Source organism: Burkholderia sp. KBS0801 (genome assembly GCF_005937855.2).
Taxonomy (GTDB): Bacteria; Pseudomonadota; Gammaproteobacteria; order Burkholderiales; family Burkholderiaceae; genus Burkholderia; species Burkholderia ambifaria.
In genome coordinates this window covers 2,007,046-2,064,098 of record NZ_CP042178.1, presented here as the reverse complement: position 1 = coordinate 2,064,098, position 57,053 = coordinate 2,007,046, and the positions used below count along the sequence as shown (strand labels likewise).

49 protein-coding genes, 1 tRNA gene and 1 pseudogene (2 of these 51 only partly in view) are annotated in these 57,053 nt (G+C 66.1%); 24 read left to right on the top strand and 27 right to left on the bottom strand.

Features of this window, described 5'->3' with window-relative positions; genetic code table 11:
* From FFI87_RS26135 to FFI87_RS26115, 5 genes are all read right to left on the bottom strand, one after another.
* Nucleotides 1–256: the start of a thiamine phosphate synthase gene (locus tag FFI87_RS26135; protein WP_138848531.1), read on the bottom strand. 329 nt of this gene lie to the left of the window's left edge; the window shows 256 of its 585 coding nt (coding positions 1–256); the start codon lies at nt 254–256; its stop codon lies beyond the left edge, outside the window.
* Between the two features lie 37 nt (nt 257–293).
* On the bottom strand, nt 294–1,637 hold the full coding sequence (locus FFI87_RS26130) for a hemolysin family protein (protein WP_012365614.1): 1,344 nt from the start codon (nt 1,635–1,637) through the stop codon (nt 294–296).
* Between the two features lie 77 nt (nt 1,638–1,714).
* Entirely contained in the window at nt 1,715–2,494 is a 780-nt protein-coding gene (locus FFI87_RS26125) for a sensor histidine kinase (RefSeq protein WP_012365615.1), read from the bottom strand.
* A 67-nt stretch (nt 2,495–2,561) separates the two neighbouring features.
* A complete protein-coding gene (locus FFI87_RS26120; RefSeq protein WP_012365616.1) occupies nt 2,562–3,485 on the bottom strand; it encodes a DMT family transporter in 924 nt (307 codons plus the stop codon).
* Nucleotides 3,486–3,524: 39 nt separating this feature from the next.
* On the bottom strand, nt 3,525–4,382 hold the full coding sequence (locus FFI87_RS26115) for a LysR family transcriptional regulator (RefSeq protein WP_012365617.1): 858 nt from the start codon (nt 4,380–4,382) through the stop codon (nt 3,525–3,527).
* Between the two features lie 110 nt (nt 4,383–4,492).
* Between FFI87_RS26115 and FFI87_RS26110 the strand changes: the two genes are divergently transcribed.
* The 3 genes from FFI87_RS26110 (at nt 4,493) to FFI87_RS26100 (ending at nt 7,528) form a co-directional block, all read left to right on the top strand.
* Nucleotides 4,493–4,876 (top strand): tautomerase family protein, encoded by a 384-nt coding sequence (locus tag FFI87_RS26110; protein WP_011658272.1) that lies wholly within the window; start codon nt 4,493–4,495, stop codon nt 4,874–4,876.
* 126 nt (nt 4,877–5,002) lie between these two features.
* Nucleotides 5,003–6,640: a CHAD domain-containing protein gene (locus FFI87_RS26105; protein WP_138848532.1), complete on the top strand. Its 1,638-nt coding sequence runs from the start codon at nt 5,003–5,005 to the stop codon at nt 6,638–6,640.
* A 48-nt stretch (nt 6,641–6,688) separates the two neighbouring features.
* A complete protein-coding gene (locus FFI87_RS26100) occupies nt 6,689–7,528 on the top strand; it encodes a TOBE domain-containing protein (protein ID WP_138848533.1) in 840 nt (279 codons plus the stop codon).
* A 136-nt stretch (nt 7,529–7,664) separates the two neighbouring features.
* On the opposite strand, the gene FFI87_RS26095 is transcribed toward FFI87_RS26100, so the two are convergent.
* The 4 genes from FFI87_RS26095 to FFI87_RS26080 all read right to left on the bottom strand — a co-directional run bounded on the left by FFI87_RS26095 (nt 7,665) and on the right by FFI87_RS26080 (nt 10,835).
* The gene (locus tag FFI87_RS26095; RefSeq protein ID WP_138848534.1) at nt 7,665–8,408 is read right to left on the bottom strand and encodes an ATP-binding cassette domain-containing protein; all 744 of its coding nucleotides are present in this window, start codon (nt 8,406–8,408) and stop codon (nt 7,665–7,667) included.
* Between the two features lie 106 nt (nt 8,409–8,514).
* On the bottom strand, nt 8,515–9,192 hold the full coding sequence (gene modB / locus FFI87_RS26090; protein WP_034177091.1) for a molybdate ABC transporter permease subunit: 678 nt from the start codon (nt 9,190–9,192) through the stop codon (nt 8,515–8,517).
* Between the two features lie 10 nt (nt 9,193–9,202).
* Complete coding sequence (gene modA / locus FFI87_RS26085) at nt 9,203–10,000, bottom strand: molybdate ABC transporter substrate-binding protein (protein ID WP_138848535.1); 798 nt, start codon at nt 9,998–10,000, stop codon at nt 9,203–9,205.
* Between the two features lie 136 nt (nt 10,001–10,136).
* Nucleotides 10,137–10,835, bottom strand: a complete 699-nt coding sequence (locus FFI87_RS26080; protein WP_011658278.1) for a phosphatase PAP2 family protein — start codon at nt 10,833–10,835, stop codon at nt 10,137–10,139.
* A 248-nt stretch (nt 10,836–11,083) separates the two neighbouring features.
* Between FFI87_RS26080 and FFI87_RS26075 the strand changes: the two genes are divergently transcribed.
* Entirely contained in the window at nt 11,084–12,193 is a 1,110-nt protein-coding gene (locus tag FFI87_RS26075; RefSeq protein WP_138848536.1) for a PHB depolymerase family esterase, read from the top strand.
* Between the two features lie 81 nt (nt 12,194–12,274).
* A complete protein-coding gene (locus FFI87_RS26070; protein WP_006753395.1) occupies nt 12,275–12,451 on the top strand; it encodes a DUF3563 family protein in 177 nt (58 codons plus the stop codon).
* Nucleotides 12,452–12,559: 108 nt separating this feature from the next.
* On the opposite strand, the gene FFI87_RS26065 is transcribed toward FFI87_RS26070, so the two are convergent.
* The 5 genes from FFI87_RS26065 to FFI87_RS26045 all read right to left on the bottom strand — a co-directional run bounded on the left by FFI87_RS26065 (nt 12,560) and on the right by FFI87_RS26045 (nt 16,075).
* Nucleotides 12,560–12,979 (bottom strand): organic hydroperoxide resistance protein, encoded by a 420-nt coding sequence (locus tag FFI87_RS26065; protein WP_011658280.1) that lies wholly within the window; start codon nt 12,977–12,979, stop codon nt 12,560–12,562.
* A gap of 152 nt (nt 12,980–13,131) precedes the next feature.
* On the bottom strand, nt 13,132–13,584 hold the full coding sequence (locus tag FFI87_RS26060) for a MarR family winged helix-turn-helix transcriptional regulator (RefSeq protein ID WP_138848537.1): 453 nt from the start codon (nt 13,582–13,584) through the stop codon (nt 13,132–13,134).
* A gap of 177 nt (nt 13,585–13,761) precedes the next feature.
* The gene (locus FFI87_RS26055; protein ID WP_138848538.1) at nt 13,762–14,571 is read right to left on the bottom strand and encodes a BPSS1780 family membrane protein; all 810 of its coding nucleotides are present in this window, start codon (nt 14,569–14,571) and stop codon (nt 13,762–13,764) included.
* Nucleotides 14,562–15,560, bottom strand: coding sequence for a homoserine kinase (locus tag FFI87_RS26050; protein ID WP_138848539.1), 999 nt, complete (start codon nt 15,558–15,560; stop codon nt 14,562–14,564). Before FFI87_RS26050 ends, FFI87_RS26055 begins: the two co-directional genes overlap by 10 nt.
* 107 nt (nt 15,561–15,667) lie before the next feature.
* A complete protein-coding gene (locus tag FFI87_RS26045) occupies nt 15,668–16,075 on the bottom strand; it encodes a hypothetical protein (RefSeq protein ID WP_006753400.1) in 408 nt (135 codons plus the stop codon).
* A gap of 140 nt (nt 16,076–16,215) precedes the next feature.
* Between FFI87_RS26045 and FFI87_RS26040 the strand changes: the two genes are divergently transcribed.
* A complete protein-coding gene (locus FFI87_RS26040) occupies nt 16,216–17,742 on the top strand; it encodes an AMP nucleosidase (RefSeq protein WP_012365626.1) in 1,527 nt (508 codons plus the stop codon).
* Nucleotides 17,743–17,852: 110 nt separating this feature from the next.
* Here the strand turns inward: FFI87_RS26040 and FFI87_RS26035 are convergent, their stop codons facing one another.
* Nucleotides 17,853–18,131 carry a hypothetical protein gene (locus tag FFI87_RS26035; RefSeq protein WP_011658287.1) on the bottom strand — a complete coding sequence of 93 codons (279 nt, stop codon included), beginning with the start codon at nt 18,129–18,131 and terminating at the stop codon, nt 17,853–17,855.
* A 400-nt stretch (nt 18,132–18,531) separates the two neighbouring features.
* Nucleotides 18,532–19,290, bottom strand: coding sequence for a TIGR00730 family Rossman fold protein (locus FFI87_RS26030; RefSeq protein ID WP_138848540.1), 759 nt, complete (start codon nt 19,288–19,290; stop codon nt 18,532–18,534).
* Nucleotide 19,291: 1 nt separating this feature from the next.
* Between FFI87_RS26030 and polA the strand changes: the two genes are divergently transcribed.
* The 3 genes from polA (at nt 19,292) to FFI87_RS26015 (ending at nt 24,935) form a co-directional block, all read left to right on the top strand.
* Nucleotides 19,292–22,045, top strand: a complete 2,754-nt coding sequence (polA, locus tag FFI87_RS26025) for a DNA polymerase I (protein ID WP_138848541.1) — start codon at nt 19,292–19,294, stop codon at nt 22,043–22,045.
* Nucleotides 22,046–22,323: 278 nt separating this feature from the next.
* Entirely contained in the window at nt 22,324–23,658 is a 1,335-nt protein-coding gene (locus tag FFI87_RS26020) for an NAD(P)/FAD-dependent oxidoreductase (protein WP_138848542.1), read from the top strand.
* Nucleotides 23,659–24,059: 401 nt separating this feature from the next.
* A complete protein-coding gene (locus FFI87_RS26015) occupies nt 24,060–24,935 on the top strand; it encodes a dienelactone hydrolase family protein (protein WP_138848543.1) in 876 nt (291 codons plus the stop codon).
* Between the two features lie 51 nt (nt 24,936–24,986).
* On the opposite strand, the gene FFI87_RS26010 is transcribed toward FFI87_RS26015, so the two are convergent.
* Together FFI87_RS26010 and FFI87_RS26005 are read right to left on the bottom strand one after the other, a co-directional pair.
* Nucleotides 24,987–25,856 (bottom strand): sulfurtransferase, encoded by an 870-nt coding sequence (locus FFI87_RS26010; protein ID WP_138848544.1) that lies wholly within the window; start codon nt 25,854–25,856, stop codon nt 24,987–24,989.
* Between the two features lie 117 nt (nt 25,857–25,973).
* Nucleotides 25,974–27,080, bottom strand: a complete 1,107-nt coding sequence (locus FFI87_RS26005; RefSeq protein ID WP_012365630.1) for an aromatic ring-hydroxylating oxygenase subunit alpha — start codon at nt 27,078–27,080, stop codon at nt 25,974–25,976.
* Between the two features lie 270 nt (nt 27,081–27,350).
* Between FFI87_RS26005 and FFI87_RS26000 the strand changes: the two genes are divergently transcribed.
* The 4 genes from FFI87_RS26000 to folE2 all read left to right on the top strand — a co-directional run bounded on the left by FFI87_RS26000 (nt 27,351) and on the right by folE2 (nt 31,475).
* Nucleotides 27,351–27,644, top strand: a complete 294-nt coding sequence (locus FFI87_RS26000; protein WP_006760428.1) for an exodeoxyribonuclease VII small subunit — start codon at nt 27,351–27,353, stop codon at nt 27,642–27,644.
* Entirely contained in the window at nt 27,641–28,525 is an 885-nt protein-coding gene (locus FFI87_RS25995; protein WP_012365631.1) for a polyprenyl synthetase family protein, read from the top strand. The genes FFI87_RS26000 and FFI87_RS25995 overlap by 4 nt, the downstream gene beginning before the upstream one ends.
* Before the next feature lie 81 nt (nt 28,526–28,606).
* A complete protein-coding gene (dxs, locus tag FFI87_RS25990; RefSeq protein WP_012365632.1) occupies nt 28,607–30,511 on the top strand; it encodes a 1-deoxy-D-xylulose-5-phosphate synthase in 1,905 nt (634 codons plus the stop codon).
* Between the two features lie 154 nt (nt 30,512–30,665).
* Nucleotides 30,666–31,475: a GTP cyclohydrolase FolE2 gene (folE2, locus tag FFI87_RS25985; protein WP_138848545.1), complete on the top strand. Its 810-nt coding sequence runs from the start codon at nt 30,666–30,668 to the stop codon at nt 31,473–31,475.
* 100 nt (nt 31,476–31,575) lie between these two features.
* Here folE2 and tsaD read toward each other — a convergent pair whose 3' ends face one another.
* A complete protein-coding gene (tsaD, locus tag FFI87_RS25980) occupies nt 31,576–32,616 on the bottom strand; it encodes a tRNA (adenosine(37)-N6)-threonylcarbamoyltransferase complex transferase subunit TsaD (RefSeq protein WP_105786713.1) in 1,041 nt (346 codons plus the stop codon).
* 131 nt (nt 32,617–32,747) lie between these two features.
* Here tsaD and FFI87_RS25975 point away from each other — a divergent pair, with 131 nt between their 5' ends.
* The 8 genes from FFI87_RS25975 to FFI87_RS25940 all read left to right on the top strand — a co-directional run bounded on the left by FFI87_RS25975 (nt 32,748) and on the right by FFI87_RS25940 (nt 43,974).
* A complete protein-coding gene (locus FFI87_RS25975; protein WP_012365635.1) occupies nt 32,748–33,965 on the top strand; it encodes an NAD(P)/FAD-dependent oxidoreductase in 1,218 nt (405 codons plus the stop codon).
* Between the two features lie 106 nt (nt 33,966–34,071).
* On the top strand, nt 34,072–34,284 hold the full coding sequence (gene rpsU / locus FFI87_RS25970; RefSeq protein WP_006751743.1) for a 30S ribosomal protein S21: 213 nt from the start codon (nt 34,072–34,074) through the stop codon (nt 34,282–34,284).
* Between the two features lie 185 nt (nt 34,285–34,469).
* The gene (locus tag FFI87_RS25965) at nt 34,470–34,916 is read left to right on the top strand and encodes a GatB/YqeY domain-containing protein (protein WP_006751744.1); all 447 of its coding nucleotides are present in this window, start codon (nt 34,470–34,472) and stop codon (nt 34,914–34,916) included.
* 72 nt (nt 34,917–34,988) lie between these two features.
* Nucleotides 34,989–36,857 carry a DNA primase gene (gene dnaG / locus FFI87_RS25960; RefSeq protein WP_138848546.1) on the top strand — a complete coding sequence of 623 codons (1,869 nt, stop codon included), beginning with the start codon at nt 34,989–34,991 and terminating at the stop codon, nt 36,855–36,857.
* Between the two features lie 88 nt (nt 36,858–36,945).
* A complete protein-coding gene (rpoD, locus tag FFI87_RS25955; RefSeq protein WP_012365637.1) occupies nt 36,946–39,363 on the top strand; it encodes an RNA polymerase sigma factor RpoD in 2,418 nt (805 codons plus the stop codon).
* A 138-nt stretch (nt 39,364–39,501) separates the two neighbouring features.
* Nucleotides 39,502–39,580 (top strand) — tRNA-Ile (locus FFI87_RS25950).
* 511 nt (nt 39,581–40,091) lie between these two features.
* Complete coding sequence (locus FFI87_RS25945) at nt 40,092–41,090, top strand: LacI family DNA-binding transcriptional regulator (protein ID WP_138848547.1); 999 nt, start codon at nt 40,092–40,094, stop codon at nt 41,088–41,090.
* A 460-nt stretch (nt 41,091–41,550) separates the two neighbouring features.
* On the top strand, nt 41,551–43,974 hold the full coding sequence (locus FFI87_RS25940) for a beta-glucosidase family protein (protein ID WP_138848548.1): 2,424 nt from the start codon (nt 41,551–41,553) through the stop codon (nt 43,972–43,974).
* 250 nt (nt 43,975–44,224) lie between these two features.
* Here the strand turns inward: FFI87_RS25940 and FFI87_RS35390 are convergent.
* The 3 genes and pseudogenes from FFI87_RS35390 to FFI87_RS25925 form a co-directional block, all read right to left on the bottom strand.
* Nucleotides 44,225–44,395 (bottom strand): annotated as a pseudogene (locus FFI87_RS35390) (carboxymuconolactone decarboxylase); the annotation flags it as partial.
* A gap of 199 nt (nt 44,396–44,594) precedes the next feature.
* Complete coding sequence (locus FFI87_RS25930; protein ID WP_138848549.1) at nt 44,595–45,344, bottom strand: creatininase family protein; 750 nt, start codon at nt 45,342–45,344, stop codon at nt 44,595–44,597.
* 12 nt (nt 45,345–45,356) lie between these two features.
* Nucleotides 45,357–46,643, bottom strand: a complete 1,287-nt coding sequence (locus tag FFI87_RS25925) for an MFS transporter (RefSeq protein WP_138848550.1) — start codon at nt 46,641–46,643, stop codon at nt 45,357–45,359.
* 168 nt (nt 46,644–46,811) lie between these two features.
* Between FFI87_RS25925 and FFI87_RS25920 the strand changes: the two genes are divergently transcribed.
* Complete coding sequence (locus FFI87_RS25920; protein WP_012365644.1) at nt 46,812–47,735, top strand: LysR family transcriptional regulator; 924 nt, start codon at nt 46,812–46,814, stop codon at nt 47,733–47,735.
* Nucleotides 47,736–47,752: 17 nt separating this feature from the next.
* On the opposite strand, the gene FFI87_RS25915 is transcribed toward FFI87_RS25920, so the two are convergent.
* Entirely contained in the window at nt 47,753–48,076 is a 324-nt protein-coding gene (locus tag FFI87_RS25915) for a hypothetical protein (protein ID WP_261378584.1), read from the bottom strand.
* Between FFI87_RS25915 and FFI87_RS25910 the strand changes: the two genes are divergently transcribed.
* The gene (locus FFI87_RS25910; RefSeq protein WP_138848551.1) at nt 48,069–49,619 is read left to right on the top strand and encodes a phospholipase D family protein; all 1,551 of its coding nucleotides are present in this window, start codon (nt 48,069–48,071) and stop codon (nt 49,617–49,619) included. The genes FFI87_RS25915 and FFI87_RS25910 overlap by 8 nt on opposite strands.
* Before the next feature lie 147 nt (nt 49,620–49,766).
* On the opposite strand, the gene FFI87_RS25905 is transcribed toward FFI87_RS25910, so the two are convergent.
* The 4 genes from FFI87_RS25905 to FFI87_RS25890 all read right to left on the bottom strand — a co-directional run bounded on the left by FFI87_RS25905 (nt 49,767) and on the right by FFI87_RS25890 (nt 56,502).
* Nucleotides 49,767–51,602, bottom strand: coding sequence for a protease pro-enzyme activation domain-containing protein (locus FFI87_RS25905; protein ID WP_138848552.1), 1,836 nt, complete (start codon nt 51,600–51,602; stop codon nt 49,767–49,769).
* Nucleotides 51,603–52,303: 701 nt separating this feature from the next.
* Nucleotides 52,304–53,791 (bottom strand): efflux transporter outer membrane subunit, encoded by a 1,488-nt coding sequence (locus FFI87_RS25900; RefSeq protein ID WP_138848553.1) that lies wholly within the window; start codon nt 53,789–53,791, stop codon nt 52,304–52,306.
* A gap of 13 nt (nt 53,792–53,804) precedes the next feature.
* Entirely contained in the window at nt 53,805–55,391 is a 1,587-nt protein-coding gene (locus FFI87_RS25895) for a DHA2 family efflux MFS transporter permease subunit (protein WP_138848554.1), read from the bottom strand.
* A complete protein-coding gene (locus FFI87_RS25890) occupies nt 55,384–56,502 on the bottom strand; it encodes an HlyD family secretion protein (protein WP_138848555.1) in 1,119 nt (372 codons plus the stop codon). Before FFI87_RS25890 ends, FFI87_RS25895 begins: the two co-directional genes overlap by 8 nt.
* Before the next feature lie 92 nt (nt 56,503–56,594).
* Between FFI87_RS25890 and FFI87_RS25885 the strand changes: the two genes are divergently transcribed.
* Nucleotides 56,595–57,053: the 5' portion of a CerR family C-terminal domain-containing protein gene (locus FFI87_RS25885; protein WP_138848556.1), read on the top strand. It continues 369 nt past the right edge of the window; only the first 459 of its 828 coding nucleotides appear in the window; the start codon lies at nt 56,595–56,597; its stop codon lies beyond the right edge, outside the window.

Here is a 57,053-nt window from a genome sequence, read left to right as displayed (position 1 = left end):
CGAGCTGCATCACGCCGGCCGCGTCGATCGGCCCGTTGAGCATCAGTTGCGCGCCGGCCGCGGTGCAACGCGCGAGCGCATCGGCGGCCAGCCGCGCGAACGCGGCCGCGTCGAACGACTTCACGCGCAACTGCACGAGCGTCTCGCCGCGCGCGAGCACGGCCGACAGTCGCTCGAGGAACGCCTGGCAATCGGCGGCCGACGCGGACGCCGGCTCCGGCGTGATCACGCAGCAGCGCGGCAGCGTCGCACTCATCGCATGCGGCGAGGGCGGGAAGGGCGAGCGGCGGCCGTCATTCGTCGGCCTCCTTCGCGGTCTTCGGATAGACGCGCACCAGCACGATGCGCGGCCCGTTCATCTTCTTCACGACGACGTCGAAGCGATCGAACGACACGCGCTGCCCTTCGGTCGGCAAATCGCTCAATGCCTGGATCACGAGGCCGCCGACCGATTCCGCGCGGCCTTCGTCGATGTCGATGCCGAGCGCCTGCTCGAGCGACACGACGGGCAGGCTGCCCTTGCCCATCAGCGTGCCGTCGTCGAGGCGCGTCCAGTCCGAGTCGCCCTGGCGGAACTCGTCGTGGATCTGGCCGACCAGCGCGCCGAGCAGGTTGTCGAGCGTCAGGAAACCGATCGGCTTCTCACCCTTGTTGCCGACCAGCGCGAAGTGCGGCGCGCCCTTGCGGAAGCGGCGGAACAGCTCCAGCGCGGGCGTGTCGGGTTTCACGTACTGCACCGGGCGCACGTAGTCGGACAGGTCCTCCAGCGCCGCGCCCGCATGACGCGCGAGCAGCAGGTCCTTCAGGTGGATCAGCCCGCTCACCTGTTCGCGCGACGCATTCTCGAACAGCGGATAGCGGCTGAAGCGGTGCCGCGCGACGATTTCCATGTTGTCGGGCAGCGGCAGGTCGCGGCGCAGGCCGATCATTTCGTGCGCCGGCCGCATCAGGTCCGACACCGTCATCGACGAGAAATCGAGCGAATGCGCGAGCGTGTTCCACTCGTCGTTGGTGTACGTGCCGCGCGCGGGCTGCGCCGTGTTGCCCGCGGCGCTGCGGCGGCCGCGCAGGATCAGCTTCAGTTCGTCGGTCGAGTAGTGCGCATCGCCGCCGTGGTCGGCCGACAGCCCCGCGAGCCTCAGCACCGCGTTCGCGCTGCTGTTGAGCACCCAGATCGCCGGATACATCGCCCAGTAGAACGCATAGAGCGGCAGCGCGACCCACAGGCCGACCTTCTCCGACTGGCGGATCGCCATCGATTTCGGCGCGAGCTCGCCGACCACGATGTGCAGGAACGAGATCAGCGAGAACGCGAACACGAGCGAGATCAGGTGCACGATGCGTTCGGACTCCACGCCGATCAGGTCGAGCAGCGGGCCGATCAGTTCCGCGAATGCCGGCTCGCCGACCCAGCCGAGGCCAAGCGACGCGAGCGTGATGCCGAGCTGGCACGCGGACAGATACGCGTCGAGTCGACCGTGCACGACGGCGAGGATGCGCCCGCGCAGGCCGTGCTTGCGGGCAAGCGTCTTGACGCGCGTCGCGCGCAGTTTGACGAGGCCGAATTCGGCTGCGACGAAAAACCCGTTCAGGGCCACCAGGAACAACGCGCCGATGAGCGCGAAGATCTGTAACAAAGAATCGCTCCAGTCATGACAGGCCCAACAGTATAGGGCCGGAAAGGAAGATGTAATGTGTCGGGCGGCCGAATGGCTTAGCCCGCCGCCTTGCAGGGAACCGCGAGTGACAGCGTGACGACGGCGCCGTCGGCGAACGCGGCGTGCGTGAAGGTGCCGCCGTGCGCGAGCGCGACACGCTGGCACAGCGCGAGCACCCACGCGACGCGCTTCGCGTCGCGCGAGCGCAGCATCTCGCGACGTGCGAACGCGTCGAACGCGTGCGGCAGCGCCGGATCGGCGAGCGCGGCGGCGCTCACGCCGCAGGTGACATGCGCGACGCACTGCGCGCCGTCGCGCGTGCATGCGAACGTTACGCGATTGCCGGCGGCACTGGCTTCGACGGCCGTCGTCAGCATCGTCCAGAGCGCCTGCGCGACGCGTTCGCGATCGGCGCTCAGTGACGGCTCGCCGTCGGGCAGCGTCGCATCGATGCTCACCTGCCGCGCGTCGGCGAGCGCGAAGCGCACCAGCGCGAGCGTGTCGTCGAGCAGCGGGCGCAGCGCGAACGGCTGCGCGGTAATCGCGAGGGTGCGCGTTTCCGCGCGCGGCGCGTCGAGCACGTCGTCGATCAGCGCAACCTGCTGATCGATCCCGGTGCGGATGCCCGCGAGCGCGCGCTGCAGGCTCGGGTCGGCGCTCGCGAGCTGGCGCTCGAGCACATATGCCCAGCTGTGCATTGCGTTCAGCGGGCTGCGCAGGTCGTGCGACGCGGTGGAAAGCGCCTGGTCGCGCAGGAACAGCGCGGCCTCGGCGGCATAGTGCGCTGCGCGTTCGCGCAGCAGGTCGGCGGCAGGGTCGACGGGAATGGACGTCACGGAGCTGGTTTGTTGGATGCGGTTGTGATGAAAAACACGCGAATCGTCATTATAGGGATTGCGCGTGTCATGCCGGCAGCGCGTCCTCGTCCTTTTTCCGGGCGTCGCCGTTCGGCAGCAACTGGCACGCGAGCAGGCCGGCCAGCATCAGCGCGCAGCCGACCAGCGCGCGCAGCGTCAGCGTCTCGCCGAGCGCGGCCCAGCCGGCGATCGCCGCGAACACGCCTTCCATGCTGAAGATCACGGCCGCGTGCGCGGGCGCCGCGTCGCGCTGCGCGACGACCTGCAGCGTATAGCCGACACCCACCGACAGCAGCCCGCCGTACAGCAGCGTCGGCAGCGCGCTGCGCAGCATCGCGACGCTGACCGGCTCGATCACGAGGCCGGCCGCGAGACACACCACGCCGCACGTGACGAACTGCAGGAAGGCGAGCACGAGCGGATCGTGCCGTTTCGCGAAATGGCCGACGGCCATCACGTGCGCGGCGATGATGACCGCGCCCGCGAGCTGGAACCAGTCGCCGTAGAGCACCGAGAAATGCTCGTCGATGCTGAGGAAATACAGGCCGATCGCCGCGAGCAGCGCGCCGAACCACGTGCCGGCGCCGATCCGGTGGCGGACGAACACGCCGATCAGCGGCACGATCACGACGTACAGCGAGCTGATGAAGCCCGCGTTGGCGATGCGCGTGTACTGCAGGCCGAACTGCTGCAGCGAGATCGATACGGCGAGCAGCGCGCCGAGCGCGAGCCCCGGCGCCAGCAGCGCCGGTTCGCGGCGGATCGCCGCCAGCTGCGTGCGCGACGCCGTGTTGAACGTCAGCAGCGGGATCAGCACCAGAGCGCCGAGCAGGAAGCGCAGCCCCGTGAACAGGAACGGCCCGATCACGTCGAGGCTCAGCCGTTGCGCGACGAACGCCGAGCCCCAGATCGCGGCGGCGCCGAGCATCAGCAGGTTGGCGCGGAGGTGCTTGCGGGCTTCGGGCTTCATCGAATTCGTCAGAGGATTGCGGGCGGCGAAGCGCGTAGTTTACGCCGAGATTGCAAGACTGTCGGCAAACCTCCGCAGAGCGGCGGCCGCGCGGGTGTCGCGCACGCGCGAATACAACACGACCTGCGAGTGCGGCAGCGGCGGCAAGCCGAACTTCGCGCCGACGTCGACCAGCGTGCGCGGCGCGACGCGCCGGGCCAGCGGGCAGACCGCGAGCCCGGCCGCGGCGGCGGCCGCGACCGCCGCGACGCCGCCGCCCGTGAAGCGCTCGCGCCACGGCCGCCCCGCGTGCTCCAGCGCGCGCAGCGCGGCGGCTCGCACGCCGCACGGCCCGGCAAGCACCGCGAGCGGCAGCGGTTCACCCGCGCGCGGCGCCCAGTCGGGCGCGGCAAGCCAGGCGAGCGGTTCGGTAAACAGCAGCGTGCCGTCGTCGCGCGGTGGGTCCTCGCCCGGTTCGTGCCGCACGATCGCCGCGTCGAGCCGGCGTTCGTCGTATTGCGCGAGCAGGTTCGACGACGTCCCCAGATGCATTTCCAGCGACAGCCCGGGATCTTGCCGGTGCAGGCTCGTCAGCACGGCCGGCAGGTCGGGCACCGCGACGTGTTCGCTGACGCCGAGCGACAGCCGGTGCACGCCGGCCGAAATCGCGCCGAGCGCGTGGTCGTGCGCGTCGAGCAGCGCTCGGGCGGCCGGCAGGAAGTTTTCGCCGTCCGCCGCCAGCTTGACGACGCGCGGCGTGCGCGCGAGCAGCGGCTTGCCGAGGTGCGCTTCGAGCCGCTTCAGCTTCAGGCTGACGGCCGACTGCGTGGTGCCGAGCGCGTCGGCGGCGCGCGTGAAGCTCGCGAGATCGGCGACCAGCACGAACGCGCGTACCGCATCGAGGTCGAGGACTTTCATTTCGAATGTAAATGGATGAAATATTGATCGATGACTGTTAATTATAGTTGTGCGCGCCTAACCTGACGTTGCGTTCCCGATTTTTCAACGTCACCGAAAGGAGCAGGACCATGCCATTCACCCGAATCGCAGTGCGCGAAGGCAAACCGGCCGCCTACCGCGCGGCGCTCGTCGACGGCGTGCATCGCGCGCTGATGCACACGTTCAACGTGCCCGAGGACGACATCTTCATGGTCGTGACCGAGCACTCGGCCGAGAACTTCGTGTTCGGCCGCCACTACTTCGACATCGAACGCAGCGACGATCTCGTGATGATCCAGATCACCGCGAACAACACGCGCACGCTCGAGCAGAAACGGGCGCTGTACCGGACCATCACCGAGAACCTCGCGCGACAGCCCGGCGTGCGGCAGCAGGACGTGTTCATCAGTCTCGTGGAAGTGCTGAAGGAGGACTGGTCGTTCGGCAACGGCATCGCGCAATACGCCGTTTGACGCGCGACAGGGCGGCAGGGCCGGATCGTCGCCCGCGCGTTTTCGCGCCGTGTACTATGGAAGCCGATTCACGGACGACGCCGGCACGCAGGATGAGCCGGCGCTTCTTCATGTGCGGGAGCCTCCATGTCGCGTGTGCTGGAAATCGTGTTGTGCCTGTCGTTGGATGCCTGGCAAGTCAAGTCGGGAAGCCGGGCACGTGGCGAGCCGCGCGATTTCGGCGCCGAACTCGTCCGTGCTTGGCGAATCTGTCCGCAGGTGCGGATGCGGCGCGGCCACGAGCGCGTGACGATCGAGCCGTGCCAGGTCGAGGAGGCCGAGCCGAGTCCCGGCGAGTGCTGGTGGACGTGGATCGAGTCGAACGCGCAGGGGCGGCGTGTCGTCGCATCCCGCACGAAGGCATTTGCGCCCGGCGTCATGGCGCGCGAGCGGTTCGATGCCGAGCATGCGGGCATTGCCGTGGCCACGCCGCCCTCAGCGCCGGCGCCGCGCGCCGATGCGGAATCGGCTCCGGTCACGGGCGCGGGCGCGGATACGACACCCGGCCCCGTTGACGAAGCGGCCGTCGCCGCGTCGTCCGGGCCGGCGCCGTTGCGGCTCGTCACCGAGCGGCGGCGCGGGCGATGGGCGGACGACAGCGGCGTGGTGGTCGAGATGACGCTCGACGACGTCACGCTGCACGGTGGCGCCGAGCTGCCGCGCCGCCAAGTCGAGCTGCGCCTTGCGGCGCCCGACTGGGAAACCGTCCCCGCCCGCACGGCCGCGCTGCGCGCGCTGTTTGCCGCCGCGCGCGAGCTCAGCGGCGCATGGCCCGCGTTCGTGCAGCTGACCAGCGTGATCGATCGCGCGTGCGCGGGCGAGCCGGGCGTCACCGGGCCGGTCAAGGCGAAAATCGTCGACCTGACCGGCATCCGCACGCAACGAACCGCGCTGTTCGCGCTGTCCGGCGACATCGCCGCGCAATGGCTCGGCAACGAGGGCGGCGTGCTCGATCGCGACGATCCCGAATTCGTGCATCAGATGCGCGTCGCGCTGCGCCGGCTGCGCACGCTGATGCGCTTCTTTCCGCGTTTCGCGGGCGATCAGTGGCAGGAAACCTTCGGTGTCGACCTGCGCTGGCTCGCGTCGCTCCTCGGCACGGTGCGCGACTGGGACGTGTTTTCGACCGAAAGCCTGCCCGCGCTGATCGCGGCCGATGGCGGCAGCGCCGACTGGAACGGCACACTCGACGCCGCGCGTGCGCAGGCGACGGCGGCGCGCACCGAACTGCGCCAGGCGCTGCATTCGGCACGCTATGCGCGGCTGACGCTCGGCTGGCTCGAATGGCTGAGCACGCTCGCGCTGCCGCCGGCCGCCGGCGACGAAGACGCGCCGTCGCTGCGGCGACACGCGACCAAGCGCGTGCGGCGGCTGTTCGGCCATCTGTATGCATCGCCGGCGCTCACGTCGCTCGATACGGCCGCGCGGCACCAGGTGCGGATCGACGCGAAGCGGCTGCGCTATGCGCTCGAATTCTTCGCGTCGCTTGCCTCGCGCCGCACGCGCAACGAAACGGTCAAGACGCTCGCGCGCGTGCAAAGCGTGCTCGGCGAAGCGAACGACACGATGGTCGCGCAGCATCATCTCGAGCAACTGGCGGCACCCGCGTATCAGCTCGGTTTCGTGCGCGGCTACGGTGCGGCGCTCGAGCAGCGCGCGGCGCGCGACGCCGAGGCGCTGCTTGCGAGCCTGCGCCCGCCGAGGCTCGACGGCAAGCCGCGTTGAGCGGCGCGCGCTCCCTATAATGGCCTCCCGTTTTCTGCAGACAGACCCATGAGCGACACGTCGCCTCCTTCCTCCTCCGCCGGACCGCTCGGACTGGGCGGCGAACTATGGCTGCGCGCCGGCCCGCAGACGCTCGGCGGCGCGACCCGCATCGCGCTGCTCGCGGCGATCGGCGACACCGGCTCGATCACGCGCGCGGCGAAGGCCGTCGGCCTCAGCTACAAGGCCGCGTGGGATGCGATCGATACGATGAACAACCTGGCCGGCGAGCCGCTCGTCACGCGTTCGACGGGCGGCAAGGGCGGCGGCGGCACGACGCTGACGCCGCGCGCGACCTCGCTGATCGCCGCGTTCCGCACGATCGAGCGCGAGCATCGCCGCTTCATCGACGCGGCGAGCGCGGCGGTGTCCGGCTTCGACGTCGACTGGGCACTGATCGGCCGGATCGGAATGAAGACGAGTGCGCGCAACCAGCTGTTCGGCAAGGTCGAGACGATCGTGCGCGGCACGGTGAACGACGAAGTGACGCTCGTGCTGCCCGGCGGGCAGGTGATCGTCGCGGTGCTCACGCACGAAAGCGCCGATGCGCTCGGCCTGGCGCCGGGCGCGGATGCGTGCGCGCTCGTGAAGGCGTCGTGGGTCGTGCTGGCGGTCGCCGATGAAGCCGAAGCCACATTGAAGGTGTCCGCGCGCAACCAGTTGCACGGGACGGTCGAAACCGTCGCGGCGGGCGCGGTTAACAGCGAGGTGACGCTGGCGCTCGACGGCGGCGGCACGCTGACGGCCGTCATCACGAACGACAGCGTCGGAGCGTTGCAACTCGACGTCGGCCGACGCGCGATCGCGCTGTTCAAGGCATCGAGCGTGATTCTCGCGGTGACGGGCTGATCGCGCGCGCCGTTTTCGCTTTCGACCACTGTGGGTGGACGACGCGAAACCGGCGCCGCCCGACGTGCACGACGCGCCGACCGGCTTCGATCCCGTCGCCACCTTGTTCCAGCTGATGCCGCCTGCGCGGCTTCTCTCAGGCTCCCGCGTGGCCGCCAGGGCCACGGCCGTCGTGCGCGCCGACGACGCGCGTCGGCCACTCGGCGTGCGGCGTTGCGGCCAGCACGCGCCCTTCGCTCAATTGCACGACCTGGTCGCCGAACGCGGCGACGTCGTCGGGATCGTGCGAGATGAGCACCATCGGGATATCGAGCCGCGCCTGCAGTTCGGCGAGCTCGTGGCGCATGCGCTGGCGCATCGCGCCGTCGATCGCAGCGAACGGCTCGTCGAGCAGCAGCACGTGCGGCTGTGCGACCAGCGCGCGGGCCAGCGCGACGCGCTGCTTCTGTCCGCCCGACAACTGCGACGGAAACTGGCCGGCGAGCGCATCGAGCTCGAACGCCTGCAGCCAGTACGCGACTTCGGGCGGCACCGTCTTCGCGCGCGGGTTGCGCAGGCCGGGCGTGAGCCCGAACGCGATGTTCTGGCGTACGTTCAGATGAGGGAACAGCGCATAGTCCTGGAACAGATACGCGACGCGGCGCGCGCGGGTCGGCACGTCGATGCCGCGCGCGGAATCGAACAGGGGTTCGCCGTTCAGCGTGATCGTGCCTTCGTCGGGCGACAGCAGGCCGGCGATCGCCTGCAGCGTCATGCTCTTGCCCGCGCCGGACGGCCCGAACAGCACGACGCGCTGCGTGGTTGCCGCGAACGACACGTCGAGCGTAAAGCGGCGCTCGGCGCTCGCGTAGGTCTTGCGGATGTCGACGACGACGCTCATGCGGGCCTCCGTCGTGCCGGGCCGCTCGCGCCGCCAACCACGCGTGCAACGGACACGCGTGTCGCCGCGACCGGGTCGGCACAGCGGTAAGGATGCGATCGGCGCGTCATGTCGGCTGGCTCCGCCCGGCGCGCGACGGCACGAGCCACCCGGTCGCGAGCAGCACGAGCACGCAGGTGATCGACGTCACCAGCACGAGGAAGTTGGCCGTGCTGTCGTCGCCGGCCTGCACCGCCGCATAGATCGCGACCGACAGCGTCTGCGTGCGGCCGGGCAGGTTGCCGGCGATCATCAGCGTCGCGCCGAATTCGCCGAGCGCGCGCGCGAATGCGAGCAGCGCGCCGGCCAGGATGCCGCGCGTGGCGAGCGGCAGCGTCACGCGGAAGAACACCGCGGCTTCACCGAGCCCGAGCGTGCGGGCCGCGCGTTCGAGGTGCGGATCGACGCTTTCGAACGCGGTGCGCGCCGATTTCAGGATCAGCGGAAACGCGACGACCATCGACGCGATCACCGCGCCCTGCCACGTGAAGACGAGTTCGATGCCGAGTTTGTCGAGCCACGCGCCGAACACGCCGCGCCGGCCGAGCAGCACGAGCAGGTAATAGCCGAGCACCGTCGGCGGCAGGACGAGCGGCAGCGTCAGCAGTGAATCGACCACGTCGCGCATCGGCGAGCGCCAGCGCGCGAGCACGAAGGCGGCGGCGACGCCGAGCACGACGTCGAGCGCGGTCGCCCAGCCGGCGACCTTCAGCGACAACAGCAGCGGTACCCACGCGTCCTGCATCATGCCGTGCTCACTTGCCCGCGGGCTTGAAGCCGAACGTCGACAGCACGGCCTGGCCCTGCGGCGACGCGACGAAGTCGATGAACGACTGTGCCTGCGCGGCATGGCGGCTGTCCTTGACTACCGCGATCGGATAGGTGATGGCCGTCTGCGTCGGCACGGTCAGGGCGATCTTCACGCGGCCCGGCATGATCGCCGCGTCGGTGCCGAACACGAAGCCCGCGTCGACTTCGCCGCGCGCGACGTAATCGAGGCTCTGGCGCACGTTCGCGGCCAGCACGCCCTTGGCGCTGACGGCGTCCCACACGCCTGCCGCGCGCAGCGCGCTTTCGGTATAGCGGCCGACCGGCACCGATGCCGGGTCGCCGTACGCGATACGCCTCACGCCGGGCACCGTCAGGTCGTTCAGCGACGTCGGCGCGGCCGCACGGCTCTCCGCCGGCACGATCAGCACGAGCGAATTCGCCGCGAAATCGCGGCGCGTGCCGGGCACGATGACCTTTTCGGTGACGGCGCGATCCATCGCCTTCTGGTCGGCCGACGCGAACACGTCCGCCGGCGCGCCCTTGGCGATCTGCTGCATCAGCACGTCCGACGCGCCGAAGTTGAACAGCACCTTGGTGTCCGGATGCTGCTTGTGGTACGCATCGCCGACTGCCTTGAACGCGTTCGTCAGGCTCGCGGCCGCCGACACGACCAGCTCGTCGGCAGCGGAAGCCGGCGCGCTGAACGCGACGCCCGCGGCAAGCGTGGCGAGCGGCAACAGGCGCAGCAGGGTGCGGCGAAGCGGGCGGACGGTTGAGCGCATGGTCTGGTCGTTCGAATGGTTGAAAACCGTAATCGTAATATAGGGGAGGTTATAACGCTCGACATACCGTTCATGCGCCGGGACGCATGAAACCTTCAGACTTGAAACGCGGCGGGAATGACGTGCGCGCGGCCCGTCACGCGTGCAGCGACGGCAGCGACAACCCCGTGCGGTGCAGCGACGACGGCTGCGATGCCGGCCGGTAGTTCGGATTGGCTTTCCAGCGGGCGCGGACGAACGGCCGCTCGTGCCCCGACAGCTCCAGCGCGACCTTGGTGACCCACTGGTGCGACGGCACCGTGATGCCATGCAGCGCGATCGTGACGAGCGCCAGGCTCGCGACGACCGCCGGCACCGACCAGCGGTGCGGCACCGCCTGCCACGAGCCGGCGATGAACACCAGTGCGGCGATCGCGCCGATGATGCAGCCGGTGATCGATTCGGACGGCGAATGGGCGGCGAGCGCGACGCGCGACACGCCGACCGCGATGCCGGCCGCGAGCCCGAGCGCGATGCCGGCGATCCGCACCGGCGCGCGGGTGCGGATCAGCGCGAGGAACATCGCGACGGGATAGACCGACGTGGACAGCATCGCGTGGCCGCTGAATCCGGTGAAGTCCCACGCGCGGATCCCGATGCCCCAGCCGAGGAACGCGATCTTGGTGAGCGCGACGACCCCGATCGCGGCCGCGAGCACGCCGAGCCACGCGGCGGCGCGCTGCCACGAGTAGCCGAGCGCGAGCCACACGGCGATCGTGATCGCGAGCGGCAAGGTCAGGCCCGCGCCACCGAACGCGGTGATCGTGATCCACAGGTGAGACGGCAGGTCGAACATCGGGAAGGAAACGGACAGAGGCGGGACGAATGCTTAAATCAACGCGCGAGCCGGGCAGAACGACTACAACGGATACAAGCGGTTAAACCCCAGTATAGCGCCGCGGCCGGTCGAGGCCCGTTTTTTGCGCCGCCGGGAACTATCTGCGCGCAGGAAAAATCCCAGAAACAATGTTATGGTGCATTGCACAAAGTCGAACGATGCATCGAGTATCGTGACCCTATTTTTCCTGACTGCGAGCCCGATTGATGACCAAAAGTCTGACGAAGGTATGGCTGGGCGGCGTGAAACGCATGCTGTCCCCGGCCGCCAAACGTGGGGCGCGCGATGCACAGCGGATCGCGCGCGATACGCTCGAGGCCGCGGCCTCGAGCGCCGCCACCGATCTGTCCCCGCCGCGCGAGTCGCGCGTGCGGCCGCGCGCGGCTGCATGGGCGGCAGGCGAGTGGACGCGCGGCGAGCATCCGATGGCGCCCGCGCTCGGCCGCCTCGTCCAGCAGCTCGCATATGGGCTTTACGTGCCACCTGGGCGTCGGCGCGGCGCGATGCCGCTCGTCGTGATGCTCCACGGTTGCCAGCAATCGGTCGACGAGTTTGCGCAGGGTACGCGGATGAACCTGCTGGCCGACAAGCACGGCTTCGCGGTGCTGTATCCGGAGCAGTCGCAGCGTGCGCACGCGCATGGCTGCTGGCACTGGTATGAGGATACCGATCGCGCGGGTCGTGGCGAAGCGGATACGGTCGCGTCGCTGATCGATGCGCTGGTCGACGAGCACGGTTTCGACGCGTCGCGCGTGTACGTCGCGGGGTTGTCGGCCGGCGCGGGGCTGGCCGCGCTGCTCGCACTGCACCATCCGGATCACTTCGCGGCGGTTGCGCTGCACTCGGGCCCCGCGCTCGGCGAGGCGAATTCAGGCATCAGTGCGATGGACGTGATGCGGCGCGGGCTCCGACAGAACCCGGCGGCGGTGCTCGACGCGCTGCTCGACGCCAGTGCGTATCCGGGCATGCCCGCGCTGATCGTGCAGGGTGACGCGGACCATGTCGTCGCGCCGAAGAATGCGGACCAGCTCACGGTGCAGTTCATGCGCCTGAACGGGCTCGCGGACAGCCGCGGCGCGCTGCGCGGCGGCGAGCGCGTGGAGACGCGCGAGGCGGGCGCGCACATCACCGACGTGCGCCGCGACGGCGAGCCGGTCGTGCGGCTTTGCCACGTCAAGGGGCTCGATCATGCGTGGGCCGGCGGCGACGAAGCCGTACCGTTTCATGCGGCGGTCGGCCCCGATGCGAGCGCGATGATCTGGTCATTTTTCGAACAGAATCGCCGGACTGTGGCGACCGAACGACGCACCGTCTGATCCACGCTAGCCAAGGGCTAGGGTTTTCCCTATAATTCGGGAAAACCCTAGTCAAAGAACCCTTGGATTGCGAGATCGACCATGTACCTGCTGAGCCACCTCTTCCTGATGCTGACCAAGAACGCTGAAAAGGCCGCAAAAGAGCGCGCCGACGCGTACCTGTCCGAAGCCACCGACATCTATGACCTCGAATTCCGCATGCGCAAGATCGATCGCGAAGCGGCGATGAACCGTCCGTTCTCGTTCGGCTCGCGTTAAGCAGCGCAGCGCGGCCCGGCTCGTCAGCCGGTCCGGCGAATCACGCAAAAGGGCGTGTGCGGCAAGTAGCCGCACACGCCCTTTTTGCATTCGGCGCCGCGTGTCGCGTTAGACCACCGTCAGACGCACCGGCACGTTGTTGCGGGTCGCGTTCGAGTACGGGCACACGTGGTGCGCCTTGTCGACCAGCGCCTGCGCGTCGGCCTTGTCGAGCCCCGGCAGCGACACGCGCAATTCGATGTCGAGCCCGAAGCCGCCTGCGTCGTTCGGGCCGATGCCCACTTCCGCGGTGACTTGCGTGTCGGCCGGCAGCGTCTGCTTGTTCTGGCCGGCGACGAATTTCATCGCGCTCAGGAAACAGGCCGAGTAACCTGCGGCAAACAGCTGCTCCGGGTTCGTGCCTTCCGCACCCGTGCCGCCGAGTTCACGCGGCGCGGCCAGCTTCACTTCCAGCTTGTTGTCGGCGGAAACCGCGCGGCCGTCGCGGCCGCCCGTGCTCGTGGCGCTGGTCTTGTACAGAATGTTCATCGTGCAGCTCCTGTCGGAAAGGAAGAAAGCGGTCCGGTCGAACTGGGACGTCGCCGGCCACGAGAGAAATATAGAACACAAATGATTTGTGTGCAAATGAAATTTTGAAGAAAAGGCTGACGCACCGGGCCGGCTCGCGACCGGTCGGCTCGTCAGCCTTCGTTGGCGGCCGACAGCGCGTTGCGCAGCTGCTGGAGATCCGCGCGCAGCCTGACCAGAAACTCGGGGGTTTGCTGCATCGCGCAAAAGAGATCGCCGGGCACCGAGCGCGCCTTGACCTTCAGCGCACGGCCTTCCGCGGTCACGCGCACGTTCACGACGCGCTCATCCGTCGCGCTGCGCACGCGCTCGACGTAGCCGAGCGCCTCGAGCCGCTTCAGCAGCGGCGTGACGGTGGCCGGGTCGAGGTCGAGGCGGGCGGCGATGTCCTTCACCGCGATATCGTCGCGTTCCCACAGCACGAGCATGGCCAGATATTGGGGATAGGTCAGCGACAGCTTGTCGAGCAACGGCTTGTACGCCTTCGTCATCGCATGCGAAGTCGAGTAGAGGGCGAAGCAGAGTTGCTCGTCGAGCGTCTGGGGCAGCGGGGGCAGGCGGTCCATGATTCGGGCGGCGCGGCGAACGCGCTAACGATTTGTACGCAAATTATTTTGCGCGCAAAAGATTCGATTGAACAGAGGCAGCGCGTAGGGGCTCGGGCGGCAGCCGGGATCCGCGCAACCCGCGCGGGGCCGCCAGGGAGGGGAGGCGGCCGGCGGCGTGCGCCGGCCGAATTGGCGTCAGCGGCCGGACGTGGGCGTCGGGGCGCCCGGTTCCTGCACGCCGAAGCAGCCGCGATAGGTCGCGTAGAACGAGCAGTACATCATCGTGACGATGATGATCGTCACCGGCATCATGATCGTCAGCACATAGGCACCGGCGCCGAGCGCTTGCAGCAGCAGCGACAGGCCGAACGACGAGCCGAGCGCGACGCCGAACCACAGCAGCCCGTATACGACGAATGCGCCGCGATTGCGCCAGCAGCTGACGACGCTGAAGAACAGCGCCTTGGCGGGCGGGATGTCGTGCCACGCGGTGAGCACCGGCGCGAACCAGAACAGCATCGCGACCGGCGCGTAGAGCAGGGTGGCAAGCAGCAGCGCGCCGACTGTGCCCTGCGCGGCAAGCGCTTCCGGCGTCGGACTCGTGTCGTTCGTCGCGCCCAGCATCATGTGGAGCAGCCCGCCGCCGTCCACGATGGACGACGCGGCGAACACCGCCACCATCAGCGCGACATAGACCAGGCCGAGGACGAGCAGCCGCTGCGTCGTCGCGGTGCCGTACGAGCGGAAGCCGTCGATGAGGATCGTCGGCATCACCGGCTTGCCGGCGACCGTGTCGCGGCACGCGGCCATGAAGCCGACGGCGATGCCGGGAATGAACAGCAGCGGCAGCGCCGCGCCGATCACCGGCACCATCGACACCAGCGTGATGGCCAGCAGGTACGTGAAAAACAGCGTGATGAACGCGAGGGGGTTCCGGCGGAACAGCCAGATGCCTTGACGGAACCAGACATAGCCCGCTTTCGCGGGTACTTCGATCAGTTGCATGCGGTATGGGTCTCGGGAAGCGCGGGCGTGTGGGCGATACGCTCACGCAGGATGCGTTCGAAATGACCGGGGTCGTGCGGTTTGAGCATTTCGGCCGCGCGCGGCAGGTAGAAGTCGTACAGGCGCGACACCCAGAAGCGGTAAGCGCCCGCGCGCAGCATGTCGCTCCAGTGGCGGTGCTCCGCGGCCGTGAACGGCCGGACCGTCTGGTACGCACGCAGCAGCGCGTCCGCGCGCGCGACGTCGAGCACGCCCGTCGCGAGGTCGACGCACCAGTCGTTGACGGTCACCGCGACGTCGAACAGCCATTTGTCGCAGCCCGCGAAATAGAAATCGAAGAAGCCGCCGAGCCGTACGTCATGACCGGTGCCGGGCGCCGCGTGCGCGAACAGCACGTTGTCGCGGAACAGGTCGCAGTGGCATGGGCCGCTCGGCAGCGCCGCATAGTCGTCGGACGCGAAGAACGCGGCCTGGTGCGCGAGTTCGCCCTCGAGCAGCGTGCGTTGCGCGTCGGAAACGAACGGAACGATCGCCGGGACGTTTTCCTGCCACCACGGCAGGCTGCGCAGGTTCGGCTGGTAGCGCGCATAGTCGCGCCCCGCGAGGTGCAGGCGCGCGAGCATCTGCCCGACCTCGATGCAGTGTTCGATCCCCGGCGCGAGCTCGGCGGCGCCGTCGAGCTTCGTGACGATCGCGGCCGGCTTGCCGTGCAGCAGGCCGAACAGCGCGCCGTCGTCGCGCGGGATCGGATCCGGCACCGGTACGCCGTGGCTCGCCAGATGGCGCATCAGGTCGAGGTAGAACGGCAGCTGTTCCGCCGTCAGCTTTTCGAAGATCGTCAGGACGTACTCGCCGCGCGTCGTCGTCAGGAAGAAGTTGCTGTTTTCGATACCGGACGGAATGCCGCGGAACGCCAGCACGTCGCCCAGTTCGTAGTGGCGCATCCATTGCGCGAGATCGGAGTCGGAAACAGCGGTGAAAACGGCCATGCGAGATGCGTCAGGTCAGTTGTCGGCACGCGCGCGGCGTGCGGCGCGACAGGAGGTGAAGGGAGCGCCGGTGCGCCGCGTGGCGACCGACGCGGCGCGGCGGGAAATCAGTAGCGCAGGTTCACCGACGGCAGGCGCGTGATCGGGACGCCCGCGTCGTGCGGCTTCGGCGACGTGTCGGGCGTCGAGCTCATCTGGTAGCGCGTGCCGAAGTTCGACTTCACGTTGATCTCGACCGGCTTGCCGCGATCGCGATACTCGGTGACCTCGGTGCCGTTCCTGCTCTTTTCATGAAAGCTCGGCGTGCGGCGAATGTCGGCGAAGTCGACTTTCGACGTGACTTCGGCGCCGGGCCGGTTGATCTTGCGGAGATCGGGCAGACCGGCGGCTTCGTTGGCCTCGGCCCGCGCCTGCGCGTCGGCGTCGGGCGTGCTGCCTGCGGCGTAAGCGGTGCCGACGGCGGCAAACATGCCAGCAAACGCGGCAGCAGCGGCGACGAGAATGAGCGGCTTCATGATGAGTCTCCAGTGAACCCACCGATTTTAGCAAATACTGGGCGCTGCCCGGCCCTCATGTGCAAGCGACTTGCAAGCACGCGGCCATGAGCGTGACCGGGTTCCGTGGTAATGTCGTTCGATCAGATGAGGTATCGAAAATGAAGAACGATTTGAGCCGCCGGCACCGGATGCTGATGCCCGAGAGCCCGCCTGTCGAAGCATTCGACGATTCCGTCGCCGCCGTCGCGCGGCTGTCGGCCATCTACGACACCAATACGGGCTTCCTGCGCGACGCGTTCGCGCGTTATCGCCGCCACGAACCGATCACCGAGCACGTGCGCGCGTGCTACCCGTTCGTGCGGATTCGTACCGAAGTCAACACCCACGTCGATTCGCGCCGCTCGTACGGCTTCGTCGCGGGCCCGGGCGTGTTCGAGACGACGGTCACGCGTCCCGACCTGTTCGCGAATTACTATCGCGAGCAACTGCGCCTGTTGGCGAAGAACCACCATGTGAAGATCGAGATCGGCGTGTCGTCGCAGCCGATTCCGGTTCATTTCGCGTTCCCCGAAGGCATCCATCTCGAAGGCGAACTCGACCGCGACCGCCTGCTCGCGATGCGCGACATCTTCGATACGCCCGACCTGTCGTACCTCGACGACCGCATCGTCAACGGCACGTTCGAGCCGCAGCACGGCGAGCCGCATCCGCTCGCGCTGTTCACCGCCGCGCGCGTCGACTTCTCGCTGCACCGGCTGCGCCACTACACGGCCACGTCGCCCACGCACTTCCAGAACTACGTGCTGTACACGAACTACCAGTTCTACATCGACGAGTTCGTGAAGCTCGGCCGCACGATGATGACGGAGAGCGACGATCCCGAAGTGCGCGAGTACCGCAGCCAGTACAGCGCGTTCGTCGAGCCGGGCGATGTCGTCACGTACAACGCGAACCTCGGCAGCGAGCCGGTCGAGGGCGTCGCGCCGCCGCGGCTGCCGCAGATGCCCGCGTATCACCTGAAGCGCGCGGACGGCAGCGGAATCACGATGGTCAACATCGGCGTCGGGCCGTCGAACGCGAAGACGATCACCGATCACATCGCGGTGCTGCGTCCGCATGCGTGGGTGATGCTCGGCCACTGCGCGGGCCTGCGCAACACGCAGCGCCTCGGCGACTACGTGCTCGCCCACGGTTACGTGCGCGAGGATCACGTGCTGGATGCCGACCTGCCGCTGTGGGTGCCGATCCCGGCGCTCGCCGAAGTGCAGCTCGCGCTCGAGCGCGGGGTGGCCGAGGTCACCCGGCTCGAAGGCGCCGAACTGAAGCGCGTGATGCGCACGGGGACGGTCGCGAGCGTCGACAACCGCAACTGGGAATTGCGCGATCACCGCGAGCCCGTGCAGCGGCTGTCGCAAAGCCGCGCGATCGCGCTCGACATGGAAAGCGCGACGATCGCCGCGAACGGTTTCCGCTTCCGCGTGCCGTACGGCACGCTGCTGTGCGTATCGGACAAGCCGCTGCACGGCGAGCTGAAGCTGCCGGGCATGGCCGACACGTTCTATCGCGGGCAGGTCGACCAGCATCTGCAGATCGGTGTGAAGGCGATGGAGATCCTGCGCACGAACGGGCTCGACAAGCTGCATAGCCGCAAGCTGCGGAGTTTTGCGGAAGTGGCGTTTCAGTAACGCCGCACGCCGCCGCGCCCCAACGACAAAGGCCACACGCGAACCTTCGTTCGCGTGTGGCCTTGTTCGTTGCGCTTCAGTGCGGGCGTACCGGCCCGATGTTCAGTTGCTCAGCACTCGCCTTTCTTCGCGTGTCCCGGCGGGCAGTGATAGCCGCCGCGGCCTTCGTGACCACGATGGCGCTGGTGATCTTCCCACTCGCGGCGTTCCCAGTAGCGACGGCCGTCCCAGTAGCGGTCGCCGTGCCAGCCGACGATCACCACGGGCGCAGGCGCGACGACGACCGGCGCGGGCGTGCCGATGTTGACGTCGACGTTGACGGCGTGGGCGAGGCCGGACAGTGAAAGACCGAGGCCGGCGAAGGCGAGGGCAATCAGCGAGCGTTGCATGTTGTTTTCCGTGATGTCGTTGTAAAAGGCCGGCGCGACGCGATGGGACGCGAGGGGGGATCGTGCCCACCGGGGGGACGCCACGCCGACGAAATGCAGTGTGCGGGCATCGCGCGAAAAAGGCGAGGCGTGTTTGTTACGGTGGATTCCAGCCGTCGGCCCGACCCGGATCGATGGCCGGCCGCCCGATTTGACAATGATGGGCGCAGGCGCGGAACGGGGCATTCGCGTTGCGCGGCACAGGGCGCCCGGATTTGACATTCGGCGGTGCGTGAACGCGCAGCGGGATTAACGCGGCGTTACAAAATGACACGCGGCAGGTGGCGAAATCGCCATGCCTGCCGCGCGGGGTGCGGATGCGCGATGCCGGCCGTGAGCCCGGCCATCGACATCGATCGAATTACAGATAGAACATGCGGTCTTCTTCAGGCCGCGGCGGCTGGCCGTCGCCGTCCGAGCCCTCTTCCTCGCCGCTGTCCTCGTAGAACGCGAGCACGGCGTCGAGCACCTGGTCGGGATCGTCGATCACCTGCATCAGATTCATGTCTTCCGGATTGATGAGGCCCATCGGAATCAGCTGGTCGCGGAACCATTGCAGCAGCCCTTGCCAGAACGCGCTGCCGACCAGGATGATCGGCACGAGGCGCGACTTCTTCGTCTGGATCAGCGTGAGCACTTCGGACAATTCGTCGAGCGTGCCGAAGCCGCCCGGCATCACGATCACCGCGTCGGAGTTCTTCACGAACGTGACCTTGCGCGTGAAGAAATGACGGAAGCGCAGCGAGATGTCCTGGAAGTGGTTGCCCGCCTGCTCGTGCGGCAGCTCGATGTTCAGGCCGACCGACGGCGCCTTGCCGGCGTGCGCGCCTTTGTTCGCCGCTTCCATGATGCCGGGGCCGCCGCCGGAGATCACCGCGAAGCCGGCGTCGGACAGCTTGCGCGAGATCTGCACCGCGAGCTTGTAGTGCGGCGTGTCGGGTTTGAGACGGGCAGAACCGTAGATGCTGACAGCCGGGCGGATCTCCGACAGGTACTCGGTCGCCTCGATAAACTCTGCCATAATCGTGAACATCTGCCACGATGCGCGCGCCTTCTTGGCCGTCGCGCGTTCTTGATCTGCGAGCGAACGCAGACTCGGAATCACTTTTCTCTTGTTCATAATGCCTGAAGAACGAAATCTGGAAGGTAAGACCCTGCTATTGGTTGACGGTTCGAGCTATCTGTATCGGGCTTACCATGCGATGCCTGATCTGCGTGGCCCTGGCGGGGAGCCGACCGGAGCGCTCTACGGAATCATCAACATGCTGCGCCGTATGCGCAAGGAAGTCAGTGCAGAGTATAGCGCTTGCGTGTTCGATGCAAAGGGCAAGACGTTCCGCGACGACCTTTATGCCGACTATAAGGCAAACCGTCCGTCGATGCCGCCCGACCTCGCATTGCAGGTCGAGCCGATCCACGGCGCGGTGCGCGCGCTCGGCTGGCCGCTACTGATGGTCGAGGGCGTCGAGGCCGACGACGTGATCGGCACGCTCGCGCGCGAAGCCGAGCGGCACGGGATGAACGTGATCGTGTCGACCGGCGACAAGGATCTCGCGCAGCTCGTGTCCGACCGCGTCACGCTCGTCAACACGATGACCAACGAGACGCTCGACCGCGACGGCGTGATCGCGAAGTTCGGCGTGCCGCCCGAGCGGATCATCGACTACCTCGCGTTGATCGGCGACACCGTCGACAACGTGCCGGGCGTCGAGAAGTGCGGGCCGAAGACGGCCGTGAAGTGGCTGTCGCAATACGACAGCCTCGACGGCGTGATCGAACATGCGGGCGAGATCAAGGGCGTGGTCGGCGACAACCTGCGCCGCGCGCTCGACTTCCTGCCGCTCGGCCGCACGCTCGTGACCGTCGAGACGGCCTGCGATCTCGCGCCGCATCTCGAATCGATCGAGGCGTCGCTGAAGACGGACGGCGAAGCACGCGACCTGCTGCGCGACATCTTCGCGCGCTACGGCTTCAAGACCTGGCTGCGCGAAGTCGAGAGCGCGCCCGCCGAAGGCGGCGGCGCCGATGCACCGGAGGGCGACCCTGCGCCGGTGATCGCGGCGGACATCGTTCGCGAATACGACACGATCCAGACGTGGGCGCAATTCGACGCGTGGTTCGCGAAGATCGATGCGGCCGCACTCACCGCGTTCGACACCGAAACCACCGCGCTCGACCCGATGATCGCCCGCCTCGTCGGCCTGTCGTTCTCGATCGAGCCGGGCAAGGCCGCGTATCTTCCGGTCGCGCATCGCGGCCCCGACATGCCCGAGCAACTGCCGATCGACGAGGTGCTCGCGCGCCTGAAGCCGTGGCTCGAATCGGCCGATCGCAAGAAGGTCGGCCAGCACCTGAAGTACGACGCGCAGGTGCTCGCGAACTACGGCATCGAGCTGAACGGGATCGAGCACGACACGCTGCTCGAATCGTACGTGCTCGAATCGCACCGCACGCACGACATGGACAGCCTCGCGCTGCGTCATCTGGGCGTCAAGACGATCAAGTACGAGGACGTGGCCGGCAAGGGCGCGAAGCAGATCGGTTTCGACGAAGTGGCGCTCGAGCAGGCCGCCGCGTACGCGGCCGAAGATGCGGACATCACGTTGCAGCTTCACCAGGCGCTGTATCCGCAGGTCGCGCGTGAAGCGGGCCTCGAGCGCGTGTATCGCGACATCGAGATGCCGGTATCGCTCGTGCTGCGCAAGATGGAGCGCACCGGCGTGCTGATCGACGACGCACTTCTGCAGGCGCAAAGCACCGAGATCGCGACGCGCCTTATCGAGCTCGAAGGCCAAGCGTACGAACTGGCCGGCGGCGAGTTCAATCTCGGCTCGCCGAAGCAGATCGGGCAGATCTTCTTCGAGAAGCTGCAACTGCCGGTCGTAAAAAAAACGCCGAGCGGCGCACCGTCGACCGACGAAGAAGTGTTGCAGAAGCTGGCCGAGGATTACCCGCTGCCGAAGCTGCTGCTCGAGCATCGCGGGCTGTCGAAGCTGAAGTCGACCTACACCGACAAGCTGCCGCGCATGGTGAATCCGGCGACGGGCCGCGTGCACACGAACTATGCGCAGGCCGTCGCGGTCACGGGCCGGCTCGCATCGAACGATCCCAATCTTCAGAACATTCCGGTGCGCACGGCCGAAGGTCGGCGGATCCGCGAAGCGTTCATCGCATCGCCCGGCCACCGGATCGTGTCGGCCGACTATTCGCAGATCGAACTGCGGATCATGGCGCACATCTCCGGCGACGCGTCGCTCTTGCGCGCGTTCGCGCAAGGCGAGGACATCCACCGCGCGACCGCGGCCGAAGTGTTCGGCGTGACGCCGCTGGAGGTCAACTCCGACCAGCGCCGAATCGCGAAGGTGATCAACTTCGGGCTCATCTACGGGATGAGCGCGTTCGGCCTCGCGTCGAACCTCGGCATCACGCGCGATGCGGCGAAGCTCTATATCGACCGCTACTTCACGCGCTACCCGGGCGTGGCGCAGTACATGGAAGACACGCGCACGGCGGCGAAGGACAAAGGCTACGTCGAAACCGTTTTCGGTCGTCGGCTGTGGCTGCCGGAGATCAACGGTGGCAATGGCCCACGCCGTCAGGCCGCCGAGCGCGCGGCCATCAATGCACCGATGCAGGGCACGGCGGCCGACCTGATCAAGCTGTCGATGATCGCGGTGGACGACTGGCTCACGCGCGACCGGCTCGCGTCGCGGATGATCATGCAGGTGCACGATGAACTGGTGCTCGAGGTGCCCGACGACGAACTGTCGCTCGTGCGCGAGAAACTGCCGGAAATGATGTGCGGTGTGGCGAAGCTGAAGGTGCCGCTGGTCGCCGAAGTGGGCGCCGGCGCGAACTGGGAAGAGGCACACTGACGCACCCCCGTGCGATTCGCGCTTCCCGCGGCATATTGTTGCAGGGATGCTGAATATCGAGATGGTTTGCTTGTGGTCAACGCGCAAGCTCCCGGACAATGCAAGTGAGTCAGATCATTGTCGCGGGGGCGGCGCGGCCCGCGTTCCGGAATCGGCGCATCGAAGTGTTTCGAACTGCACATCGATGATGTCCGAACCGGTTAATCCAACGGGCGGCGCGAATGGATGCGTGTGCATCGTCCGGCGGCAGCAGTTTCGAATCGCAAAGGGGGAGTCAGATGCATCGGATCATCATCGTAGGCGGAGGCGCGGGCGGCCTGGAACTGGCGACGCGGCTCGGCGATCGTTACGGCGCGCGTGCCAATCGTCCCGCGCGTGCGCTCGTCACGCTCGTCGACCGCAATCCGACCCACATCTGGAAGCCGTTGCTGCACGAGGTCGCGGCCGGCAGCATGGACCCGTTCACGCAGGAACTCGAATACGCGGCGCAGGCGCGCTGGCATGGCTTCGAGTTTCAGCAGGGTGAACTCACCGCGCTCGACCGCACGGCAAAGCGCATCACGCTGTCACCCGTCAACGACAGCGACGGCGAGGAACTGCTGCCCGCGCGCGATCTGGAATACGACACGCTGGTGATCGCGATCGGCAGCACGACGCACTTCTTCGGGGTGCAGGGTGCGGCCCAGAATGCGATCGCGCTCGATACGGTCGGTGAGGCCGAGCGCTTCCGCAAGCGTTTGATCGCCGCGTGCATGCGCGCCGAGCACCAGGCGCCGGCACAGCCCGTGCCGGGCGCCGCGGCCGAGCCGCGCATCCAGGTCGTGATCGTCGGCGGCGGCGCGACGGGCGTCGAGTTGTCCGCCGAGTTGCGCAATACCGCGCAGGTGCTGTCCGTGTACGGGCTGCACAAGCTCGACCCGCGGCACGACGTCGGCATCGTGCTGATCGAATCGGGGCCGCGAATTCTCCCGGCATTGCAGGAGCGCGTGTCGACCGCGACGGCCGAACTGCTCGAAAAGCTCGGCGTGCGACTGATGCTGGCCGAGCGCGTGACGGAAGTCGCGCCCGGCGTCGTGCACACCGCGAGCGGCAAGGCGGTGCGCGCGGATCTCACGGTCTGGGCGGCCGGCATCAAGGCGCCGTCCGTGCTGTCGAATCTCGATGGTCTGCAGGTCAACAAGCTCGGCCAGCTCGACGTGCGCCGCACGCTGCAGACCTTCACCGACGACAACATCTTCGCCCTCGGCGACTGCGCGGCATGCGCATGGCCCGGCAACGAACGCAACGTGCCGCCGCGCGCGCAGGCCGCGCATCAGCAGGCGAGCTTCCTGCTGAAGGCGATCGGATGCCGGCTCGATGGGCGTCCGCTGCCCGAGTTCACGTATCGCGACTTCGGTTCGCTCGTGTCGCTCGGTCACTTCAGTGCGGTCGGCAACCTGATGGGCGGGCTGATCGGCGGCAACATGCTGATCGAAGGGCTGTTCGCGCGGTTCATGTACATGTCGCTGTACCGGCTGCATATCGCGGCGCTGCACGGCTATCCGCGCATGATGCTCGATACGGTCGCGCACTGGCTGCGCCGTACGACGCTGCCGCGCGTCAAGCTGCACTGACCGCGGTCGTGCACCGGGCGGGCAGGGAATGCGCATCGAGCGCGTTTCCTGCCCGTTGTCTTTTTCGGGCGCAGAATGACCGCCCATGCGGCACGTCTTTTCGTTTCAATCCGAAAGCATTCGATCGCGCAGCGGCGCTCGTTGCCCGCATGCCGCACCTGGGCGGGAGGCTTGGCTGGCGGCCATCGACACCGCGATCGATGTGACGGGATCGCACCGTCGTAATCGAGTCTTACACATCTGACAGTTGACGCGAAAACGGATTATTGGGCATCTTGTGCGAGTTTCCGCTTGCGGCGGTGTGCCAACCCGCCGCGACATCCGCGCCGTCCGCCGGCGCGATGCCCCGTCAGGTCGGATCCGTGGCCGTGACGGCGGCGCCCCAATCGAGGAGTGCATTCATGTTGAAACCCGAAGTCGACAGCCTGGTTCCCCACGTTCCGTTCTCGCGCCGCAAGTTCATGCAGGCCGCGCTGGGCGGCACTTTCGCGGCGGCCGTGCTGCCCGTGTCGGCGCAGACCATCACGACCGACAGCGCCGGGCTGGACGTCGACACCATCGAGATCCGCTCGGGCGACGCGAGCATCCCCGCGTATCGCGCGCAGCCGGTCGACAAGACGAATCTGCCAGTCGTCATCGTGATCCACGAGATCTTTGCCGTGCACGAGCATATCGCCGACGTCTGCCGTCGCTTCGCGAAACTCGGCTATCTCGCGATCGCGCCGGACCTGTTCGCGCGCCAGGGCAATGCGTCGAAGTACCCGACGATCCAGGCGCTCGTCGACAACATCGTCAGCAAGGTGCCGGACCGCCAGGTCACCGAGGATCTCGATGCGACCGTCGCGTGGGCTGGCAAGAACGGCGGCGACCTGTCGCGTCTCGGTGTGACGGGGTTCTGCTGGGGCGGTCGTCAGGCGTGGCTGTATGCGGAGCACAATCCGCACGTGCGTGCGGCCGTGGCGTGGTACGGATTCGTCGAGGGCAAGACCGACGAGATGACGCCGTTCAATCCGGTCGATCATGCGGCCTTGCTGAAGGTGCCGGTGCTCGGGCTGTACGGCGAGAAGGATACGAACATCACGCAGGCGTCGCTGGCCGACATGCGCAAGGCAATCCAGGCGAGCGACTCGAAGCTCGCGCGCCAATCCGAGATCGTCGTGTATCCGGATGCCGGTCACGCATTCTTCGCGGATTACCGGCCGAGTTACGTGAAGGGCGATGCCGAGGACGGCTGGAAGCGCACGATCGAGTGGTTCCACAAGTACGGCGTGATGTAAACGACACGCGGCGGCAAATGCCGCCGCGTCATCTTGCGCAGTGCCGGTGTGTTACGGCGTCGGGCCGGTCGCGATCGGCCGCGACGGATCGGCGCTCCATTCGCTCCACGAGCCCGGATACAGCGATGCGCCATGCAGCCCCGCGACTTCGAGCGCGAGTGCGTTGTGGCAGGCGGTCACGCCGGAGCCGCATTGCAGGATCACGCTGTTCGGTTCGGTGCCGGCCAGCAGCGTGGTGAACGTCTCGCGCAGTTCGTGGCCGGTCTTGAAGCGGCCGTCGGCGTTCAGGTTGTCCTTGAAGAACCGGTTGCGTGCGCCGGGGATATGGCCGCCGACACGATCGATCGTTTCGTTTTCACCGCGATAGCGGTCGGGCGCGCGCGCATCGATCACGACGCGCTTGGCCGACGTCACGTTCGCGAGCACGGCTGCCGCGTCGACCGTCGATTCGAGCGGCACTGCCGCCCGGAAGTCGCCGGCGGGCGGGTGCGGCACGTCGGTGGTCAACGGCTGGCCGGCCGCTTCCCATGCCTGCAGGCCGCCGTCGAGCACCGCGATCGAGTCGTGCCCGAGCCAGCGCAGCAGCCACCACAGGCGCGCCGCATAGGCGCCGCCGTGTGCGTCATACGCGACCACCTGCTGGCCCTGCTTGACGCCGCGGCTGGCCATCAGCGTCGCGAATGCGTCGCGGGTCGGCAGCGGATGGCGGCCGTTGGTGCCGGTCTTGCGGCCGGACAGGTCGCGGTCGAGATGAAGATACTGCGCGCCGGGGATGTGCCCGGCCGCATAGGCGGCTTCGCCCGCGGCCGGATCGGCGAGATCGAAGCGGCAGTCGAATACGGCGACGCTGCCCGGCGCCGCGGCCAGACGTTCGGCGAGATTGGCTGCGGAAATGAGCGTGGTGTAGTGGGTGTGTGGCATGACGGCTCCCTGGAGTGCGAACTGGCCTGATACTCCAAGTCTAAACAAAAAAAGACGGGCCGAAACCCGTCTTTTCATATGCCGAATGCGATGCGGCGCCGAGCGCGCCGCGCACGTTCAGAGATCGCCGAGATGGCGGCGCAGGAACTCGTGGAAGTGCTGCATGCCGTCTTCCATCGGGCTCTGGTACGGGCCGACCTGCGATTCGCCGCGTGCCATTAGTGCACGGCGGCCGGCGTCCATCCGCATCGCGATTTCGTCGTCCTCGACGGCCGTCTCCATGTAGGCGGCGCGCTCGGCTTCGACGAACTCGCGCTCGAACAGCGCGATTTCCTCGGGGTAGTAGAACTCGACGATGTTGGTCGTCTTCTGCGGGCCGCGCGGAATCAGCCACGACACGACGAGCACGTGCGGATACCACTCGATCATCAGGCCCGGGTAATAGACCATCCAGATCGCGCCGAATTCCGGCGGCACGCCGTTGCGGAACTTGAGCACCTGCTCGTGCCACTTCTGGTAGGTCGCGCTGCCCGGTTTCGCGAGCGCGTTGTGCACGCCGACCGTCTGCACGCTGTACCAGTCGCCGAACTCCCACTTGAGATCGTCGCACGACACGAAGCTGCCGAGACCCGGGTGGAACGGGGCGACGTGGTAATCCTCGAGGTAGACCTCGATGAACGTCTTCCAGTTGTAATCGCACTCGTGCACTTCGACGTGATCGAACTGGTATTCGGAGAAGTCGAAGTGATGCTTCGTGCCGAGGTTTTCGAGATCGCGCGCGACGTTGCGGCCTTCGGCTTCGAACAGCAGCCCCTGCCAGTTCTGCAGCGGGCTCTTGCCGAGATTCAGGCACGGTTTGTCGGGGAAGTGCGGGGCGCCGAGCAACTGGCCTTCCAGATCGTATGTCCAGCGGTGCAGCGGGCACACGATGTTCTGCGCATGGCCGCGCCCGTTGAGCATGATCGCTTGCCGGTGCCGGCACACGTTCGACAGCAGTTCGATCTGGTTCGTCTGGTTGCGGACCAGCACGCGGCCTTCCTGCTCGGACGGCAGCGCGAAATAATCCCCCGCCTCGGGCACCATCAACTCGTGCCCGACGTAACGAGGTCCTTTCTTGAAGAGGGTTTCGATCTCGCGCTCGAGTAGCGCCTCATCGAAATATGCAGTGACTGGAAGCTGGCTGTGAGCCGACTTCAACTGAAGCGCGTCGCTCAGATTGGACATTCCCACTCCCGGTGTTAGCGTGAAAGCAGTGAACAACCCAACCATCGAAAAATCGATTTAGGGAAACGGACAATTATACCCGGTTCGCCCCGCAAGGCTAGGATTAAGTGCCTGATTTGTGTCAATTTTTTGTCGGGAGACAATCGGAAGGCGCACACTGTGCGTCGAAGATGGGGCCGGAATTGTGCCGGGCCGGCCAAGTCGGCAGATCGGAGAATTCTCTTTTGCCGTAGAATGTCCGACTTGTTTTGAAATTTGACACCCTCGTCCATGGCGAAAACCGCATCCCCAGGCGCCACGCCGCCCGACAATGGCACCGAACCGTTGCCGGACAATTACGAAATGGCGCTCGCGGAACTCGAGACGCTGGTTGCCCGGATGGAAGGCGGCGCGTTGAGCCTCGAGGATTCGCTCGCCGCGTATCGCCGCGGCGCGAACCTCGTTGCGTTTTGCCAACAGCAGCTCGAGAAAGTGGAACAGCAGGTTCGCGTGCTCGACGGCGCGACGCTGAAGCCGCTTTCGTCCGGAACGGCCGCCACGGACGGCGAAGACGACGATCTATGACATTCGAACAATGGATGCGGTCCGTGCTTGACCGTGTCGAGGACGCACTCGGCCACTATTTGCCGGCCGAAAACGTGGTGCCCACGCAACTCCACGAAGCGATGCGCTACGCGGTCCTCGGCGGCGGCAAGCGCGTTCGCCCGCTGCTGTGCCATGCAGCAGGTGAACTGACCGGTGCGACGGAAGCGGCGCGCAATGCGGCGGCGGCGGCGCTGGAGATGATCCACGTCTATTCGCTCGTGCACGACGACATGCCGTGCATGGACGACGACGCGCTGCGTCGCGGCAAGCCGACCGTGCACGTGCAGTACGACGAGCCGACGGCGTTGCTGGTCGGCGACGCGCTGCAGTCGCAGGCATTCGTCGCGCTGACCGACGTCGATGCGCTGTCGCCGGTGCAGCAGGCCGCGCTCGTGCGCGAGTTGGCGCTCGCGAGCGGCTCGATCGGCATGGCCGGCGGGCAGGCGATCGACCTGGCGAGCGTCGGCCTGAAGCTGACGCGCGAGCAGCTCGAGAAGATGCACCGGATGAAGACGGGTGCGCTGCTGCGCGCGGCCGTGCGGATGGGCGCGCTGGCCGGCGACACGCCGTCGGCGGAAACGCTGGCCGCGCTCGACGTCTACGCAGCGGCCGTGGGCCTGGCCTTCCAGGTCGTCGACGACATTCTCGACGTCACGACCGATTCGGCGACGCTCGGCAAGACGGCCGGCAAGGATGCGGCAAACGACAAGCCGACCTACGTATCGATCCTCGGCCTCGACGCATCGCGTGAGCTCGCAGCCCAGCTGCGCGCGGAAGCACACGATGCGCTGAAACCGTTCGGCGCACGCGCACAGCGTCTCGCCGAACTTGCCGACCTGGTGGTGAACCGGGTCAGCTGACGCGAAGCCCGCCGCTGCGCACACGCTTACGGTGCGTGCAATAGAATGCGGGCGCGTTTGATTTCCTACAATGGAACGACGATGTACGACTTGCTGAAAACCATCGACGACCCGGCGGATCTGCGCCGCCTCGATCGTCGCCAACTCCAACCGCTCGCGGATGAACTGCGCGCGTTCGTGCTCGACAGCGTGTCGAAGACGGGCGGCCATTTGTCGTCCAACCTCGGGACGGTCGAGCTGACGATCGCGTTGCACTACGTGTTCAACACGCCGAACGACCGGATCGTCTGGGACGTGGGGCACCAGACCTACCCGCACAAGATCCTGACGGGTCGCCGCGACCAGATGCATTCGCTGCGCCAGTACGACGGCATCTCGGGTTTCCCGCGCCGCAGCGAGTCCGAATACGACACGTTCGGCACCGCGCATTCGAGCACGTCGATTTCGGCGGCGCTCGGGATGGCGATCGGCAGCCAGCTGAACGGCGACGACCGCTTCTCGATCGCGGTGATCGGCGACGGCGCGATGACGGCCGGCATGGCGTTCGAGGCGATGAACAACGCGGGCGTGTCGGAGGATGCGAAACTGCTCGTGATCCTCAACGACAACGACATGTCGATTTCGCCGCCGGTGGGCGCGCTGAACCGCCATCTCGCGCGCCTGATGTCGGGCCGCTTCTACGCGGCCGCGCGTGCCGGCGTCGAGCGCGTGCTGAGCGTGGCACCGCCGGTGCTCGAACTCGCGCGCAAGCTCGAGGAGCACGCAAAGGGCATGGTCGTGCCGGCTACGCTGTTCGAAGAGTTCGGCTTCAACTACATCGGCCCGATCGACGGTCACGATCTCGATTCGCTGATCCCGACGCTGCAGAACATTCGCGAGCTGCGCGGCCCGCAATTCCTGCACGTGGTGACGAAGAAAGGCCAGGGCTACAAGCTCGCCGAAGCGGATCCCGTGCTCTATCACGGCCCCGGCAAGTTCAACCCGGCCGAAGGCATCAAGCCGTCGCCCACGCCCGCGAAGAAGACCTACACGCAGGTGTTCGGCGAATGGCTGTGCGACGAAGCCGAGCGCGATTCGCGCGTCGTCGGCATCACGCCGGCAATGCGCGAAGGCTCGGGCATGGTCGAGTTCGAGAAGCGCTTCAAGGATCGCTACTACGACGTCGGTATCGCCGAGCAGCACGCGGTGACGTTCGCGGGCGGCTTGGCGACCGAAGGGCTGAAGCCCGTCGTCGCGATCTACTCGACGTTCCTGCAGCGTGCGTACGACCAGCTGATCCACGACGTCGCGCTGCAGAACCTGCCGGTCGTGTTCGCGATCGACCGCGCGGGCCTCGTCGGCGCCGACGGTGCGACGCACGCGGGCGCGTACGATCTCGCGTTCATGCGCTGCATCCCGAACATGACGATCATGGCCGCGTCCGACGAGAACGAATGCCGCCAGATGCTGCACACAGCGCTTCAGCAGCCGAACCCGACCGCGGTGCGTTATCCGCGCGGCGCGGGCACGGGCGTGGCGACGGTGAAGGAATTCACCGAGATCCCGCTCGGCAAGGGCGAAGTGCGTCGCCGTACGTCGCAGCCGGAAGGCAAGCGCGTCGCGATTCTCGCGTTCGGCACGATGGTCGCGCCGTCGCTCGCGGCGGGCGAGGAGCTCGACGCGACGGTCGCGAACATGCGCTTCGTGAAGCCGGTCGATGCGGCGCTCGTGCGTGAACTCGCCGAGACGCACGACTACCTCGTCACGGTCGAGGAAGGCTGCGTGATGGGCGGCGCGGGTTCGGCCTGCGTCGAAGCCCTGATGGAGAGTGGGGTTATCCGGCCCGTAATACAATTGGGCCTCCCTGACCAGTTCATCGATCACGGCGACCCTGCGAAGCTGCTGGCGCAATGCGGCCTCGACGGCGCGGGCATCGCGAAATCGATTCGCGAACGCTTCCTGAGCCCGGCGGCCGACGTCGCCGATCAGGCGAAGCGCGTCGCGTAAGCTGGCGCCGCCTGCGGGCGGCGTCGGCGCGACTGGCGCAACCGGTCTACATTGATGCGGAAAACATGGGCCTGCGGGCCCATGTTGCTTTTCCGGCTGCCGCGTGACGCGGCGTGCGCGTCGTCGAACGCGCGGCTTACAAGGATTGAACAAGATGAACCAGATGAATCCCGCCTTCGTGATGCCCGACGTGCAGAGCACGGTGGATACCCGCCAGATTCCGATTCAGCGCGTGGGCGTGAAGGCGGTCCGGCATCCGTTGACGGTGCGCACCGAAAGCGGCGACGTGCAGCCGACCGTCGGCGTCTGGAACCTCGACGTGCATCTGCCTGCCGATCAGAAGGGTACGCACATGTCGCGCTTCGTCGCTCTGCTCGAAGAGAGCCGCGAGCCGCTGACGGTCGAGCGCTTCCGCGCGATGCTCGCGTCGATGCTCGTCAGGCTGGAAGCCGAGGCCGGCCGCATCGAGGTCACGTTCCCGTACTTCGTGAACAAGACGGCGCCGGTGTCGGGCGTGCAGAGCCTGCTCGACTATGAAGTGACGCTCGCGGGCGAAAGCCGCAATGGCGAAACGCGCCTGTTCCTGAAGGTGCTCGTGCCGGTGACGAGCCTGTGCCCGTGCTCGAAGAAGATCTCGCAGTACGGTGCGCACAACCAGCGCTCGCACGTGACGATCGACGCCGAGCTCGCGGCCGACCTGCCGGTCGAGGCGCTGATCCGCATCGCGGAAGAAGAGGCGTCGTGCGAGCTGTGGGGCTTGCTGAAGCGTCCGGACGAGAAGTTCGTCACGGAGCGTGCGTACGAAAACCCGAAGTTCGTCGAGGATCTGGTGCGCGACGTCGCGCAGCGTCTCGATGCGGACGAGCGCGTGATTGCATACGTGCTCGAAGCCGAGAACTTCGAGTCGATCCACAATCACAGCGCGTATGCGCTGATCGAGCGCGACAAGCGGCACGCCGCGTAACGCTGCATCGTTTTGTCGCTGCAATGAAAAATGGCCGCTCGTCGAGCGGCCATTTTGTTTTCCGGCGTGTGCTGGTGCGCAGGGTGTCGGGTGGCGCGAATCAGCGTGCGAGCGACGCGAGATCCCAGCGCGGCTTCACCGTGAACGCGTAGTCGGCGTTCGCCTGCTCTGGCCAGCGGCCGAGCCGCAATGCGCCGGCGAGCGCGATCATCGCGCCGTTGTCGGTGCAGAGCGCGAGATCGGGATAGTGCACGTCGAAGCCGCGCTTGGCCGCTGCGGCCGACAGCGCCGCGCGCAACTGGCGGTTCGCGCCGACGCCGCCCGCGACGACCAGGCGCTTGAGTTTCGTCTGCTTGAGCGCGGCGAGCGACTTCGCGACGAGCACGTCGACGGCCGCATCGACGAAGCCGCGCGCGAGGTCGGCCTTCGCGCGCTCGAGCGCTTCGCCTTCCAGCTTCGCCGCCTCGAATTTCTTCATCTGCGTGAGCACGGCCGTCTTCAGGCCGCTGAAGCTGAAGTCGAGGTCGCCCGAATGCAGCATCGGGCGCGGCAGCACGACCGCACCCGGCGTGCCCGTTTCCGCGAGCTTCGACACTTCCGGGCCGCCCGGATAGCCGAGGCCGATCAGCTTCGCCGTCTTGTCGAACGCTTCGCCGGCCGCGTCGTCGAGCGTCTCGCCGAGCGTCTCGTACACGCCGACGTCGGTCACGCGCATCAGTTGCGTATGGCCGCCCGACACCAGCAGCGCGATGAACGGGAACGGCGGCGGCTCGTCGACGAGCAGCGGCGACAGCAGATGGCCTTCGAGGTGATGAATGCCGACGGTCGGCTTGTTCCATGCCAGCGCGAGCGCATTCGCGATGCTCGCGCCGACCAGCAGCGCGCCGGCGAGGCCGGGGCCTTGCGTGAACGCGATCGCGTCGATGTCGTCGCGGTGCGTGCCGCTTTGCGCCATCACTTCCTCGAGCAGCGGCAGCGCGCGGCGGATGTGATCGCGCGACGCGAGCTCCGGCACGACGCCACCGTATTCGCGGTGCATCGCGATCTGCGAATGAAGCGCGTGCGCGAGCAGGCCGCGCTGCGTGTCGTAGAGCGCGAGGCCGGTTTCATCGCAGGAGCTTTCGATGCCGAGGACGAGCATGGGTAAGGGCGGGGGCGCGCGTTGTCGAGCGCGCCGCAGGTAGGTCGACGTAACCGCAAATTATAGCAGGCGGGAGCCTGTCGCCGCCGCGGGCGGCCCGGGCCGAAGGCCGGACAGGTACAATCCGCGCCATGGAAACTTATGACATCGCCGTGATCGGCGCGGGCGCCGCCGGGATGATGAGCGCCGCGGTCGCCGGGCAGCTCGGCCGCCGCGTCGTGCTGATCGACCACGCGCCGCGCCTCGCCGAGAAAATCCGCATCTCGGGCGGCGGCCGCTGCAACTTCACGAATCTCTACGCAGGCCCCGACAACTACCTGTCGTCGAATCCGCATTTCGCGCGCTCGGCGCTCGCCCGTTACACGCCGCGCGACTTCCTCGGGCTGCTCAAGCGCCATCACATCACCTGGCACGAAAAGCACAAGGGGCAGCTCTTCTGCGACCACGGCAGCGACGCGATCATCGACATGCTGAAGCACGAATGCGACGCGGGCGGCATCGCCTGGCGCCGCCCGGTGGTCGTCGACGCGGTGCGCCATGCAGCCGACGGCTTCACGCTCGACACGCAGCAGGCGGGGCCGATCCGCGCACACGCGCTGATCGTCGCGACGGGCGGCCTGTCGATCCCGAAGATCGGCGCGACCGACTTCGGCTATCGGGTCGCGAAGCAGTTCGGCCACAAGCTGATCGATACGCGGCCCGCGCTCGTGCCGCTCACGTTCGCGCAGCACGACTGGGAGCCGTTCGCGGCGCTGTCCGGCGTGTCGCTCGAAGTGCGCGTGTCGACGGGCGACAAGAAACGCGGCGGCGAATTCGTCGAGGATCTGCTGCTGACCCATCGCGGCCTGTCGGGCCCCGGCATCCTGCAGATCTCCAGTTACTGGCAGTCCGGCGACCCGATCCGCATCGACCTGCTGCCGCAGCGCGACGCGGTGGCCGACCTGCTCGACGCGAAGCGCACGTCGAAGCGTCAGATCGGCTCGCTGCTCGCGGACTGGGTGCCGTCGCGCCTCGCGCACGTCTGGCTCGACACGCATCGCGTCGCGGCCGACGCCCGGCTCGCGGACCTGCCCGACAAGACGCTGCGCCAGATCGGCGACGCGCTGTCCGGCTGGACGCTGACGCCGAACGGCACCGAGGGCTACAAGAAAGCCGAGGTCACGAAGGGCGGCGTCGATACGCGCGAACTGTCGTCGGCGACGATGATGAGCGCGCGGGTGCCGGGGCTGTTCTTCATCGGCGAGGCCGTGGACGTGACGGGCTGGCTCGGCGGCTACAACTTCCAGTGGGCGTGGGCGTCCGGCACGGCGGCCGGGCAGGCGGCGGCGGAGTTTGCGCGCGGCGTCTGAGAGGGCCGCGCAGGCCCGTCGTTGATGGGACCCGGCCCTTAGGCCTTTGTGCGACGCTCTGCTATACTCGTAAATCTTCCCTGCAAACCTTTATTCGTGTCGGATCATGACGATCATTCGCGTTAAAGAAAACGAGCCGTTCGAAGTCGCCATGCGTCGCTTCAAGCGCACGATCGAGAAGAACGGTCTGCTGACCGAGCTTCGTGCGCGGGAATTCTTCGAAAAACCGACCGCCGAGCGCAAGCGCAAGAAGGCTGCAGCAGTGAAGCGTCACTACAAGCGGATTCGCAGCCAGACGCTGCCGAAGAAGCTGTACTGAACGATTGAGCGCCGCGCGGTTCACTGAGCGGCGCACCGGCGACCTCCGCACGATCGGTGTCGATCAGGGGCTGCGAGTCGCCGATGCCGGATTCGAGCAACCCGCTTGAGACATAGTCCCAAGCGGGTTTTTGTGTTGACGTCCATTCACGGGCGTCGAAGTCACGTTTCCATCCCGGGTGCAAGATGAGTTTGAAAGAGCAGATCAGCGAAGACATGAAGGCCGCGATGCGCGCGAAGGAAAGCGAGCGTCTGGCGACGGTTCGCCTGCTGCTGGCCGCGATCAAGCAGCGCGAGATCGATGATCAGGTGACCCTCGACGACGCGGGCATCACCGCCGTGATCGACAAGATGATCAAGCAGCGCAAGGACTCGATCAGCCAGTTCCAGGCCGCCGGCCGCGACGATCTCGTTGCGAAGGAGCAGGCCGAACTGACCGTGCTGGGCGCCTACATGCCCGCGCAACTGTCGGACGCGGAAGTGGCCGCCGAAGTCCAGGCCGCGGTCGCGGCGACGGGCGCAGCGGGCCCGCAGGACATGGGCAAGGTGATGGGCGTGCTGAAGGGCAAGCTCGCCGGCCGTGCCGACATGACCGCAGTCTCCGCGCAGGTCAAGGCCGCGCTGTCGAAGTAAAACCCGCTTCCCGGCGCGTCGCATGCGCGTGCGCCGGGGCATCGTATTGTCCTTTTTTCGCTCGATCCCACGGTGATTCCGCATTCGTTCCTGCAGGATTTACTGAACCGCGTCGATATCGTCGACGTGGTGGGCCGGTACGTGCAGCTCAAGAAGGGCGGCGCCAACTTCATGGGGCTGTGCCCGTTCCATAACGAGAAGAGCCCGTCGTTTACCGTCAGCCCGACCAAGCAGTTCTATCACTGCTTCGGCTGCGGCGCGCACGGCACGGCGATCGGCTTCCTGATGGAGCACGCGGGGCTCACGTTCCCGGAAGCCGTGCAGGAACTCGCGCAATCGGTCGGGCTGACCGTGCCGCACGAGCCGTCGATGCGCGGCGGCGGTGGGGGCGGTGGCGACTATCCGGCACCCGTGTCGAAATCGGTCGCGACGGCGCTGTCCGACGTGATGTCCGCCGCGTGCGACTACTATCGCAAGCAGTTGCGCGGCGCGACCGTCGCGATCCAGTACCTGAAGAACCGGGGCCTGACCGGCGAGATCGCCGCGCGCTTCGGCCTCGGCTATGCGCCGGACGGCTGGCAGAACCTCGAAACCGCGTTTCCCGACTACCGCGACGAGTCGCTCGTCGAATCGGGGCTCGTGATCGTCAGCGAAAAAACCGACGCGCAAGGCGTCGCGCGACGCTACGACCGGTTCCGCGAGCGGATCATGTTCCCGATCCGCAACGTGAAGGGGCAGGTGATCGGGTTCGGCGGCCGCGTGCTCGGCAGCGGCGAGCCGAAGTACCTGAATTCGCCCGAAACGCCGCTGTTCAACAAGGGTAGCGAACTGTACGGGCTGTTCGAGGCGCGCCTCGCGATCCGCGAGCGCAAGTACGTGCTGGTGGTCGAGGGCTACATGGACGTCGTCGCGCTCGCGCAGCTCGGCTTCCCGAACGCGGTCGCGACGCTCGGCACGGCGTGCACGCCGATCCACGTGCAGAAGTTGCTGCGCCAGACCGATACGGTCATTTTCAGCTTCGACGGCGACTCGGCCGGCCGGCGTGCGGCGCGCCGCGCGCTCGAGGCGTGCCTGCCGCATGCGGCGGACAACCGGACGATCCGATTCCTTTTCCTGCCGTCCGAACATGATCCGGACAGCTACGTACGCGAATTCGGCGCGCAAGCCTTCTCCGAGCAGGTCGAACGCGCGATGCCGCTGTCGCAATTTCTGTTGAACGAAGCAATTGCCGGCAAGGCGCTCGATCAACCGGAAGGTCGCGCGAAGGCGCTGTTCGACGCGAAGCCGCTGCTGCAGGCGCTGCCTGCTAACGCGCTGCGCGCGCAGATCATGCACATGTTCGCCGATCGTCTCGATATCCCGTTCGAGGAAGTCGCGGCGCTGTCGGATGTCGATGCACGCATTGCCGCGCCGGCGCGCCACGCGCCCCCGCGCAGCGAGCGGCGGCGCGTGACGGACAGCGAAAAGCGGGCGTTGCGTACGCTCGTGATGCATCCGCGGATCGCGTCGCAGCTCGACGACGAGCAACTTGCGACCCTGCGCGCGCTGCCGCGCATCGGCGAGCTGTTCGCCGAAGTCGTCGAGCATGCGCGTGCGCTGGGCGACGGCGCGGAGTTCCGGTTGCTGTCGGACGTGCTGCGCACATCCTCGAACGGGGCGACTTACGAGGAAATCTTCCGCGAAATTCTGGACTATGATGAAAACGTCCGCGACTTGCTGTTACAGAATCCGGAAGACGAGACGGTGCCTGAGCGGCAGCGCGAACAGGAGCGGATCGCGGGCGAGGAGCTGCAGGCCGCGGTGCTCAAGATGCGTTACGACGCATGCTGCGACCGGCTCGATCGGCTGGCGCGGCAATCCACCTTCACACCCGAGGAACTGGCCGAATTGACGGAATTGAACCAGCAGCGAACCGACATGAAGCGTCGGCTCGGGCTGTAGGCGGCCGGGGCGCCAGGAGAGGGCTCCCCAGCGTGCTATAATATAAGGTTTCCAGCGGTTTGTTTTCCAAGCAGAGGCGAGAATCGCGATGGCAAAGACGACAGGCGGAAAGAAAGCAACGGGCAAGGGCTCGACGGAGCCGACCACGAAGGTCACTGCGGCCAAGTCTGCTTCTTCCACCAGGACAACGTCTTCGGCCACGTCAGCCCCTGCGGGAAAGAAAACCGCGGCCGGCACTGCTCAGGCTGCGCCGGCGTCGGCAGCCAGAACACGGGCTGCCGCCAGACCCGACTCCGGGCCGGCCAAGCCGGCGGCGAAGCGGGCAAGTGCGAAAAGCGCAAGGGACACGACTGCCGCCGCGGACGAAACGGCAGTACGTACTACTCATGCACCCACGGTTCAACCGGCTGTCGTCCAGCAGCCGCGAGTCGATATAGCCGGTACGGCGAACTCCATGACCAAAAAGCTGAACGAAGTATCCGTCGATGACGACGCAAATCAGAGCGACGAGCAGCCCGCACCCGCGGCTGCTCCGGGCAAATCCAAGGTGCGCGATCGTCGCGCCAAGGAAAAGGCGCTGCTGAAGGAAGCGTTCGCGACGAGCACGCCCGGCACGGCCGAGGAGCTCGAAGAGCGCCGCGTGAAGCTGCGCGCGCTGATCAAGCTCGGCAAGGAGCGCGGCTTCCTCACGTATGCCGAAATCAACGACCACCTGCCGGACAACTTCACCGAGACAGAAGCCCTCGAAGGCATCATCGGCACGTTCAACGACATGGGCGTGGCCGTATACGAGCAGGCACCGGACGCGGAAACGCTGCTCCTGAACGACAACGCGCCGGCCGCGTCGTCGGATGATGAAGTCGAGGAAGAAGCGGAAGTCGCGCTGTCGACCGTCGATTCGGAATTCGGTCGCACGACCGATCCGGTCCGGATGTACATGCGCGAGATGGGCACGGTCGAGCTGCTCACGCGCGAAGGCGAAATCGAGATCGCGAAGCGGATCGAGGACGGCCTGCGCCACATGGTGATGGCAATTTCCGCGTGCCCGACGACGATCGCCGACATCCTCGCGATGGCCGAGCGCGTCGCGAACGAAGAGATCCGAGTCGACGAGCTCGTCGACGGCCTGCTCGATCCGAATGCTTCGGACTCCGCCGATACGGACGGTTTCTCCGCGAAGGAAGCCGAAGCGATCGAGAACGAGGATGAGGAAGCCGAAGAGGAAGAGGAAGAAGAGGAAGAGGAGGACGATGACGGCGCCGCACAGGCAACCGCCAACGCCGCCCAGCTCGAAGCCCTCAAGCGTGCTTCGCTCGACAAGTTCTCGCAGATCAGCGAGTGGTTCGACAAGATGCGCCGCGCGTTCGAGAAGGAGGGCTACAAGTCGAAGTCCTACCTGAAGGCGCAGGAAACGATCCAGACCGAACTGATGACGATCCGCTTCACCGCGCGTACCGTCGAGCGTCTGTGCGACACGTTGCGTGCGCAAGTGGACGAAGTGCGTCAGGTCGAACGTCAGATCCTGCACATCGTCGTCGACAAGTGCGGCATGCCGCGTTCGGAATTCATCGCGCGCTTCCCGGGCAGCGAGACGGACCTCGACTGGGCCGAGAAGATCGCGGCCGAGGGGCATTCGTACAGCGCGGTGCTGTCGCGTAACATCCCGGCGATCCGCGAACAGCAGCAGCGTCTGCTCGACCTGCAGGCGCGCGTCGTGCTGCCGCTGAAGGACCTGAAGGAAACCAACCGCCAGATGGCGGCCGGCGAACTGAAGGCGCGTCAGGCGAAGCGTGAAATGACCGAGGCGAACCTGCGTCTCGTGATCTCGATCGCGAAGAAGTACACGAACCGCGGCCTGCAGTTCCTCGACCTGATCCAGGAAGGCAACATCGGCCTGATGAAGGCGGTGGACAAGTTCGAATACCGTCGTGGCTACAAGTTCTCGACCTATGCGACGTGGTGGATCCGTCAGGCCATCACGCGTTCGATCGCGGACCAGGCGCGCACGATCCGTATTCCGGTTCACATGATCGAGACGATCAACAAGATGAACCGCATCTCGCGGCAGATCCTGCAGGAAACCGGTCTCGAGCCGGATCCGGCAACGCTCGCCGAGAAGATGGAGATGCCGGAAGACAAGATCCGCAAGATCATGAAGATCGCGAAGGAGCCGATCTCGATGGAAACGCCGATCGGTGACGACGACGATTCCCATCTCGGCGACTTCATCGAGGACAACAACACGGTCGCGCCGGCGGATGCCGCGCTGCACGCAAGCATGCGCGACGTCGTGAAGGACGTGCTCGATTCGCTGACGCCGCGTGAGGCGAAGGTGCTGCGGATGCGCTTCGGTATCGAGATGAGCACCGATCACACGCTCGAGGAAGTCGGCAAGCAGTTCGACGTCACGCGTGAGCGGATCCGTCAGATCGAGGCCAAGGCGCTGCGCAAGCTGCGTCACCCGAGCCGTTCCGACAAGCTGAAGTCGTTCCTCGAAGGGAACTGATTTCCAGCGTCTCACTTGCGAACGCCGCCGGTATCCACGTGATGCCGGTGGCGTTTGTCTCCTCTGTCGTCTTTGTTGTTACAATGCCGGCCCGGCTTCGTTGCCGGAGCGACAGGTAGCACGCCTTGCTTCTCATCTGGGCCCCTAGCTCATGCTTGGTTAGAGCAGCGAACTCATAATTCGTTGGTGCCGGGTTCGACTCCCGGGGGGCCCACCAGATTCTCTTCCAGATCGTCCAGGGAAGTTGTGTGCCGTTAAGCATAAGTTGTCCACCTGGACACGTTATGCCTTATTTCCTGATCGGCCACGTTTTGCTTGATCGGGATAGGCTGTATGTTCGGAAGCTTGTTTCTCGGTGCAACCGACCGCGATTGGACGCAAAAAAGCCGACCCACCGGGTCGGCTTTTTTGTTTCTGATGCCCACCAGGCATGCCTGGCTCTGTCATCAGACATGGCGACGACACTGCGGAATCGCGCATACACCACGCGGTGACTTGACGGTGCTGCAGTCGTTCGAGAACGAAGACATGTTCGACCGGCGTGTCGGCGACTGGCTTGTCACGATCGCGCTTATGAGACTGAACTGCAACGTGAACGCCTGAACTTCGCACCTATCGGTGCAAGAGCGAAGAAACTGTCCCATCGACGCCTTCGTTGCAAGGGCACTGGACGTTGGGAGCCTCGCCTTCTGCGACAATTGACGAAATCCAGAAATCCTTGGCGTTTTATGAAGAGTACAACCCCGACGATCCGTGATGTGGCAATGGCAGCAGAGGTATCGGTCGCAACCGTATCGAAGTACGTCAATGGGACCAAGCGCTTCTCGCCGGAAGTGGAGTCGCGCCTTAAAGCGACGATCGAAAAGCTGGGCTACCAGACGAGCCCGCTTGCACGTTCCATGATTACGGGGCGCACGCGGACCATCGGCCTCGCGATTCTGGACATCAGCAATCCGCACTTTGCGAGTGTCGTGAAAGGGGCCAACCGGATCGCGCTCGCACACGACTACACGCTGCTGCTGGTCGATACGGAAGAGGACCCGGCTCGCGAGCGTTCGCTGATCGAGGCGCTCGCGCAACGCGTGGACGGATTGATCGTGAGTTCGCGCCTGACGGAGCGCGAAGCCGCCTGGATGTTGACCTTGAAAAAGCCGGTCGTGATGCTGCGACATCTCGATGAACTTGCCATCCCGACCGTCGGTATCGACAACCGTCTTGCCACCTATATGCTGGCCCGGCATCTGCTCGACCTCGGGCACCGGAAGATCGCCTATCTCGGGTTTGGCCAAGCGTCGATCGATTCCGAACGGACTCGCGGCGCAAGCGAATGCCTGGCGGAGCACGGGCTGTCGCTCGATGTCTACGACGCCCATGCACCGACATCCATCGCGGGCGAACAGGCATGCTCCAGGATCCTGCTGGGCCCCCGCCGGCCGCACGCCGTGATCTGCTATAACGACCTGATTGCGCTGGGGTTCATGAAAGGCGCGAAAGCGCTCGGATTTCAGCTGCCGCGGGATCTCGCGGTCACCGGAATCGACAATGCGCCCTATGGCGAATATTCGGAACCCTCGCTGACGACGGTCGATACCCAAAGCGAGAAGATGGGCGAGCTTGCGACTCGCAAGGTCGTCGAAGCGCTCGCAGGCAAGAACGACTCCGCGCGCCTTCTGCTCGAACCTCGCCTCGTCGTACGAGACTCGACGTCGATTCGTCCGCGGTCCTGAGTGTCGCTGGGAGTCGACAGCATCCGGCGGAACTCCTTTCTCTTCCGTTACGCCCAGGCGATACCGTGTGCCGTCTTCGCACGCCCTGAAGGATAAACGGTTACCCGTTCGGGCGCGCGTCGGGTTTTCCTTTGAGCGAAAAGACGATCCGATAGGCGTTAATACCGACTAGAAAAACCGGGGCAGGCGCTCTATTCTTGGATAAACGTTTTCCCAAAGTGCATCTCTGAGTGGCGAGTGACGAGCGGAGCCGCGAGAGAGGCACGCTGCGCGATGTCGCGACCGGTTGCGAAGGGGACGTCGTCGAGGGCAGCGCGCCGGCCCGCCACGGGTGGCATTGACGCGCGCTTCCATCGCCCGACAATGCATCGGGGCAAGCTGGCGGCGTCGAAGCGACGAATTGAATCTAAGTACTGCAAAACATATCGAACGATCGTCTGTAGAGACACAGGAGCGAGACATGGGAATTTCGGTCAGGAAGTCGGGGGTCTGTCTGGCAGCTGGACTGACGGTGCTGTTAGGAGGGTGCGGAGGCAGCAGCGATAGCAGTTCGGCTGCATCGTCGCCGGCCGGCAATTCATCGCCATGGATGAATAAGTCGTTGAAGCCCGAACAGCGCGCGACCTTGCTGGTGGCGGCTATGGCACTGCCAGACAAGGAAGAGCAACTGGTGGGCGGCCCCGGCGTGATTGCCGAGCTCCCGCAATGTTTTGGCGCGCGCCATATTCCCGGACTCCCGAAATACCACATTCCGACGCTACGCATCACCAACGGACCGGTCGGTATCGGCCAGAACGATTGCGTTCCCGCCGGCTCGGCGTCGAGCGGCGCCGCGGCGCTGACGAGTGCGGCATCTGCCAAGGCGACGGCGCTGCCGTCCGCGATCGCGGTGGCAGCGTCGTTCGACCACGCAGTGGCGACGCAATTCGGCGACGTGATCGGCAAGGAAGGCGCAAACCTCGCGCTTCACGTGTTCGAAGCACCCGGGATGAACTTGGCCCGGCTGCCGGTCGGCGGCAGAAACTTCGAGTACATGGGCGAGGATCCGTATCTCACTGGCACAATGGGTGTCGCCGAGATCCAGGCGGTCCAGTCGCACGGAATGATCGCGATGGCGAAGCATCTCGTCGCGAACGAGCAAGAGACGAACCGGATGACCATCTCGGAAAACGTCGACGACCGGACGTTGCACGAGCTCTACCTGCTGCCGTTCGAAATGGCGGTCAAGGACGGTCAGGTGGGTGCCGTCATGTGCTCGTACAACTCCGTCAACGGCTTCTCGATGTGCGAGAACAAGCACATCCTGACCGACGTGCTGCGCGGGCAATGGGGTTTCGGCGGTTACGTCCAGTCGGACTTCTTCGCCGCGCACAGCACGGCGGGGACGATGCTCGCCGGGCTGGACAACGAGATGCCGGGCGTGATTATCCCGGGCGTGGCGACCTGGTGGACGCCGGATAAGCTGAACGCCGCGCTCGCAGCCGGCGCGATCAAGACGTCGGATATCGATACGGCGCTGGCCCGCCGATATACGCAGATGTTCAAGGCAGGCATCTTTGATCGTGCGCTGGTTCAAACGCCGATCGATACCGTCGCAGACGGCGCCGTTGCGAAAGCCATCGGCGAGCAATCCGCGGTGCTGCTGCAAAATGACGGCACGCTGCCTTTGAGCAAGGCGGTGCAGAACGTCGTGATCGTCGGGAAGGCTTCGCAGGTGTTTGCTCAGCAAGCGGTGGCTGGCGGCAGCAGCATCGGCAACCCGATGGGGGCCGGCGGCGGGAGTTCGGACGTGGTCGCGCTCTATACCGTTTCGCCCCTGCAAGGGATCCGCGACGTGCTCGCCAATCTCGGCAATTCGACGGCGACGGTCCACCTGGTTCTTGTCGACGATGCAAACGCGAATGCCACCATCGACGGCGCGGCGGCCACATTTGCCGCGGCCCAGTCGTTGATCGGTAGCGCCGATGCAGTTGTGGTGATGGCCGGATCTATTGCGGAAGAGGGCGCGGATCAGATCACGTTCGTCGATGCGCAGGGCTTGAGCCTCGACGCCGGCAAGTACCTCAACACGCTCGACTGGTACGGGCCGAAGGCCAGTGCGCTGACGACGACCAGTACCGTCAAGAGCAGCAATACGCTTGCCATGATCCAGAGCGTGGTTGCCGCGAACCCGAAGACCGTTCTCGTGCTCAAGGACAATGCGGTCGAGGCGCTCGACCCGACGCTCCTCAAAGGCGGCGCGTCCGCGCCGGCCGCGATACTCGAAGCGTGGTTTCCGGGGCAAGAAGACGGGCACATCGTCGCGGACCTGCTGTTCGGCGTGACGAATCCGTCGGGCAAATTGCCTGTGACGTTCCCGCAGGTCGGTCAGGGCTTCATGGATTCGATCAATGCGGCGCAGTATCCGGGCGTGGCGGTCAACGGGGTACCGACCGTCACCTACACCGAAGGGCTCAACATGGGTTATCGCTGGTACGACGCGATGAGCAAGAGTCCCGCCTTCGAATTCGGGTTCGGCCTTTCGTACACGACATTCACGATTCAGAACGCCGCGGTTTCGTCGGGAAGCAACGGCACGTATAACGTCACCGCGTCGGTCACCAATACGGGGAAGGTAGCAGGCGCTGAAGTCGTGCAGGTGTACGTCGGCTTGCCGTCGTCGTCCGGCGAACCGCCGAAGCGTCTGGTCGGGTTCCAGAAGTTTTTCCTGAATCCCGGCGCGTCGCAGACGGTCACGATCAACATCGATCCGAAGGCGAACAACCATCCGTTGAGCGTGTGGGACAAGGACGCGCAGGTGTGGTCGGCGGCAAGCGGTACCACGACGGTGTATGTTGGAAACTCGTCGAGAAGTCTCAGTGCTGCGGGGACTATCGTCCAATAAACGAAACGTTCGTGCCCACGCGAGGAAAGGCGGTCAGGTCACGCTCGAAGTGCTGATCTTCGAGCGTGCCTGCCATTGAGCCCGTCCGGCTCATTTGCTGTTGAAGCCCATATCCATCGCGGTGGACGATGGATCGCTATTCGCAGACGCGTCATCACCGTGGCCGCGGAAGTTGCCCACTACCCCCATCACATTCTGACGAACGGCGACGCCATACCGCAGATCCATGCCGCCGCCATCGGCGCACACATTAGCGTGCGGATTTAGCGGCAACCTGCTTATCAAGCGCGTCGTGCGCACGCGTCGCGCTATCGGCGTCCACGCGGTCAGCCAAGACGTGTCCGAGTTGGCGCAGTTGGCTTTGCGTGAGGCCGACATTCATGCTGATGCGCATGTGCGCTTGTAATTGCGGCTCCACTCCACTGCGCTGGCGCGAGGGACGGCCAGCGGACCGAAGTCACCCAGGCGCGCCGGGTAATCTGACGAGGCACGGTTCCCGCAATCGCCCAAGCGTCCAGCATTAGGCAGTCGACTGTAGCAGGAAGGTTTCCTCGGAATGGTCAATGGCAGTCAAGGCAGCTGGCGCCAGAGAGAATCGGAAGGGCGCCAGCGGGTCGGTTTCAGGCGGGCATCGGCTCGCGGCCGAAGGCTTCGAGTTCGCGCGCCAGCGACTGCGCGGCCAGTCCGACCAATGCGCGGCCTTTTTCGCGCGTGGCCAGGCCGGGATCGGAGCCGATGCGTCCGTCGGGGAAGCGGGCGCGGAAGTCGAGGGCGTCGCGGATCGGGCCGGTATTCGCTATCGGCGGCGCGTAGTCGGCCGACTTGATCGAATCGGGGAAGGCCCACTGTGTAATCGCAATCTCCGACGGGGTGGCATGCGCGCCGTGGCCCGTCGGGAACTGCTCCCGCGCCAGTTCGCCGACGCCTTCAAGATCCCACCAGTTGCAAAGCTTCAGCGCGAAACCTGCGCGGCGACGCGCAAAGCTGGCTTCGGCATAAAGTTCGGAGAACGCAGCATCGATCGATGAGACATTGCCGCCGTGACCATTGAGGAACAGGATTTTCTCGAAACCATGTGCCACCAGCGAGCGGGTCCAGTCGCCGATCGCGGCAATGAATGTGGACGGGCGAAGCGAGATGGTGCCGGGAAAGCCGAGGTGATGCTGTGCCATGCCGATATTGAACGTGGGTCCCACGAGGATATCGGCGGATTTTTCCGCTTCACGCGCGATGATCTCGGGACACAGCCAGTCCGTGCCAAGCAGTCCGGTGGGGCCGTGCTGTTCGTTGGAGCCGATCGGCACGACGATCGTGCGGCTGCGCGTGAGGAACTGCTCGATTTCGGACCAGGTGGAAAGATGTAGAAGCATGACGACTCCTTGTTACGACTTTGCGGGTAGCTTGTTGGCGAGAATGATCAGTGCGGCGATGATCGGCAGCGTGGCCAGGATCAGCATGCCGAGGTGCAGGTTGCCGGTGGCCGTCTTGGCCCATCCGATGATGGCCGGGCCCCAGAAGCCGCCCGAAAGCCCGATCGTGTTGATCAGCGCGATGCCGCCTGCTGCCCCGGGGCCCTTGATGTATTCGGAGGGCATGGCCCAGAACACCGTGTAGGTCATCCACAGTGCGCAGGTACCGAGCGTGAGCAGCACCAGCGATGCGGCGAGATTGCCGTCCACGAGGGTGGACGCGGCCAGCAGCAGGCCCCCGATGGTTGCGGGCACCGCACTATGGAAACGGCGTTCGCCCGCCCGGTCGGACCGGCGCCCCATGTAGTACATGCCGAACGCCGCTGCAAGATAGGGCAGGGCCGAGTACCAGCCGAGTTGTACGGTGTCGCTCACGCCCTGGACCTTGATGAGGGTCGGCAGCCAGAAGCTGATCGCATAGATGGCGGCGATGATGCAGAAGTACGCGAAGGCCAGCACATAGACCCGGACGTCACGCGCCACGGCGAGGAAAGAGTGATTGTGCCCCGCCGCGGATCCGATCTCGCTCGCGAGCAGGCGCTTTTCGTCCTCGGTCAGCCACGCCGCGTCGGCCGGCCGGTTCGGCACGAAGAACAGGGCGAGCACGCCGAGCAGGATACAAGGCAGGCCCTCGACCAGGAACATCCATTGCCAGCCGGCCAGTCCGCCGGCGCCGGACAGCGCGGTGATCAGCCACGCCGATACCGGTCCACCGACAATGCCGCCGAGCGGGCCGGCAAGGAACACGACGGCGATGGCGCGCGCCATGCGCTGCGGGCCATACCAGCACGAGAGGTAGTAGATCATGCCCGGCGCAAAGCCCGCTTCGAAGATGCCGAGCACGAAGCGCATCGCGTAGAACATCGGCACGTTACGTACGAACAGCATGCAGGCTGACGTAATGCCCCACAGCACCAGGATGCGGCTGAAGGTCTTGCGCGCGCCGATGCGCGGCAACATCAGGTTACTGGGTATCTCGAATAATACGTAGCCGATGAAGAAGATTCCGGCGCCCACGCCGTACGCGGCATCGGAGAAGCCGAGGTCGCTTTGCATCTGGAGCTTTGCAAAGCCGATGTTGACGCGGTCGAGGTAGGCGAACAGGTAGCAGCTCAGCAGGAACGGCAGTAGTCGCCAGTTGATCTTGCTGTAGAGGTTTGAGGTGTCGCCTACCGCACTTTCGCTCGGGATTGCCAGCATGCCAGTCTCCAATGTCGTACGTGGTACCGCCCTGATGCATCGGATAGTGGCAGCGCGACGCGCAATCACCAACAGCAACCATGTGCACACTTCGTTGCCTGCAGGGCAACGCATCTGGTATGGTGGGCATGCCGATAGTGGCGGTAATCACCGGGTGGATGGTTCGACATGCGTGAAATCAATCAGCAGCGGCTGCGCTACTTCCGCGCAGTGCTCGAGCAAGGGACCATCCGCGGCGCCGCCGAGAGCCTGAACACCTCGCCGTCGGTGATTACCCGGCAGATCCGGCTGCTCGAGGACGAGCTTGGCGCGACGCTGTTCGAGCGCCAGGCGCGCGGCGTCAGGCCGACCGAAGCCGCCGCGCACCTGCTCGAGTTCTGGCGCGGCTACCGCTCGCATCAGGAGCGGCTCGAGGATCAGCTCCACGCGCTCAAGGGCCTGAAGCAGGGGCAGGTCCAATTGGTCCTGAGCGAGGGCTATGTGGATGCGCTGGTCAACGAGGTGCTGGCGCCGTTCTGTGCGCAGTACCCGTTGCTCGACATCGGAATGGAGATCCTCGGAGTCGATCAGGTGCTCGAAGCCGTGGCGGAAAGCCGCGCGCACCTCGGGCTTGCCTTCAACCCGCCGCCGCACCCGCGTATCGAGTATCTGGCGAGTTCGTCGCAGGCGGTCGGGCTGCTGGTGCGGTCCGGCCATCCGCTGGCATTGCGCGGCGGCCCGGCCAGCGTCGAGGACATGTTGTCGTGGCCGCTGGCCATGATGCCGGCATCGTTCGGCGTCGGCCATGCGGCCAAGATGCTCGAATTCGCGGAGAACATTACGATACGGCCGAAGCTGGTCACCAATTCGCTAACGGCGCTCAAGCAGTTCGTCGCCTACGAAAACTACATGACGCTGATCGGCGGCGAATTCGCGGCATATCGGGAGATCGCCGCCGGCACGCTCACGGTGGTGCCGATCGATCATCCGCTCTTCAAGGGCACCCAGGCGCGGTTGCTCGCGAAGGCAGGGCGGCCGTTACCGGCGGCCGCCCTCAAGCTCCTCGAACATATTCTGCGGGACATGCCGATGTTCGCGCGGGGCGGCGAGTAGCAGAATAAACGGACAGGTCATGGCCCAGTCGGTTGACGCTGGCCGGCTGGCCGGCCGGATTGCGATGCCGCAACGCTTCGCGGGTTTTTCTTCGTGCGCCGCCTGAATGTGTCGAGCGTATTGAACACGTCCGCGCCGGCGCCGCCTGTCGTATCGCCGCCACCGGGAAAACACGGAGCGCGTGCGGTCCCGATATCAATCGAAGTATGCTGTAGCGCGACCTGCGCGCACGATCGGGATTCGTCGAGCACGCGAACTGCAGACCAGCGCCGCGCTCCGTCCGGCAGCCATAACAAACACACACCGACTTCGCCCGACAGTGCGGCGACCATCATGATCATGCTGCGTTCGTGGGGTGCGATTCTCTCGTTGCTGATGCTTGCCGCATGCGCCAGCCTGCCGCCGCAAATCGATCGCGAGCCGACGCATGCATATACCGACACCGCAAACACGCGCCTCGGCATCGCGTTCAGCCAGCAGGCCGCCGCCCATCCGGGGCAGGACGCGTTTCATCTGCTGCGTGATCCCGTCGACGCACTCGATGCGCGCGTGCTGCTTGCCGATCGCGCGGACCGCTCGCTCGACCTGCAGTACTACATCTGGCACGACGACCTGACCGGACACGAACTCGCCGACGCGATCATCCGCGCGGCCGATCGCGGCGTACGCGTGCGCGTGCTGCTCGACGATCTCGGAACGAATGCGGACGATCGCAAGCTGCTCGAAATCAGCTCGCATCCGAACATCGAGATCCGGCTGTTCAATCCGGTCGCGACGCGCCACTTCAAGAAGATCGGCACGGTGTTCGAGCTCTCGCGCGTCAACCGGCGCATGCACAACAAGGCGATGATCGCGGACAACCAGGCGGCGATCGTCGGCGGCCGCAATATCGGCGACGAGTACTTCGGCGCGTCGTCGATGCTGGAATTCGGCGACCTCGACGTGGTCGTGCACGGTCCCGTCGTGAATGACATCTCGACCGAGTTCGACACGTTCTGGAATTCGCCGTATGCGTTTTCGGTCAATGCGCTGGTCGGGCATGACGCCGCGCCGGGTGGCCTCGAGCGCGAGCGCGAACGGCTGCGCGATTACCTGCGCGCGATGGAGGACGATCCGTACGTGCTCGAGGCGCGCCAGCGGCTCGACCAGATCGTGCATGGCCAGGGCACGGAGTTGTCATGGGGTCGCGCGACGGTCCTGTACGACGATCCGGCGAAGATCGCGCGAGCCCCGACGGACAGCGAAGGACACCTGATGCCGCAACTGCGCGCGCTCGCGTTGCGGCCCGAGCATGAACTGCTGATCGTGTCGCCGTATTTCGTGCCGGGCAAGGACATGGTCGAGCGGCTGCGTGCGCTCACGGCGCGCGGCGTGCGCGTGACGATCCTGACCAACTCGCTCGCGTCGACCGACGTCGCGGCCGTGCATGCGGGTTACCGGCGCTATCGGCGGGAGCTGGTCGAGGCCGGCGTGCGGCTTTACGAGCGGCGGCCGTCCGGCGACACGAGCATCTCGAAGCAGGTCATCATCGGTTCTTCACGTGCGTCGCTGCATGCGAAGACCTATGTGTTCGATCGCAAGAGCATCTTCATCGGTTCGATGAATCTCGACCCGCGCTCGCTGAACCTCAACACCGAGATCGGCGTTTATTGCGAAAGTCCGGCCATTGCGTCCGACGTCGCGACGGACCTGGAGCCGCGGCTCGATCAAATCGCGTGGCGGGTCGAATCGAGGACCGATCCGTCCGGCAACGGGCGGCTCAAGTGGATTCAGACCGACGCGGACGGAAAGGCGGTCGAGCTCGATCACGAACCGGAAGTGTCCGCGGCGCGGCGCATGGAAGTGTGGTTTCTCGGCTTGTTTCCGATCGAATCGCAGCTGTGATCGCGTTTCCGCTTGCCCGCGACAACGGCGGGCCGCGTATCCGGACGCACATCGTCGATCCGGACGCGACGCCCGGATCGACGCGCACAGGTTCCGGGCGGGCGTTCGAAATCATCCGCGCCCGGAACCGCACCGCTCAGCGCACGGTCAGCGCGCGAAATCCGACGTGCTCTGGATGAACGTGTTCAGCTTCGAGATGTTCACGCTGCCGAAGCCCGTCGTCGCGTCCCAGCCGGCCTTTGCGTTGTAGCCGTACGATCCGCTGCCGTTGTTGCCGGACGTCACGTCGTGCAGCAGGGCCGCGTTGCTCGGAAAGTACTTGTAGATGCTCGACGCCGGGAAGCCGAGCGCGTTGTTGTTCGCCGATTGCAGCCGTGCCCAGATGCCGGTGAAGATCGGCGCGGCGAGGCTCGTGCCCCCTTCGTTGTTCAGGTAGCCCGAGCCCCACAGCGTATCTGACGTCTGGCCGTTCACCACGAGAATCGCGCCGGTGCGCAGGTCGGCGTCGAAGCCGACGTCCGGCAGCGCGCGCTTGGTCGACCCGGTGAGGCTCGACGACTGCCACGACGGCGCGGCTTCGTATTTGCTGTAGCCGCCGCCCGTCGACCACACGGTGCCCTGCTGCCAGCTCGGATCGTTCCACACGATTTCGCTGTTGTACGCGTTGGTCGACGTATTGGTGAACAGCGTCGTGCCGCCCACCGCGATCACGTAAGGCGACGTCGCGGGTTCGCTCACCGTGTAGGTCGAGCGCGATGGCTTGCCGCTCGCGCATTCGTATGCGCCGTGGTCGCCGGCCGACACCGAAAAGGTCTGCCCCTGCGCGACCGCCTGCTTGAAGATCGTGTCGTCGGTCGCCTGAGAGCCGGTGCTGTACGCGGACGATTCGCACACGCCGAGCGACACGTTGATGACCTTCGCGACGTTGTCGCTCACCGCCTTGTTGTACGCGGCGGTGATCGCCGTAAGCGTCATCGACGGCGCCACGTAAAACACGACCTGTTTCACGCTGCCGCCGGCAGTGCCGACGATCGACTGGCTGTCGAGGTTCCATTCGACGGTGCCGGATGTATCGGTGTACGAACTGCCTGACGGCCCTGTGTGGACGACGCTGCTGCTGATCGTGCCGAGGCCGTTGGTCGCGGCGAACGTGTTGAGGTCGCTGACCGTCTGCGACAGGTCGCCTTCGGAAATGATGCCGACCGTGGTCTGCGAGGCCGTCGGCGTACCGTCGCCGCCATAAAGCGACGAGAACTCGGTCGGGTTGTGCGGCACCGCGGATGCGCCCGCCGGGATCGTCAGGTTGCTGGTGTTGCCTTGCGGCTTGCTGCCCGCGCCGGTATGCATGAGCTCGACGTTCTGCAGGCCGAGCACGGCGCCGACGATCCCGCCGATCGCGTTCGGCACCTGCGCGGCGTCGGTGTTCGCGTAGACGCTGCGGCCGTTGTGCGTGAAGCGTTTGAGCGTCGTGCGGAACGCCGACTTGATTGTTGCCGCGGTGCCGGATGCCGACACGAGCAGGCGGTTCGACGCGACCACGATGTTGACGAAGCCGGCCTTGCGCAGGTGCGCGACGACGGAGGCGACCTGCTGGTCGGTCGGCGCGTACTGCGCGGCGAATTGCGCCGGCGTGAGGAACTGCTTGTAGTGCGGCGAGCCGGGCGTATGCAGGTCGCGCAGGTACTGGTCGAGTTGCGCTTCGTTGCGCAGGTTCAAACCGAGCACGATGTCCACCGCTTCGCCGGGCGCCATCTCGGTGGCAGTCGCGGCAGCGGCGGCGGTGCTGGCCGCCGGTGCGCCGGCGGTACTGCTGCTTTCACCCTGCTGGACGAGCGGCAGGAATCCCTTGGTGCGCGTTTCCGTCCAGCCGGCGGCCGGTGCGGCATGGACAGCCGTCATGCCGAACGAAGCGGCTGCCGCGGCGGCGAACGCGAGCTTGACGATGCGGATGTGCTTTTGTTTCTTGTCTGCAACCTGATTCATTTTGAATTACCCCTCCGGTTGAACATCGAACGGCATGAACAACAACAGTCGACAGCGGCGCGGATCGTGTGCCGCCGATATCCGCCGCGCTCGCGCGGATGGCGCGGACGCGACGGGGCCTTTCGCCCGGGCCGGAAAGGTGGTGACCTCCGGGAGCGAAATGCTGGAATGCCAGGTAGTGGTGGCGCTGCGCCGCGTTGCGGGCGGGCCAGCGGGCTTGATGCAGGCGGGATGGCTAGAGCAACAGCTTCGGTGTCCTGCTCATTCGGTTCGGTCCTTCGGCCCGCTGCCGGACGGCAGCTGCCCAATGAAAATGCATCGGGATGTTGCATGCGCCGACGGATGAGAGGCGGTCGGCGGCGAGAACTTCGGTGCGGCGGAAGCGAAATGCGTCGAGCGGAATCGATTGCGTGGTTTGCAATGTGTCAGATTGCTTGCATCGGACGGTATCAAGAACGAAAGTTCGGTGTCAAACTTTTTCTGATTATATGAAACAAAATTAAATGAATTAAGCTGAAATGCTTTTGAAAAGATCGGGGGTGTTTTGTAATTTTAGAAACCCGATTTGGTTGTAATCGCAACTTCATCGGCCGGATCATTCGCGGTTCGAATCGTAATGGGCGAACCGTTGTGGAAGAAACATTCGAATCGTCGATGCCGGCGCCATCAACGAACTTTGCCGGGCGAGCGACCGGCGCATGTCACCCCGCGTTCGTCTGCCAGCCGAGCCCGAGGCTCTTCTGCAGCGACACGTAATCCTTGATGAGTTCGGCCTTTCCAGCGATCACGTTCTGCTGCGCGGCGAGCGCCTCGCGCTGCGTATCGAGCAGATCGATCGTCGATGCGACGCCCGCGCGATAGCGCTGGTCCATCAACGTGGCCGAATGTGTGGCCGACGTCTGCACCTTGGTGAGCGCGACCACATGTTCGCGCTGGTGTCCGTAGCGCTGCAGCGCCGTGTTCGCGTCCTGCAATGCGCCGAGCACCGCTTTCCGGTAATTGGCCTGCGCTTCGTCGCGCGACGCTTCGGCCGCCCGTATTGCGCCGCGCGTGCGGCCGAAGTCGAGAATGTTCCATTGCAGATACGGCGCGCCGACCCATGTGAAATTCTGCTTGCGGAACAGGTGGCCGGGGTCCGTCGCGCTGAAGCCGAGATCGCCGAGCAGCGTCACCTTCGGGAAATAGTCGGCGATGTGCTCGCCGATCTGCGCATTGCTCGACGCGAGCCTGCGCTCGGCCGCGCGGATGTCGGGGCGCTGCTTGAGCAGCACGGCCGGATCGCCGACCTGCACGCTGCCGGGTAGCGTCGGCAGCGGCGCGCCCGATGCCGACAGCGCGGCATCGAGCGCACCGGGCGCGCGGCCGGTCAGGATCGCGAGCCGGTCGAGCGACTCCGTCACCTGCGCATCGAGCGGGATCACCGACGCGCGCGTGGTTTCGACCTGCGTCGTCAGGCGTTCGATGTCCACATCGGCCGCGACGCCGCGCGCGCGGCGCTGCTGCGTGAGCTCGAGCATCTGTTGTTGCAGTTCTGCGGTGCGCTGCGACAGCGCGAGCCGTTGCTGCTGGTCGCGCAGGTCGACGTACGCGGTCGCCACTTCGGCGGCGATCGACACCTGCGTGTCGGCGAGGTCGGCGTCGACGGCTTCCGCCTGCGCGGACGCCGCCTCGACCGCGCGGCGCGTGCCGCCGAACAGATCGATTTCCCAGGTCGCGTCGAAGCCGACCGAATAGAGCTGCAACGGGCCCGAGCCGCCCAGCGACGGCGATGAACCGTCCGACTGGTTCGAGTTGCCGGGCGGCAGCAACGAGCCGAGCGCGCTGACGTCCGGCTCGCGCGCGCGGATCGCGGCGACGGTGGCCGACGATTTCGGCAACTGGGCGGCGCGCCGTTGCGACAGCTGCGCGCGCGACGCGCGCAACCGGGCCTGCGCGGCTTGCAGATCGGGGTTGTGCGCCAGCGCGGCGGCGATGAGGTCGTCGAGCTGGCGATCGCCGAGCGCATGCCACCACGCACTCGGCGCGGGCGTGTTGGAGTCGACGCCGGTGGCCGGCGCACGCACGAAGGTCGGCGCGTCGGGTGCCGCGGGTGCGCCGCGATAGTCGGGGCCGACGGTACAGCCGGCGAGCAGGCAAGCGGCTGCGCACAGCGTGAGCGCGGGGCGGCGGGGCAGGGAGAAGGGCTTCATCGTGTAAGACGGGTCAATGGCCGGACGACATCGGCTGCGGAGCGCGCGGCGTCTTCAGCAGCAGCGCGAGCGGCACGCACGCGAGCAGCGCGAGACCCAGCAGGTAGAAGGTTTCGGAATAGGTCATCACGATGGCCTGGATCTGGATCTGCTGCGCGAGCTGGCCCAGCGCACGCAGATGCGAATACGCGAGGTCGCCGGTGTGCGCGAACCAGTTCGCCGCATAGGCCGACAACCGTTCCTGCCCGATCAGCGAATTGGCGCTGACCGATTCGCGCAGCGCGGCCGCATGGAAGGTCGTGCGCCGGTCGATCACGGTGCCGATGATCGCGAGCCCGATCGAGCCGCCGAGGTTGCGCGCCATGTTGTAGAGCCCGGCCGCGTCGCCCGAGTCCTCGCGCGCGACGGCGGCCATCGACGCCTGGTTCAGCGGCATCATCGCGAGCATCTGCGCGACGCCGCGAATCAGCTGCGACCACACGAAATCATGGCCGACGCTCTGCGCGGTCAGGCCGATGTCGAGCATGCAGCTCAGGCAGAACAGCAGCAGCCCCGAGATCACGAGAACGCGGAAGTCGACCTTGCCGAGCAGGTGCGGCAGGATCGGCATCACGAGAAACGCGGGCAGGCCCGACAGCAGCATGATCGCGCCCGCCTGCTCGGCGTTGTAGCCCGCGACGATCGCGAGGAACTGCGGCAGCAGGTACGACACGCCGTACAGCCCGGCGCCCACCGCGGACACGATCACGATCACGCTCGCATAGCGCGGATTGCGCATCAGCGACAGGCGCATGATCGGCCGCTGCGCGAACCGCTGCGACAACGCGATCAGGATCATCCCGGCAAGCGACACGCAGCTCAGCGTGACGATCATCTGCGACTCGAACCAGCGTTCGCGCTGGCCTTCCTCGAGCACCACGGTCAGCGAGCTCAGCCCGATCGCGAGGCCCGCGATCCCGAGCCAGTCCGCGTTGAAGAACGTGTTCCATTGCGGACGGTCGGACGGCAGCCCGAACACCAGCAGCGCCATCAGCAGCAGGCACACCGGCAGGTTCAGGAAGAAGCACCAGCTCCAGCTGACGTTCTCCGCGAGCCAGCCGCCGAGCACGGGGCCGAACAGCGGGCCGAGCAGCACGATCAGCCCGAACAGCGTCATCCCAACCGGCAGCTGCGACAGCGGCAGCCGCGTGCGGATGATGGTTTGCGCGGTGGGGATCAGCGCGCCGCCCGTGAAGCCCTGGCCGATGCGCCCGGCGATCATCATCGCAAGCGAATTCGACCAGCCGCACATCATCGAGAAGGCGATGAACAGCGCGGCGTTCGTCAGCAGGAAGTTGCGTAGCCCGAACACGCGCGTGAGCCACGCGGCGAGCGGGATCATCACGATTTCCGACATCAGGTAGCCGGTCGAGATCCACGTGCCCTCGGTGCCGGTCGCGCCGATTTCGCCCTGGATCTGCGGCAGCGCGGAGTTCGTGATCGAGATGTCGAGCGTCGCCATCAGCGCGCCGAGCGCGCCGGCGGCGACCGCGATCCAGTCGGTGACGCTCGCGCGGCCTTCGTGAGGCGGCGCGGGCGGGGTGGCGGCGGTATCAGCCATGGCGTTTCTCGTTGTCGTCCGGGCGCGTGTCGACGTCGACGGTCACGGACAGCCCCGGCAACAGCATGCGTGGCGCACGCGCGTTCGCGCCGAGGCGGATGCGCACCGGCACGCGCTGCACGATCTTCGTGAAGTTGCCGGTCGCGTTTTCGGGCGGCAGCAGCGCGAATTGCGCGCCGGTGCCCGGTGCGAAGCTGTCGACGGTGCCGCTGAGCGTGTCGTCCGGCAGCGCGTCGACGTGCAGTTCGACGGGCTGGCCGATGCGCATCCGGCCGATCTGCGTTTCCTTGAAGTTCGCGACGACGTAGATCGCGTCCACCGGCACGACGGTCAGCAGGCGCGTGCCGGGCTGCACGTACTGGCCGACGCGCACCGTGCGGTCGCCGACGCGGCCGTCGAGCGTGCTGCGCACGATCGTGTTGTCGAGGTCGAGCCGTGCCTGCGCCGCGCTGGCCTGCGCGGCTTCGAGCTGCGCGCGCGCCTGCTGCAGCTGCGCGGTGAACGACGCGATCTGCGTGCGGGCGGCGGCGATCGACGCGGTGTTCGCGGCGAGCGTCGCGGCGGCCTGGTCGCGCGTGCTCTTCAGGTCGGCCACGCGCTCGTGCGTTTCGGCGCCGGTCGCCGCGAGCGGCGCGTAGCGTGCGTATTCGTCGCTTGCGTGCCGTGCGTTGATCTGCGATACCTTCGCCTGCGCTTCGGCCTGCTCGAGGTTCGCGCGCTGCTGGCTGATGTCGGCTTCCGCGCGCGCGATGTCGGCGCGGCGCGCGTCGACGGTCGCGGTCGACTGCGCGAGCGCCACCTGGTACTGGCGGATGTCGAGCCGCACGAGCGGGTCGCCGGCCTTGACCACCTGGTTGTCGCGCACGTATACGTCGGTCACGTAACCGGCGACCTTCGGCGCGGCCGTCATGTTGTCGGCCTGCAGATAGGCGTCGTTGGTGCTTTCGATGAAGCGGCCGACCGTCCACCAGCGGCCCAGCGACACGGCGCCGCCGATTGCCGCGACCACGGCGACGGCGATCAGGATGTGCCGCCGCCTCGAACCGACGTTGCGTGGCGATGCGGTTCCCTGACGATTTTCTTTCAGTGACGGAGGTTGCGACGTCGACATGAGGTCATCCAATTTATTCCAGGCGGACGAATTATTCCAGTCGGTAAAAATCTGTCAAGTAGAATGTGGTTCGATCGAGTGACGAGGAAGGCATGAACGAAGCGAAGAAGCTGCGCCGTACGTCGACGGGCGGCTACGCGCGCGGCGACGAGACGCGTCAGCGAATCATCGATGCGGCGATCGAGCTGTTCGGCGAACACGGATTCGCGGGCGCATCGACGCGCGACATCGCCGCGAAGGCCGGCGTGAACGCGCCGGCGCTGCAGTACTACTTCGAGAACAAGGAAGGCGTGTACCGCGCTTGCGTCGAGGCGATGGCCGAGCTCGGCTGGAGCGTGCTCGGGCCGGCGGTCGAGCATGCGCGTGCGGCGCTCGACGCGGAGGCGGACGTCGACGCGCTGATCGACGCGTTCATCGGCATCCTGCGCACGCTGGCCGACCGGATCTTCACGGTGCCGAAGACGCTGGGGCAACGGATGTTCTTCGCACGCGAGCAGGTCGGGCAGGAGCCGGCAGGCGCGACCGACATTCTGATGAAGCGCGTGCGCAAA

Coding starts and splice junctions, on each gene's coding strand:
- FFI87_RS26120 (WP_012365616.1), bottom strand. CDS start 3,485: ATGAAGCCCGAAGCCCGCAAGCACCTCCGCGCCAACCTGCTGATGCTC.
- FFI87_RS26115 (WP_012365617.1), bottom strand. CDS start 4,382: ATGAAAGTCCTCGACCTCGATGCGGTACGCGCGTTCGTGCTGGTCGCC.
- FFI87_RS26110 (WP_011658272.1), top strand. CDS start 4,493: ATGCCATTCACCCGAATCGCAGTGCGCGAAGGCAAACCGGCCGCCTAC.
- FFI87_RS26105 (WP_138848532.1), top strand. CDS start 5,003: ATGTCGCGTGTGCTGGAAATCGTGTTGTGCCTGTCGTTGGATGCCTGG.
- FFI87_RS26100 (WP_138848533.1), top strand. CDS start 6,689: ATGAGCGACACGTCGCCTCCTTCCTCCTCCGCCGGACCGCTCGGACTG.
- FFI87_RS26095 (WP_138848534.1), bottom strand. CDS start 8,408: ATGAGCGTCGTCGTCGACATCCGCAAGACCTACGCGAGCGCCGAGCGC.
- modB (WP_034177091.1), bottom strand. CDS start 9,192: ATGCAGGACGCGTGGGTACCGCTGCTGTTGTCGCTGAAGGTCGCCGGC.
- modA (WP_138848535.1), bottom strand. CDS start 10,000: ATGCGCTCAACCGTCCGCCCGCTTCGCCGCACCCTGCTGCGCCTGTTG.
- FFI87_RS26080 (WP_011658278.1), bottom strand. CDS start 10,835: ATGTTCGACCTGCCGTCTCACCTGTGGATCACGATCACCGCGTTCGGT.
- FFI87_RS26075 (WP_138848536.1), top strand. CDS start 11,084: ATGACCAAAAGTCTGACGAAGGTATGGCTGGGCGGCGTGAAACGCATG.
- FFI87_RS26070 (WP_006753395.1), top strand. CDS start 12,275: ATGTACCTGCTGAGCCACCTCTTCCTGATGCTGACCAAGAACGCTGAA.
- FFI87_RS26065 (WP_011658280.1), bottom strand. CDS start 12,979: ATGAACATTCTGTACAAGACCAGCGCCACGAGCACGGGCGGCCGCGAC.
- FFI87_RS26060 (WP_138848537.1), bottom strand. CDS start 13,584: ATGGACCGCCTGCCCCCGCTGCCCCAGACGCTCGACGAGCAACTCTGC.
- FFI87_RS26055 (WP_138848538.1), bottom strand. CDS start 14,571: ATGCAACTGATCGAAGTACCCGCGAAAGCGGGCTATGTCTGGTTCCGT.
- FFI87_RS26050 (WP_138848539.1), bottom strand. CDS start 15,560: ATGGCCGTTTTCACCGCTGTTTCCGACTCCGATCTCGCGCAATGGATG.
- FFI87_RS26045 (WP_006753400.1), bottom strand. CDS start 16,075: ATGAAGCCGCTCATTCTCGTCGCCGCTGCTGCCGCGTTTGCTGGCATG.
- FFI87_RS26040 (WP_012365626.1), top strand. CDS start 16,216: ATGAAGAACGATTTGAGCCGCCGGCACCGGATGCTGATGCCCGAGAGC.
- FFI87_RS26035 (WP_011658287.1), bottom strand. CDS start 18,131: ATGCAACGCTCGCTGATTGCCCTCGCCTTCGCCGGCCTCGGTCTTTCA.
- FFI87_RS26030 (WP_138848540.1), bottom strand. CDS start 19,290: ATGAACAAGAGAAAAGTGATTCCGAGTCTGCGTTCGCTCGCAGATCAA.
- polA (WP_138848541.1), top strand. CDS start 19,292: ATGCCTGAAGAACGAAATCTGGAAGGTAAGACCCTGCTATTGGTTGAC.
- FFI87_RS26020 (WP_138848542.1), top strand. CDS start 22,324: ATGCATCGGATCATCATCGTAGGCGGAGGCGCGGGCGGCCTGGAACTG.
- FFI87_RS26015 (WP_138848543.1), top strand. CDS start 24,060: ATGTTGAAACCCGAAGTCGACAGCCTGGTTCCCCACGTTCCGTTCTCG.
- FFI87_RS26010 (WP_138848544.1), bottom strand. CDS start 25,856: ATGCCACACACCCACTACACCACGCTCATTTCCGCAGCCAATCTCGCC.
- FFI87_RS26005 (WP_012365630.1), bottom strand. CDS start 27,080: ATGTCCAATCTGAGCGACGCGCTTCAGTTGAAGTCGGCTCACAGCCAG.
- FFI87_RS26000 (WP_006760428.1), top strand. CDS start 27,351: ATGGCGAAAACCGCATCCCCAGGCGCCACGCCGCCCGACAATGGCACC.
- FFI87_RS25995 (WP_012365631.1), top strand. CDS start 27,641: ATGACATTCGAACAATGGATGCGGTCCGTGCTTGACCGTGTCGAGGAC.
- dxs (WP_012365632.1), top strand. CDS start 28,607: ATGTACGACTTGCTGAAAACCATCGACGACCCGGCGGATCTGCGCCGC.
- folE2 (WP_138848545.1), top strand. CDS start 30,666: ATGAACCAGATGAATCCCGCCTTCGTGATGCCCGACGTGCAGAGCACG.
- tsaD (WP_105786713.1), bottom strand. CDS start 32,616: ATGCTCGTCCTCGGCATCGAAAGCTCCTGCGATGAAACCGGCCTCGCG.
- FFI87_RS25975 (WP_012365635.1), top strand. CDS start 32,748: ATGGAAACTTATGACATCGCCGTGATCGGCGCGGGCGCCGCCGGGATG.
- rpsU (WP_006751743.1), top strand. CDS start 34,072: ATGACGATCATTCGCGTTAAAGAAAACGAGCCGTTCGAAGTCGCCATG.
- FFI87_RS25965 (WP_006751744.1), top strand. CDS start 34,470: ATGAGTTTGAAAGAGCAGATCAGCGAAGACATGAAGGCCGCGATGCGC.
- rpoD (WP_012365637.1), top strand. CDS start 36,946: ATGGCAAAGACGACAGGCGGAAAGAAAGCAACGGGCAAGGGCTCGACG.
- FFI87_RS25945 (WP_138848547.1), top strand. CDS start 40,092: ATGAAGAGTACAACCCCGACGATCCGTGATGTGGCAATGGCAGCAGAG.
- FFI87_RS25940 (WP_138848548.1), top strand. CDS start 41,551: ATGGGAATTTCGGTCAGGAAGTCGGGGGTCTGTCTGGCAGCTGGACTG.
- FFI87_RS25930 (WP_138848549.1), bottom strand. CDS start 45,344: ATGCTTCTACATCTTTCCACCTGGTCCGAAATCGAGCAGTTCCTCACG.
- FFI87_RS25925 (WP_138848550.1), bottom strand. CDS start 46,643: ATGCTGGCAATCCCGAGCGAAAGTGCGGTAGGCGACACCTCAAACCTC.
- FFI87_RS25920 (WP_012365644.1), top strand. CDS start 46,812: ATGCGTGAAATCAATCAGCAGCGGCTGCGCTACTTCCGCGCAGTGCTC.
- FFI87_RS25910 (WP_138848551.1), top strand. CDS start 48,069: ATGATCATGCTGCGTTCGTGGGGTGCGATTCTCTCGTTGCTGATGCTT.
- FFI87_RS25915 (WP_261378584.1), bottom strand. CDS start 48,076: ATGATCATGATGGTCGCCGCACTGTCGGGCGAAGTCGGTGTGTGTTTG.
- FFI87_RS25905 (WP_138848552.1), bottom strand. CDS start 51,602: ATGAATCAGGTTGCAGACAAGAAACAAAAGCACATCCGCATCGTCAAG.
- FFI87_RS25900 (WP_138848553.1), bottom strand. CDS start 53,791: ATGAAGCCCTTCTCCCTGCCCCGCCGCCCCGCGCTCACGCTGTGCGCA.
- FFI87_RS25895 (WP_138848554.1), bottom strand. CDS start 55,391: ATGGCTGATACCGCCGCCACCCCGCCCGCGCCGCCTCACGAAGGCCGC.
- FFI87_RS25890 (WP_138848555.1), bottom strand. CDS start 56,502: ATGTCGACGTCGCAACCTCCGTCACTGAAAGAAAATCGTCAGGGAACC.